Here is a 56,163-nt window from a genome sequence, read left to right as displayed (position 1 = left end):
GATCGCAGGCTCGGACTGGGCCAACGCGGGGCCGTTCACCCTGCCGACGGGGAACACGGTCACCTTCGCCGCCGCGTCGGCATCCACTCTCGCGGCGTCGCCGACCGCGCTGCCGGACTTCGGCGCGATCGGCGGGATCTGGAAGGACACACTGACCCGTATCGTCACCGCTCTGACCGGACCCGACGGTCTGTCCCGGATCGTCACCACGCTGCTCTCCGGCGTGCCCGCCGGCAAGTGGGCGGATTCGTACGAGATCATCCATGGGATCCTCGCCGCGCCGCTGCTGGAGCTCGGTGGAGCGGTGCTGCAGACCGGCGACAAGATCAACCCGATCCTCGGCCCGCTCGGCAAGGGGCTCGACGGTGCCGCGGAGCCCCTGCTGTATCTGACGCTGGGGCTCTACAACACCACCCGGATGCTGCCGTCGACCGCGCTCACCGGCCTCGAGAACGTGGTGAAGGCGCTCGCGACCGGCGATCCCGTCGCCGCGATCAACGCCGCGGTGGCCGGTATCGGGGAGACGCTCAAGGCGGGCAACGACGCGCTGTTCTCGGACAACCCGTTCACCATCGGGCTGCTGCCGGGCCTCCTCGGCGTCGGGACGGGCTTCCTCGACGGCCTGACCGGCAAGGCGGCGGGGCAGGCGGGCGCGTCGCTCGCGGACTCGTCGGCGCAGACCGGCGGCGCATCGACCGCGGAGACCTCGACGGGCGCGACCGCGTCCGACGGTGCGCCCGGGTCGTCCACGGGAGCGAGCTCGCCTGCGTCGCAGGCCCCGTCGGAGACCGCCCCCGCCGAGTCGCCCGCCACGGGTACTCCGGCGACGGATTCTCCGGCCGCCGGAACCCCGGCCGCCGGAACCGCGGCGACCGAATCACCTGCGGCGGAATCGCCCGCCACGGAGGCACCGGCTACGGGGACGCCTGCGGCGGAGACTCCGGCCGCTGAGTCGCCGGCAGCCGAGGCTCCGGCAGCGGAGTCCTCGACGGGTTCCTCGTCGAGCGCCTCGTCGGCGAGCTCCACGGGGTCGGCGGACTCCGCGACCTCCTCGTCGGTGGAGACGGCCGCTGCCGCCTGATCGCACCCGTTCCACCCGAGCGCACCCGGCACGCCGGGTGCGCTCGGTCGTCGTGGGTGCGAGAAGCGCGCGGTGAGCGCCCGCCTGCTATTTTCGGATAGTGAAGAGGGGATTGGGTATCACTGGCCGGGTGCTGGTCACGCTGCTCGGCATCGCGCTGATCCTGCTCGCCAACGGGCTCTTCACCACTGCGCTGTACGGCGCGCCGAAGGGCCCGCATCTGTTCATCGGCACGACCTACGCCGCGGACGGCGTCACCGGCCAGACCCTCAAGGCGGTGCGGGGATACTCGGCGGCGAACATTACACAGACCGGGTACGGCTCGATGGATCCGTGCAACGACGAGGGGACGCATCTCTGCGTGATCGTCGACCTCGTGATCGAGGGGACGTCGGTCGTCCCGTTCGACTTCGACCAGCGGTCGCTGGCGATCGAGATCGGCGGGGCGACGATCGGGGCGGGTGACGCGATCTCGAAGGCCGGACTGCCGGACACGATGATCGACGGTCCGGTCCGCGTCGGGCGCGGGCAGTCGGTGAAGACCTCCGCCCGTGTCGCGTTGCCCCGGCCGGCCGACGGAATGAAGCGCCCGGCCACCATCGTCATCCGTGGACTGGATTCGGGAGTTTCCTGGCGCTACGACATGCCGGTGTGGTGATCGCCCGGCGTCGGAAACCTGTCAGCCGTCCCGTCTAAGCTGGACGGGAGATGAGTAACCCAGCACCGCAGCAGTCCGGACTCCGCCAGCGTCAGCCCTTCTCCCGCGAGAAAGCGCAGGTGGAGAGGAAGGAACGCGGTCAGGAGCTCCTGGAGGGGCTCAACCCGCAGCAGCGGGCGGCGGTGCTGCACGAGGGCTCGCCGCTGCTCATCGTGGCGGGCGCGGGCTCGGGCAAGACGGCGGTGCTCACCCGGCGGATCGCCTATCTGCTGGCCGCCAGGAACATGCATCCCGGTCAGATCCTCGCGATCACCTTCACCAACAAGGCCGCAGCGGAGATGCGCGAGCGCGTCGCCGGGATCATCGGCAACCGCGCGAAGATCATGTGGGTCTCCACGTTCCACTCCACCTGCGTGCGGATCCTCCGGGCGCAAGCCGGCCTGCTGTCGGGCATGAACTCCAACTTCTCGATCTACGACGCGGACGATTCCCGCCGCCTGCTCACCATGATCGTCAAGGACATGGGGCTGGACGCGAAGAAGTTCGCGCCGCGCGCGCTCGCCACCCAGATCAGCAACCTCAAGAACGAGCTGATCGATCCGGAGCAGGCCGCTGCGGACGCGGCGAAGACGGGGGAGCCCTTCGCGGTCACCGTCGCCGAGGTGTACGGCACGTACCAGTCCCGCCTGCGCGGCGCGAACGCCTTCGATTTCGACGATCTCATCGGGGAGACGGTGGCGTTGCTGCAGTCGCACCCCAATGTCGCGCAGTACTACCGCCGCCGGTTCCGGCACGTGATGGTCGACGAGTACCAGGACACCAACCATGCCCAGTACGTGCTGGTCCGTGAGCTGGTGGGCCTGGAGACGGACGCGGACGGCGTGGAGCCCAGTGAGCTGTGCGTGGTGGGTGACGCGGACCAGTCGATCTACGCCTTCCGCGGCGCCACGATCCGCAACATCGAGGAGTTCGAGCGGGACTTCCCCAACGCGGAGACCATCCTGCTGGAGCAGAACTACCGCTCCACCCAGACCATCCTCTCCGCTGCGAACGCCGTCATCTCCCGCAACGCCGGCCGGCGCGAGAAGAAGCTCTGGACCGACCAGGGCGACGGGGACCTGATCACCGGCTACGTCGCCGACAACGAGTACGACGAGGCGAGTTTCGTGGTCTCGGAGATCGACGCCCTGGCCGACAAGGGCGTCAAGTACAGCGACGTGGCCGTCTTCTACCGCACCAACACCGCCGCGCGCGTGTTGGAAGAGGTCTTCATCCGGCACGGCGTGCCCTACAAGGTGGTCGGCGGTGTGCGCTTCTACGAGCGCAAGGAGGTGCGGGATCTGGTCGCGTACCTGCGCGCCATCGACAACCCGAACGACACCGTCAGCCTGCAGCGCATCGTCAACACCCCGCGCCGCGGCATCGGCGATCGCGCCCAGGCCTGCCTCACGGTGCACGCGGAGAACCGCGGGGGCACGTTCAGCAGCGCCATCGAGGACGCGGTCGACGGTGGCGTGGCGATGCTGAATCCGCGCTCGCGCAACGCGATCGCGGCCTTCGCCGGTCTCATGGCGGATCTGCGCCGCACCGCCGCGGACGAGGAGACGGATCTCGGTGACCTGCTCGATGCGGTGGTCGAGAAGACGGGCTATCGGGCCGAGCTGGAGGGCTCGTCGGATCCGCAGGACGGCGCGCGCCTCGAGAACATCGAGGAACTGATCAGCGTCGCGCGGGAGTTCTCCGCGCAGGACTTCACGGACGTCGTCGTCGACGAGGGAGCGCCCGAGCCGGGCTCGCTCGCCGCCTTCCTGGAACGGGTCTCGCTGGTGGCCGACGCCGACCAGGTGCCGGACAACGACGCGGGCGTGGTCACGATGATGACCCTGCACACCGCGAAGGGCCTCGAGTTCCCGGTGGTCTTCGTGACCGGCTGGGAGGACGGGCAGTTCCCGCACATGCGCGCACTGGGCGACGAGTCCGAGCTCGCGGAGGAGCGGCGCCTCGCTTACGTGGGCATCACCCGTGCCCGGGAGCGCCTGTACGTCAGCCGCGCGATGGTGCGTTCCAGCTGGGGCGATCCGATGCAGAACCCGGAGTCGCGGTTCCTCGCGGAGATCCCGCAGCACCTCGTCGACTGGCGCCGGCTGGAGCCGCAGCGCAGTCAGTTCGGGGGCTCGCGCGGCGTCTTCGGGCAGGACCGTTCCTCCTGGGGGAGTCAGGGCCAGGGGCAGTTCGGAGGCCGTGGCCGGTCGTCGGGTTCCGACGGTGGCTGGACGCCCAAGCGGGCGCCCAAGACCTCGCGCCGCGCCAACAAGCTCACGCTCGCCGTGGGTGACCGGGTCTCCCACGATTCCTTCGGCCTCGGCACCGTCACCGCCATCACGGGTGCGGGGCCGATGGAGCGGGCAACGTTCGACTTCGGCTCGTCGGGCACCGTCACCCTGATGACCTTCGGCGGCCTGCCGATGGAGAAGCTCTGACCGCGTCCGGCGCGGCCGGACAGACGAAAGGCGCCCCGGTGATCCGGGGCGCCTTTCGTTGTGCGTATCGGGCCTAGACGCGGATGCCGCGCTCGGCGAGCCAGGCCTGCGGGTCCAGCTTCGCGCCGGCGGGGCTGTGCACCTCGAAGTGCAGGTGCGGGCCGGTGGAGTATCCGTTGTTGCCGACCCAGCTGATCAGGTCGCCCGCCTTGACGGTCTGGCCGGCCTGGACGTTCACGTTGAACATGTGGCCGTAGACCAGCACGGTGCCGTCGGACAGGCGGATCTTGATCCAGATGCCGAAGCCGGAGGCGGGACCCGCGTCGGTGACCACGCCGTCGGCCGCCGCGAACAGCGGGGTACCGAGCGGCGCGGCCAGGTCGAGGCCGCCGTGCATGGCGCCCCAGCGGGTGCCGAAGTTCGAGGTGAGGGTGGCGCCGTTCACGGGGGCGGTCACCTTCGGGCGCATCGAGTCGATGATGCGCTTGTCGTCCGCGTCCTTACGGGCCTTGCCGTCCGCGAGACCGGCGGCGAACTGCTCGGTGTCCTGTGCGGCGGGCAGAGGCGCCTGGCGGCCGGCGTTGAACTCCGGGCCGGAGGGCGGCACGACGGGCTGCTGCGAGGTCGACGGGCCGTCGTTGGTGGCGCTGACCACGGCCGCACCGGCGACGCTGGCGCCCGCAGCGAGGGCGAGGAGTGCGGCGCGACCCTTGAGGGAGTGCGGCGCTGCGGGAACGCGGTGCTTGCCGCCCTTGCGGACGGGGGTGGGGAGGAGCTCGGGAGCGACCTCGGGCGAGTCGAGGAGTGCGGTCTCCTCCAGCTCGGGCGCATCGATCTCGGTGTCCCCGGTGAACAGCACCTCGGGGATCATGAGGTCCTGGGTGACCTCCGAGCTGGAGGGGCGGTAGACCAGGCCCGTGTCGTCCGGCGCGTCCGTCCAGGACTCCGTATAGGCGGCTTCCAGCCGGGACTCGAGCTCATCCAGCGGGATGATCGCGGTGATCGACTCATCATCGAGGACCTGCGTGCCGCCTTGCCAGCGCACGTGGTTCTCGCGACTCCGTGTCATATCTCGCATACTCCAACCGTAAAACCGCACTTCGTGCCACGTGGTGATCCGACGATGTCCTCATCGTGACCGCTTCGTGATCCGCGTCCCGTCGACGATAACGAAATGATTGCGGCGAGACAACCTGTAGGGGGGCGGTTCGCGCGAATGTGTGCTTGGTCACAATGCGATCACAAAGACGCGGATCATGATGATGTCATTGCTGGTCGAGCCGGATCCGATCGGCGTCGGCGTCGTAGTCGTAGAGCTCCGCGTAGCGGCCCCAGTCGATCGCCAGCCGCATCTGGCGCTCCGCGTCCTCCGGTCCGAAGCCGCGGCGCAGCAGGTCGACGAAGAAGCCGAGCCGGGCGGCCCCGTCGTTCGAGGAGCGGAGGGTCCGCAGGACGGTGCGGACCAGCGGTGCGCGGGATGCGGCCTGCTGCGCGAAGACCTCCTTCGCCTCGGTGAGGGGCACCGTCACGAACGTGCGTCCCTCCTCGGTGATGGCGATGTCGTTCCCCTCCACCACGACGAAGCCCAGCATCGCCGCGGCGTCGACCAGCGGCATGATGTCGTCGAGCTCGAAGTTCACGTCCGCCGCGAGATCGGGGAGGTCGGCATGATCGCCGACGGCGTGCACCAGCTCGACGAGGCCCGCGAGCCCGCCGACGGTGGCGTCGGGCAGGGGCCGGCTGACCGGTGTCGCCTCTCCGGGGTCCGGGGCGTGCTCGATCTCGGCGCTCCGGCCCGTGAGGGCGCCGTAGAGCTCGTCGACGATCGCCTCGAACTCCGGGGCCGTCCGGTCACGGGGCCGCGCGAGCGGGATCGACGTCTCGTGCACGATGCGGCCGGGCTTGGAACCGAGGACCACGACGCGGTCGGCGAGCAACACGGCCTCTTCGATGTTGTGGGTGACGATGCAGACGCTCCGCGTCGGGAAGTCGTCCTGGCCCCACAGTTCGATGATCTCGTTGCGCAGGTTCTCGGCGGTGAGCACGTCGAGCGCGGAGAAGGGCTCGTCCATCAGGAGCAGGTCGGGCTCGAGCACGAGTGCCCGGGCGAAACCGACGCGCTGCCGCATGCCGCCGGACAGCTCGCGTGGGTACGCCGATTCGAAACCGTCGAGCCCGATCGTGTCGATGGCGGCGAGCGCCCGTTCGCGCCGGGCGTCCTGCGGGACGTTCCGCGCGATCAGACCCAGCTCCACGTTGTCCTGCACCGTCAGCCACGGCATGAGCGCGAAGGACTGGAAGATCATGGCCGTGCCCGGGTTCGGTCCGGTCAGGGCGGCCCCGTCGGCGTCGACGGTGCCGGACGTGGCGGGGATGAGACCGGCGATGATCCGCAGCAGCGTCGACTTGCCGGATCCCGACCGGCCGAGCAGGGCGACGATCTCCCCGGGCCGGATGGTCAGGTCGATGTCGTCGAGCACGGTGAGCGTCTCGCCGGTGGCGCCCTCGAAGCTCTTGGTGAGCCCGGAGAGGTGGATCAGCGGCCGGTCTCCGGGACGGGTCACGGTGGTCATGGGATGCCTCCTTGTAATAAGGGGTCGAGGGAAGAGGTCTAGAGGGAGTAGCGGCGCTCGGCCAGGCGGTACAGGCGGCGCCACAGGGCGGCGTTGGTGCCGACGACGAACAGGCACATCACGACGATGCCCAGCAGCAGGTGCGAGGTGTGCTCGACGCCGGTCGCGGCGGTGGCCCGCGCGATGTAGTCGCCGAGGCCGTAGGCGTGGTGTTCCTCGCCGTTGAACGAGACGACCTCGGCGACGATCGACGCGTTCCACGCGCCGCCCGCGGCGGTGATGCCGCCGGTCACGTAGCCCGCGAAGACGCCGGGAAGCAGCACGTAGCGCCACTTCATCAGGCGCGGCAGCCGCATGTCGTCGGCGGCCTCGAGCAGGTCCCCCGGAATCGCGCTGGCCGCGGCGATCACGTTGAACAGGATGTACCACTGCGTGCCGAGTGCCATCAGGACGACGCCACCGAAGTCCAGTGGGATGTTCCATGCCACGAAGACGGCCGTGACCAGCGGGAAGAGGAAGTTCGCGGGAAAGCTCGCGAAGATCTGGATGAGCGGTTGCAGCGCGCGGCTCAGGGCCGGGTTCAGGCCGATGATCACGCCGATCGGCACCCATACGACGGTCGCGAAGAGCATCACCACGGCGACGCGGGCCATCGTGGCGAGGCCGAGCAGGAAGACGTGGCCGACCTCGGCGATCCCCGCATCGCGCAGGATCACCTCGACGCAGCGGTAGATCCCGTAACCGAGGACGGTGAGGACGACGGCGGCGAAGGCCAGGTCGCCCAGGCGTCGCCGCGTGGGCGGCTCCACCGTCGTCGTGGCGGACCGTCCGCCGAGCGCGCCGAAGACGCGATCGCAGACGGTGACGACCGGCGACAGCACGCGGCCCGCCGCGGCGCTGGCGTGCGAGCGGCGCAGCAGGGTGAGCACGGCCGACTTCGGCGTGCGTCCGGTCGCGGAGTCCTCCAGCCGGAAGCGCTCCGCCCATGCGGTGAGCGGGCTCCAGAAGAGGAAGTTGACGCCGACGATCACCACGATCATGGCGAGGATCGCCCAGCCGACGCGGCCGAGGTCACCGTCGGCCGAGGCGGAGGCGACGTAGGCGCCGATGCCGGGGAGTGCGTACTCCTTACCCGCCACGGATACCGCCTCCGATGCGGTGAGGAAGAACCAGCCGCCGCCGAAGCTCATCATCGCGTTCCAGACCAGCGGGATCATGCCGCTGGGCACGTCGAGGCGCCAGAAGCGTTGCCACCGCGAGAGTCCGAGGTTCTGCGCCGCCTCGCCGAGCTCGCGCGGCTGGCTGATCAGGCTCTGGTAGAAGGCGAAGGTCATGTTCCAGGCCTGGGAGGTGAAGATCGCGAAGATCGCCGCGCATTCGAGGCCCAGGGTGGAGCCGGGGAACAGCGCGATGAACAGCGTCACCGTGATCGACAGGAAGCCGAGGATCGGCACCGACTGCAGCACGTCGAGGATCGGCATGAGCACCGTCCGCGCCCGTCGCGACCGCGCGGCGAGGGTGGCGTAGACGAAGGTGAACACCAGCGAGGCGGCGAGGGCGAGGAACATGCGCAGCAGCGACCGCGCCGCGTAGTAGGGCAGTTGCGCGGGATCGGTGTCGATGCCGGTCTGCGCCCGGGACAGGTCGACGGGGGCGTTCATCCCCTGCCCGACGCGGATCACCAGCCAGATCAGGGCGGCGGCGCCGAGTACGACGAGGAGGTCGGCCGCGATGCCCGCGCCACGACCGCGCCGGGCGGCCCGGCCGCGCGTCGGGAGCAGGGCGCCGCCGAAGGGAGTGGTGCTCACAGGTCGGCCTCCTCGCGCTCGGTGAGGACGTTCCAGCGCACCGCGGTGACCGACGGTTCCATGCTCAACTGGCTGATCGCCGATTCGAGGGCGCGGTCGTCCCGGCCGTCGGCGGCCAGGGTCGCGCGGACTTCGACGAGGCCGTCGTCGGCGTTGCTACTGCTGATCGACTGGAGGTGGAAGACGGTGCGGCTCAATGCCTGGACGAGCATCACGCGGACGTGGGCCTCGTTCTCGTCGCGGGTGACGGCGACGAACTCGTACCGGCTGGGCGCCTCCTTGCCCGTGTCCGGCGCCTTGTCCACGACGTGGCCCACGGACCGGAGCGCGGTGTTGACGGCGATCACGACGCCGGTGCCGACGGCGGCGGCGAAGTACAGCCCCGACCCGGCGAGGGCGCCCACCGCGGCGGAGCACCACAGGGTGGCGGCGGTGTTGAGGCCGCGCACCGTGAGTCCGTCGCGCAGGATCACGCCGCCGCCGAGGAAGCCGATGCCGGAGACGATCTGCGCCGCGACGCGGGTGGGGTCGCCACCCTCGAAGCCGAAGGCGGACAGCACCACGAACAGTGCGGAGCCGACCGATACCAGTGCGTTGGTGCGCAGGCCGGCCATGCGGGCGCGGTACTGCCGCTCCAGGCCGATCAGGGTGCCGAAACCGACGCCCGCGGCGATCCGCAGCAGGATGTCGAGCTGGGTGATGTTCGAGGTGACGTGCATGGGGTTCTCCCTCGTCGGGACACGCCGATCGCGCCGCGACGACGGGTCGCGGCGTGGCCGTTACGTGTGATGAGCGCTGTCGACGGGCGGCGTCGTGCCACCGGCGGATCGATCGCCGGCGCGGTGGTGCGCTACCCGAATGGGTTGAGGCTCAGCGCTTCCCCGAGATGACGCGGGGAGTGCCGAGCATCGGACTATGACTGTCGTCGGGCATGCGCATCACCTCCTGCGGTCGGAAGAACCACGCGCCGAAGGAGGGGAAGAGGAAGATCCCGCGCCCCTCCACGTCAGACCTTCAGCACTTCGCGGCGTGAACCCGTACCGCAGTACGGGAGCCAATCGGGGTGCACCCTTAATCCGGATGCGCCTGTCCTGACCCGGGGCGTCTCTCGACGTTCGGGGTCGCTGGCCTGTTTCCGCGAAGGAGCCTCAGCGAACGATTGGCGCCTTACGGCAACAAGCATGACACGGGGCCGGGAGTGGGGCAAGCCGAGTAGTGTGGCCCGCCATGGAGGTACCCACGACGAGGGGGAGTGCCGGCGCGGATCCGGAGGCCGGAACCGCGCGCGAGCGGGCCAAGGCCGCGCGCCGTCGCGAATTGCTCGCCGCGGCGGCCGCACTCATGGCGGAGCGGGGCTTCGCGGGTGTCCGCCTCGAGGACATCGGCGCCGCCGCGGGGGTGTCGGGGCCCGCCATGTACCGCCACTTCGCGGGCAAACAGGACGTGCTCGCCGCTCTCCTGGTGGAGATCTCGGAGTACCTGTACGACGGTGGCCGACGAGTCGCGGCCGAGCACGCGGACGATCCGCGGCAGGCGCTGCGGGACCTCGTCGGCTTCCATGTCGATTTCGCCGCCTCGGAGCCGGACCTGATCCGCGTGCAGTACCGCGACCTGTGGTCGCTCGCGCCGGAGTCCGCGCGCCGGGTGCGGCGGCTGCAGCGCCAGTACGTGGAGATCTGGACCGATGCCCTGACCGCGATCGGCGGCGACCCCGTCGACAACCGGGCCGTTGTGCACGCCGTCTTCGGCCTGATCAACGCCGCGCCCAGCCTGCCCGCCCTGCCGCAGCCGCGCCTGCGTGCCCTGCTCCGCGACAAGGCGCTCGCCGCCCTCGGCGTCTGACGGAGCCGTCGGAACGGGTGCGGAAGTGCATCCGCACTCCACGTGCCCGGGCGCACCCCGCACGCCGGGTGCGGTGGAGCGATTGGGGTGCGAACCGTCATCCGCACCCGGTGTGCCCTCGGCCGCGGCGTGGCGTGGGTGACGGCGGCGTGGCTGGGGGACGACGGTGTCGCTCCTCGCGGCGGATCGTCCGGGCGAACCCGCCAATCGGCCGCGCGGAAGCTACCCGCCGGTAAGACTGGACAGAGGTGGCCGGGCTCACATACTCTCGTTTTCAGTTAATGCTCAATAACTCAAAGGAGCGGGCGTGACATTCCGCGAGGAACACGAGGCGAACGTCGCCGAGCTGCGCGAGCGGCTCGACCGGGTGGCGCAGGGCGGCGGTGAGCGGGCCCGCGCCCGGCACGAGGGCCGCGGCAAGCTGATGGTCCGGGAACGGATCCGGAGGCTGCTGGACACGGGTAGCCCGTTCCTCGAGGTGGCCCCGCTGGCCGCGGAGGACATGTACGACGGGAAGGCGCCCTCCGCGGGTGCGGTCGCGGGCATCGGCACCGTCTCCGGCCGCCAGGTGATGATCGTGGCCAACGATGCGACGGTCTCGGGTGGCACCTACTACCCGGTCACCGTGAAGAAGCATCTGCGCGCGCAGGAGATCGCGATGCAGAACCGGCTGCCCTGCGTCTACCTGGTGGACTCGGGCGGCGCGATGCTGCTCAACCAGGACGAGGTCTTCCCCGACCGGGAGCACTTCGGCCGCATCTTCTACAACCAGGCGAACATGAGCGCCGCGGGCATCCCGCAGATCGCGGCCGTGCTCGGCAGCTCCACCGCCGGCGGCGCCTACGTTCCCGCGATGAGCGACGAGACCGTGATCGTCCGCGATCAGGGAACCATCTTCCTCGCCGGTCCGCCGCTGGTGAAGGCCGCGACGGGCGAGGACGTGACCGCGGAGGACCTCGGCGGCGGCCTCATGCACTCCACCAAGTCGGGCGTCACCGACCACCTCGTGGACTCCGACGACGAGGCGCTGGAGAAGGTCCGGCAGATCGTGGGGCGGCTCGGCCCCGTCGGCGAGGTGCAGTGGGACGTGCGCCCGGCCCTGCCCCCGGCCCGTCCGCAGACGGACCTCTACGACGTGGTGCCGACCGATCCGAAGATCGGCTACGACGTGCGGAAGGTCATCGAGATCATCGCCGACGGTGGCGAGTTCGACGAGTTCAAGGAGCTCTTCGGCACCACGCTGGTCACCGCCTTCGCGCGGATCCACGGCCATCCGGTGGGCATCATCGGCAACAACGGCGTGCTGTTCGCGGAGGCCGCCCAGAAGGGCGCGCACTTCATCGAGCTGTGCGACAAGCGCCGCATCCCACTGTTGTTCCTGCAGAACATCACCGGCTTCATGGTGGGCCGCCAGTACGAGGAGGGCGGCATCGCCAAGCACGGCGCCAAGATGGTCACCGCCGTGGCCTGCGCCCGTGTCCCCAAGTTCACCGTGATCGTGGGCGGCTCCTTCGGCGCCGGCAACTACTCGATGTGCGGGCGCGCGTACTCGCCGCGCTTCCTGTGGATGTGGCCCAATGCGCGGATCTCCGTGATGGGCGGCCCGCAGGCCGCGGACACCCTGGGCTCCGTCCGCCGCGAGCAGGAGGGCATGGAGGAGTTCAAGCAGGGCGTGCGCGACCAGTTCGAGCGGCAGTCGCAGGCCTACTACTCCACGGCCCGGCTCTGGGACGACGGGGTCATCGACCCCGCCGACACCCGCACCGTCCTCGGCCTCGCGCTGGAGGCGGCGTCCCGTGCGCCGCTGCCCGAGGTCTCCTACGGCGTCTTCCGGATGTGAGTGAGATGAGCAAGAAGATCGAGAAGGTCCTGATCGCCAACCGCGGCGAGATCGCCTGCCGCGTGATCGATACGCTGCGCACCCTGGGGATCGCCAGCGTCGCGGTGTACTCCGATGCGGACGCCGACGCGCGGCACGTGAAGCTGGCCGACGAGGCCGTACGCCTCGGCCCGGCGGCCGCGACGGAGAGCTACCTGCGCATCGACGCGGTGGTCGAGGCAGCCCGGGTCACCGGTGCCGATGCGGTGCACCCGGGCTACGGATTCCTCTCCGAGAACGCCGCCTTCGCGCGGGCGCTGTCGGAGGCCGGCATCGAATTCCTCGGCCCGCCGGTGGAATCCATCGAGACGATGGGCGACAAGATCACCGCGCGCGCGGCTGTGGTGGAGCGCGACGTCCCCGTGGTGCCGGGCATCAGCCGCCCCGGGCTGACGGACGCCGATCTGATCGATGCCGCGGAGGGCATCGGCTTCCCGGTGCTGATCAAGCCCAGCGCGGGCGGCGGTGGCAAGGGCATGCACCGCGTGGAGAACCCGGCGGACCTCCCGGCCGCGGTCGCCGCCGCGCGCCGCGAGGCGGCCGCGGCCTTCGGCGACGACACGCTGTTCATGGAGCACTTCGTCGACACCCCGCGCCACATCGAGGTGCAGGTGCTCGCGGACAAGCACGGCAACGTAATCCATCTCGGGGAGCGCGAGTGCTCGTTGCAGCGCCGGCACCAGAAGGTGATCGAGGAGGCCCCGTCGGCCCTGCTCGACGAGGCCACGCGCGCCGAGATCGGCCGCGCCGCCTGCGACGCCGCGCGGTCGGTCGGCTACACCGGCGTCGGCACCGTCGAGTTCATCGTCTCGGCGAAGCGTCCCGACCAGTTCTTCTTCATGGAGATGAACACCCGCCTGCAGGTCGAGCACCCCGTCACCGAGTTGGTGACGGGAGTCGACCTGGTGGAGCAGCAGATCCGCGTCGCCAACGGCGAGAAACTGGCGCTGACGCAGCACGACATCGTGCTCACCGGCCACGCCGTCGAGGCCCGCGTCTACGCGGAGGACCCGGCGGCGGGCTTCCTGCCCACCGGCGGCACGGTGACCGCGCTGCGCTACCCGCGCAGCGACCGCCGCGGCCCGGTCCGCGTGGACACCGGCATCGAGGCGGGCAGCGTGGTCGGCAGCGACTACGACCCCATGCTCGCCAAGGTGATCGTGCACGCCGAGGATCGCGAGCAGGCCCTGCGCCGCCTCGATGAGGCCCTCGCCGGGACGCAGCTCACCGGCCTGCGGACCAACGTCGACTTCTGCCGGTTCGTCCTCGCCGACGATGACGTGGTCTCCGGCAGGCTCGACACCGAGCTGCTGGATCGGTTGGCGCCCACGTACACCCGGCCCGAGCCGACGGTGCGCGCCTACGCCGCCGCCGCGCTCACCGCGGTCGCCGCCTCCCGGGGCGAGGGCCCGTGGGGGACCGAGACCGGGTGGCGCATCGGTGGCGCGCAGCCCACCGTCGTGCGGTTCGCCGCGTCGAACGACGAGACCGGCGAGGTTCACGTCTCGGTGCTCGGCGAGACGGTGACCGTCCGCGGTGTCGCCGAGGGCTCGACGCTCGACTGGTCCGGCACCGCCCGCCGAGTGGGGGAGCGCCTGGTGGTGGACGGTTTCTCGACGCCGGTCACCGTCGACCTGATCGGCGGAACCTACTGGGTCAGTGGCGAGGACGGCACGTACGAGCTACCGCTCGCGCGGTCCACCTCGAAGGACCGCGACGGTGCGCACGGCGGTGATGTCGTGAGCCCCATGCCGGGCGCCGTCGTCGCGGTTCCGGTGCAGGACGGCCAGACGGTCACCAAGGGCGAGACCCTGGTGATCATCGAGGCGATGAAGATGGAGCAGCCGCTGGCCGCGCCGCACGACGGAGTCGTGTCGATCGCGGTGCGTGCGGGAGACAAGGTGACCGCGGCCCAGGTGCTCGCGACCGTCACGGTCACGGACACGGAGGAGAACTGACATGGAACTGACCCAGGACTACGCCGACCTGCGGGATACGGTGCGCGACTTCGCGAACCAGGTGGTCGCGCCCGTCGCGGCCAAGCACGACGAGGAGCACTCCTTCCCGTACGAGGTCGTGAAGCAGATGGGCCGGATGGGCTTGTTCGGCCTGCCCTTCCCCGAGGAGTACGGCGGCATGGGCGGCGACTACTTCGCCCTCGCCCTCGCGCTGGAGGAGCTCGGCCGCGTCGACCAGTCGGTGGCGATGACCGTCGAGGCCGGTGTGGGCCTCGGCGCCATGCCGATCTACAAGTTCGGTACCGAGGAGCAGAAGCAGAAGTACCTGCCGAGCCTTGCCGCGGGCGAGAACCTCGCGGGCTTCGGCCTCACCGAGCCGGGCTGCGGCTCGGACGCCTCGGGCACCCAGACCACCGCCAAACTCGACGGCGACGAGTGGGTCATCAACGGCTCCAAGCAGTTCATCACCAACTCGGGCACCGACATCACCAGCCTGGTGACGGTGACCGCGGTGACGGGAACGAAGCCCGACGGGCGCAAGCAGATCTCCACGATCATCGTGCCCAGCGGTACTCCCGGCTTCACCGTGGAGCCCGCATACAACAAGGTGGGCTGGAACGCCTCGGACACGCACCCGCTGAGCTTCTCCGACGTGCGCGTTCCCAAGGAGAACCTTCTGGGCGACGAGGGGCGCGGCTATGCGAACTTCCTCTCCATCCTCGACGAGGGCCGCATCGCTATCGCCGCCGTGGCCACCGGCGCGGCCCAGGGCTGCGTGGACGAGTCGGTGAAGTACGCCAAGGAGCGCAACGCCTTCGGCAAGCCGATCGGCGAGTTCCAGTCCGTCGCCTTCGCCATCGCGCGGATGGAGGCCCGGGCGCACACCTCCCGCGTCGCGTACTACGAGGCGGCGCGGCTCATGCTGGCGGGCAAGCCCTTCAAGAAGGAGGCCGCCATCGCCAAGATGATCTCCTCCGAGGCCGCGATGGACAACGCGCGCATGGCCACTCAGATCCACGGTGGCTACGGCTTCATGAACGAGTACCCAGTCGCCCGGCACTACCGCGATTCGAAGATCCTCGAGATCGGCGAGGGCACTACCGAGGTGCAGCTCATGCTGATCGCCCGCTCGCTGGGACTGCCGGCATGAGTGAGCAGGAGCCCGTGAAGCGGGTCACCCAGCGCGGCCTGTGGTTCGAGGAGTTCGAGGACGGCGTCCTCTACGAGCACCGGCCCGGCGTCACCGTGACCGAGGCCGACAACATGCTGTTCACCAAGCTGACCATGAACACCCAGGCGCTGCATCTCGACGCGCACTGGTCGGCGCAGCAGCCCGGATTCGGTGGGCAGCGCCTGGTGAATTCGATGTACACGCTCTCCACCCTGGTCGGGCTGTCGGTCGCGCAACTCACGCAGGGAACACTGGTGGCGAACCTCGGCTTCTCCGAGATCGCCTTCCCCGCCCCGGTCTTCGCGGGCGACACCCTGTATGCGGAGACGCTGTGCACGGGCAAACGGGAGTCCAAGTCGCGGCCCGGCGAGGGCATCGTCAACCTGCGGCACGTGGCACGGAACCAGGACGGCACCGTCGTCGCGGTGGCCGAGCGCTCGACGCTCGTGCGGCGGGCGCCGGGAGCGGAGCGAGCGGGCCTGATGTCGCAGGCACCGTCGGGGGAGGGCGCGTAGATGTTCCACCACGACGGACGCGATGCCCCGGCCTGGCAGCCGCCCGGCCCCGCCATCCTGTTCTGCCCCGCGGACCGGCCCGAGCGCTACGCGAAGGCCGCCGAGCGCGCCGACGCGGTGATCCTCGACCTCGAGGACGCGGTCACCGCCGATGCGCGGCCGTCGGCGCGGGAGGCGCTGATCGACAACGACCTCGACCCGGCGACGACGATCGTGCGGGTGAACGCCTTCGGCACGTACGACTTCGCCGAAGACATCGAGGCGCTGCGGCGGACGGCCTATCGTGTGGTCATGCTCGCCAAGACCGAGTCGGCGCACCAGTTGGACAAGTTGGCGCAGGTCGACGGCCTGCAGGTGATCGCTCTCATCGAGACGCCGCTCGGCGCTGTGAACGTGGGCGAGATCGCCGCGCATCCCCGCTGCATCGGCCTGATGTGGGGCGCCGAGGACCTGGTTGCCGCGATGGGCGGACGGTCCAGCCGTTTCGCCGACGCGACCTACCGCGACGTCCCCCGGCACGTCCGCTCGGCCACGCGGCTCGCGGCCGCGGCGCACGGCAAGTTCGCCCTCGATGCGGTGCACATCGACATCGCCGACACCGAGGGCCTCGCCGCGGAGGCGGAGGACGCCGTGGCGCTCGGCTTCGCCGCCACCGTCTGCATCCATCCCTCGCAGGCCGCGGTGATCCGCGCCGCCTATCGGCCCACGGACGACGAGATCGCCTGGGCCCGTGAGGTACTCGAGGCGGAGGCCGGGAACAACGGTGTCTACCAGGTGCGGGGTCAGATGATCGACGCCCCGTTGCTCGCCCAGGCCCGCGCGATCGTCGCCCGGGCCGAGTAGTCAGTAGGAGTGAAGAGATGACCACCCCGTCCTACGATCGCGGCGAGGCCGAGCCCGCGCTGCTGACCGCCACGATCGGCGCCCAGCTCGAGATGACGGCCGACAGGTTCGGCGAGCGCACGGCGCTCGTCGACGTGCCCTCGGGCCGCCGCTGGACCTACGCCGAACTGCTCGCCGACTCCCGGGCCTTCGCGGCCGGACTGTTGCGCGCCGGAATCCGCCGTGGTGACCGCGTCGGCGTGTGGGCGCCCAACACGCCGGAGTGGGTGATCGTGCAATTCGGCACGGCGCTGGCCGGCGTGATCCTGGTCAATCTCAACCCCTCCTACCGGCAACGGGAGCTGGAGTACGCGCTGAACCAGTCGGGCATCGTGGCGGTCTACACGATGACCAGCTTCAAGACCTCGGAGTACGCGGCGATGCTGGAGGCCGCCCGGCCGGAGGCGCCGGAGCTGCGCGACGTGGTGGAGTTCGGCACCCCGGCGTGGGACGCCTACCTCGCGGCACCGTCGGAGGAGGAGTCGGACGCCCTCGCGGACCTGGGCGACGAGTTGCGCGCCGACGACCCGATCAACATCCAGTACACGTCTGGCACCACCGGATTCCCCAAGGGCGCCACGCTGACCCACGGGAACATCCTCAACAACGGCTATCTCGTGGGTGAGCTGCTGAACTACACGGAGCAGGACTCGATCTGCATTCCCGTGCCCTTCTACCACTGCTTCGGCATGGTGATGGGCAACCTCGCGGCGATCACGCACGGCGCGGCGATGGTCATCCCCGGGCCGGCGTTCGTTCCGCAGGACGCGCTCGCGGCGGTGGCGCAGGAGAAGTGCACCAGCCTCTACGGCGTGCCCACGATGTTCATCGCGGAGCTCGCGCTCGCCGACTTCGACAGCTACGACCTCTCCAGCCTGCGCACCGGCATCATGGCCGGCTCGCCGTGTCCGGAGGAGGTCATGCGCAAGGTGGTCGACCGGATGGGCATGACCGAGGTGTCGATCTGTTACGGCATGACGGAGACCTCACCGGTCTCCACTCAGACCCGCGTCGACGACGCGCTCGAGCTGCGCGTCGGCACCGTCGGGCGGGTGGGACCGCACCTGGAGATCCAGGTGATCGACCCGATCGACGGCACCGTGATGCCGCGCGGCGAGGTCGGGGAGCTGTGCACCCGTGGCTATTCCGTGATGAAGGGCTATTGGAACAACGAGGAGAAGACGGCCGAGGCGATCGACGCCGACGGCTGGATGCACACGGGTGACCTGGCGACGATGGACGAGGACGGCTACGTGCGGGTGACCGGCCGGATCAAGGACATGGTGATCCGCGGCGGTGAGAACATCTATCCGCGCGAGATCGAGGAGTTCCTCTACAGCCACCCGGACATCCTCGACGCGCAGGTGATCGGCGTGCCCGACGAGAAGTACGGCGAGGAACTGATGGCCTGGATCCAGCTCCGCGAGGGCGTGGAATCCTTCACGGTCGAGGATCTGAAAGCCTTCGCGGACGGGAAGATCGCGCGGCACAAGATCCCCCGCTACGTCCACGTGGTCTCCGCCTTCCCGATGACGGTCTCCGGGAAGATCCGCAAGGTGCAGATGCGGGAAGAGTCCGTGACGCTGCTCGGTCTGGAAGGCTGACGAGGTGCATTCGATCGATCGCTTCGCTGAATCCGTCGGTCTCCCCACGGGGGACTACGACGCCGTCTACCAGTGGTCCGTATCCGAGCCCGAGAAGTTCTGGGGCGCGGTGTGGGACTTCTTCGAGCTCGGAGAACGCACCGGTCCGGTGCTCGTTTCGCGGGAGATGCCGGGCGCGCGCTGGTTCCCCGAGGTGGAACTGAACTACGTCGACCGAGTGCTGCGGTTCGCCTCGCTCCCGGGGGCGGCCATCGTCGGTCTGTCCGACGACGGTGCGCGGGTGGAGATTCCGTGGTCCGAGCTCCCCGCGCGGGTGTCCGCGACCGCGGAACTGCTCCGGTCGCTCGGGGTGGGCGTGGGCGACCGGGTGGCCGCCTATCTGCCCGACGAGCCCTTCGCCGTGATCGCCTTCCTGGCCACCGCGTCGATCGGCGCGGTCTGGTCGGGCTGCGCGCAGGACTACGCGCCGGAGGGCGCTGCGGGGCGCATGGCACAGCTCGAGCCGAACGTCCTGTTCTCTCGCGATGGATACCGGTTCGGGGAGAAGCGGATCGACAAGCGGGCGGACACTGTGGAACTGGCGGGGTTGCTGGGGGTTCCGGCATCGCACGTGATCACCGAGCTGCCCGAGCCGACCGATGCGACGCCCGAGCTGAAGCCGGTGCAGGTGCCCTTCGACCATCCGCTGTGGGTGCTGTTCAGCTCCGGTACGACCGGCAAGCCGAAGGGGATCGTGCAGGGGCACGGTGGTATCCTCGTCGAACACGTGAAGGTACTGGGACTGCACAACGAGATCGGCCCCGGCGACGTCTTCTTCTGGCACACCGCGCTGTCGTGGATGATGTGGAACTACCAGGTGGCCGGGTTGCTCATGGGCGCCACCATCGTCACCTTCTCCGGGCATCCGCTCGCGCCCACGGCGGACCGGCTGTGGCAGGTCTGCGAGGACGAGAAGGTCACCTTCTTCGGCACGAGCCCGGGGCAGCTGCAGGCCTCCCGCAAGGCCGGCCTGAACCCGGGCACCGACCACGACCTGGTGCTCCGGACGATCGGCAGCACGGGCTCGCCGCTCGCGCCCGACCTGTTCACCTGGGTGGACGAGCACGTGGCGGCGGGGCTCCCGGTGAGCTCCGTCTCCGGCGGCACGGACGTGTGCAGCGCCTTCTGCGGCGGCACGGCCTCCGTACCGCACGTGCCCGGTGAGCTGACGGTGCGCTACCTCGGCTGCGCCCTGGAGGCGTGGGCCCCGGATCGCACCCCGCTCATCGGTGAGGTCGGCGAGATGGTGATCACCATGCCCATGCCGTCGATGCCCACGAACTTCTGGAACGACCCGGGGGATGCGAAGTACCGCGCCGCCTACTTCGAGCACGAGTGGACCGACGGGATCGCGCCGAACGTCTGGCGGCACGGCGACTGGGTGGAGCTCACCGACCGCGGATCCATGACGATCCATGGGCGCAGCGATGCGACGTTGAACCGCAACGGTATTCGGATGGGATCCGCCGACATCTACGAGGTGGTGGAGGCCATCCCGGAGATCGCCGAGGCGATGGTCGTCGGCGTGGACGGGCCGGACGCCAAGTACTGGATGCCGCTGTTCCTGACGCTGGTGCCCGGAGCCGAGCTGACCGACGACCTCGTGCAACGCATCCGCACGGACGTACGGACCAGGCTCTCCCCGCGGCACGTGCCCGACGAGGTGATCGAAGCCCCCGGCATCCCGCACACTCGCACCGGCAAGAAGCTCGAGATCCCGGTGACCGGCATGCTCGCGGGCCGGGACGTGAACGTCGACCCGAAGTCCGTCGACGATCCCGCCCTGCTCAGCTGGTACGAGGCGCAGGGGAGTGCGCACGCCTGGTGATGGGGTCTAACGGTACGCCGAGCGCAAGGCCTCCCAGGCCGGCTTCGCGGCGTACCCCTGATCGAGGATGTTGGCGCAGCCGTACCCGGAGAACGTGTCCGGGTAGTCGGTGATCCACGACCGGCGGTCGGTGAAGCCCCACACCGTCATCCCCGTGCAGCGGCTGAGCTCGCCGCACAGTCCGGCCATCGTCGAGTAGACGCGCGCTTGCCGCTGCAGGTCCGCGTCGGTGGCGCGGCCCTTCTCAGTGGGGATGCGCACGTCCAACTCGGTGAAGCGGATATCGAGCCCGAGATCGGTGAACCGCCGCAGGTTCGGGCGCATGTCCTCGGACCTCGGCTGCTGGTCGGCGCCGCCCAGCATGTGCGTTTGAAAGCCGACGCCGTCGAGGATCGGTCGACGCTCGGTCCTGCCGTCGACGATGACTTCCGCAGTCTCGCTGCGGAGCCGGCGTGCCAGCTCGAGGAGAGCGTTCGACTTGTCGCTCACCGTCTCCGCGCTGTGTTCGTTGAGGTACAGCTTCATCGCCGGTGCCGCGCGCCGCGCAGCGCGGAAGGCGTCCACGATGTACTGCTCGCCGGATGTGGTGCGCCACCAGGTGTTCTGCTGCAGTACTCCGCGCTGGTCGAAAGGCTCGTTGACCACCGTGACCGTGCTCGCCCGGTTCGCGTATCGCTGCACGATCGTCCTGACCAGATCGGTCATGAACCGGTGCCGCTCCGCGTCGGGCATCGCTCGCACGTACTCGGGCACGATGCCCCAGACCTGCTGATCGAGGGGGTCCCACACGAGCGAGTGGATCTGGAAGTCCTGGCCGCGAAGCCGCGCGCGATCCGCCACCGCGTCGGCCTCCCGGAAGTCGAAGCGACCCGCCTGCGGCGCGACGGTGTTCGTCATCGTCCCGATCTCCGTGGTGAGCGAACCGAACTCGCGCCCCGCGATCTCCTCGTAGCATCCGTCGCCGGCGGCGAAGGAGGAACGGTACGCCGTGCCGATGGTCTTTCCGTGCGCAGCGGCGAGTTCACGGAGTGGGGGTGACGGGAGCCGGCATGTGCCGTCGGACGAGGGCGCACGACCTGCAGGTTCCGGTGCGTTGCACCCGACGACGGTCAACGTGATGAGTGCGATGATCGGGGCGAGGAACCCTGAGCCGGGCGTCACGTCCGCGAGAGTACCGACGACGGGGCGGCACCGTGGGAAACGGTGCCGCCCCGTGCATGCCGAGCGGGCGTCAGCGGGTGGTGCAGGCCCAGGCCAGGATCGAACCGCCACCGTTGAGCGAGATGGCGTTGCGCTGTGCGGCGTAGAGCGTGGGGCCGCTGCCGCCGTGGAAGCTGCGCGGGTTCTGCGCCACGGCGCCGCAGCTGTTCACGAAGCTCGTGAGGACCTTGCATGCACCGGGGCAGGAGTTCAGCGCGGCGCGTTCCGCGTCGGCGCGGGAGGCGTAGTCCCAGGCGCGACCGTTGGATCCGTTGGACGAGACGGCGATCGCGCCCCAATTGCCCACGGCGTTCGCGGCGGGCGCGGCGACGAGCTGGGCGCCGGAAGCGATGCCGGCGACGGCGAGAGAACTGACGAACGCCTTCTTGGCGATGGTCTTCATGGTGGTGCCTTTCTGCGTCGAGCAGGTTCGGGGAAACAGGTTCGGGGGAGTGGGTCAGCGGGGGATGGACTCGCCGGTCCCGGGGTTGTCGGTGGGTTCGACCGGAGTGACCTTCGGCTTGGTGACGGTGACCTTCTTGCCCCACTGGGAGAACGTGAGGGTGATGGTGCCGTCAGCCGACGGCTTCACCTCGATCCGGACGAGCTGCTTGTCGCCGGATGACTGGATCCAGACGGTGGTCGGGACCGGGACGCTCTTGTCGGGATCCACGCGCGAGCCCGAGACGGCCGCGATCTCGGTGGCGGGGACGGTGCCGGTGATCTTCGTCGTCTCCTGGCCGTTGATCGTCTCGCTACCGGCGGCTTTCGCGCCGCTGATCTTGGTCAGGATGGTGGGGATGCCCTTCTTCTCGTCGAAGAGCGAGGCGACGTCGTAGATGGACTTGCCGTCGCCGTAGTCGACGTACTTGTCGCCCATCAGCGCGGCGTACATCGTGCCGTCGATGAAGGTGAACTTGCCCTCGGACTTCCCGCCGATGTCCACGGTGGCGGTGCCCTCGGCCTGGGTGACGGGTTTGACCTGCAGGTCACCGTCGACCTTGGACAGGGGCATGTTGGGCACCTTGCCGGTCACGTCGACGGTGAAGTGGGTGCTCGTGACCTTCTTCGAGGCCTCGGCAGCGGACGCCAGCAGAGCCGAGGCGTCGACGTTCGACGAGCCGGCCGTCGCGGTGGTCTCGGAGCCGCCGGTCGGGCCGCCCTTGTCGGAGCAGCCGGTGAGGGCGACCGTGAACGCGAGCGCGGTCGATGCCGCGATGAGCACGGGGCGGGAAGTGCGCTTCATGAGGTGGGGTTCTCCTTCATCTCGATTGAGACGAAGGTTGCACCGGCCTGCTTAACCGCCGCTTGCTTCTCGCCAGAGCGGCTTTCGCGGTTCCGTTGCCTGGGCGGATCCCAAAACTTACCGACGGGTAGGTTGCGATGGTTGATAACCGCAGGTCAAGTGAGATACGTCATTGAACAAGGGTCGCCGCCCGAGCGGATTCGCGGAGGCATAGAGTCGAGGCCGGACCCGTGAAGAATGCGGGTGGACCGAGTAACCAGACAGATGGTGAGCTGATGGATCTCTTCGAATACCAAGCGAAGGAACTGTTCGTCAAGCACGGCGTGCCTACCTCGGCCGGCCGCGTGACGGACAATGTCGCCGACGCCCGCGCGATCGCCGAGGAAATCGGCAAGCCGGTGATGGTCAAGGCGCAGGTCAAGGTGGGTGGCCGCGGCAAGGCCGGCGGCGTGAAGTACTCCGCCGACGCCGATGCGGCGCAGGCCAACGCCGAGGCCATCCTGGGCCTGGACATCAAGGGCCACGTCGTCAAGAAGCTGCTGGTGGCCGAGGCGAGCGACATCGCCGAGGAGTACTACATCTCCTTCCTGCTCGACCGCGCGAACCGCACCTACCTGGCCATGTGCTCGGTCGAGGGCGGCGTGGAGATCGAGGTCACCGCCGAGCAGAACCCGGACGCGCTGGCGAAGATCGCGGTGGACGCCACCAAGGGCGTCGACCTGGCCACCGCCCGCGCCATCGCCGAGGCCGGCAAGCTGCCCGCCGAGGTGCTCGACGCTGCGGCCGTGACCATCCAGAAGCTGTGGGAGGTCTTCGTCGCCGAGGACGCCACCCTGGTCGAGGTCAACCCGCTCGTCCGCACCCCGGACGACCAGATCCTCGCGCTGGACGGCAAGGTCAGCCTCGACGAGAACGCCGACTTCCGCCACCCCGATCACGAGGCCTTCGCCGACGCCGGGTCCACCGACCCGCTCGAGCTCAAGGCCAAGGAGAACGACCTCAACTACGTCAAGCTCGACGGTCAGGTCGGCGTCATCGGCAACGGTGCGGGCCTGGTCATGTCGACGCTCGACGTGGTCGCCTACGCCGGTGAGAACCACGGCGGCGTCAAGCCCGCCAACTTCCTCGACATCGGCGGCGGCGCCTCGGCCGAGGTCATGGCCGCCGGCCTCGACGTCATCCTCGGCGACGAGCAGGTCAAGAGCGTCTTCGTCAACGTCTTCGGTGGCATCACCGCGTGCGATGCGGTCGCCAACGGCATCGTCGGCGCCCTGAACACGCTGGGCGACACGGCCTCCAAGCCGCTCGTCGTGCGCCTCGACGGCAACAAGGTCGAGGAGGGCCGGGCGATCCTGGCCGCCGCGAACCACCCGCTGGTGACGCTCGCGCAGACCATGGACGAAGGCGCCGACAAGGCCGCCGAGCTGGCGAACAAGTAAGGGAGACAACAGAAGAATGGCTATCTTCCTGACCAAGGACAACAAGGTCATCGTCCAGGGCATCACCGGCGGCGAGGGCACCAAGCACACCGCGCTGATGCTCAAGGCCGGCACCAACGTCGTGGGCGGCGTGAACGCGCGCAAGGCGGGCACCACCGTCAAGCACGTCGACAAGGACGGCAACGACATCGAGCTCCCCGTCTTCGGGTCCGTGGCCGAGGCCATGGAGAAGACCGGCGCCGACACCTCGATCGCCTTCGTGCCGCCGGCGTTCTCCAAGGACGCCATCGTCGAGGCCATCGACGCCGAGATCCCGCTCCTGGTGGTCATCACCGAGGGCATCCCCGTGCAGGACTCGGCGTACGCCTGGGCCTACAACGTGGAGAAGGGCCAGAAGACCCGGATCATCGGCCCGAACTGCCCCGGCATCATCACCCCGGGCGAGGCCCTCGTCGGCATCACCCCGGCCAACATCACCGGCACCGGCCCCGTCGGCCTCGTCTCGAAGTCGGGCACGCTGACCTACCAGATGATGTACGAGCTGCGCGATTTCGGCTTCTCCACCGCCATCGGCATCGGTGGCGACCCGGTGATCGGCACCACCCACATCGACGCCATCGAGGCGTTCGAGAAGGACCCGAACACCAAGCTCATCGTCATGATCGGCGAGATCGGCGGCGACGCCGAGGAGCGCGCCGCGGCGTACATCCAGGCCAACGTCACCAAGCCCGTCGTGGGCTACGTGGCCGGCTTCACCGCTCCCGAGGGCAAGACCATGGGCCACGCCGGCGCCATCGTCTCCGGCTCCTCGGGCACGGCCGCCGCGAAGAAGGAGGCCCTTGAGGCCGCCGGCGTCAAGGTGGGCAAGACCCCGTCCGAGACCGCCGCTCTCGCCCGCGAGATCCTGCAGTCGCTGTAACCGCAGCACATTCGGTCCACGGCCCCGTCTCCCCTCAGGGAGGCGGGGCCGTCCCGTTTCCCTAGGCCGACGGTGCCGCCCCGTCGAGCCCGGTCCGTTCCACGCCGCGGAAGGCGAGGTAGAGCACCAACGCCGCGGCGGCCACGCCGGCGCCGAGCAGACACGCCCCGGTCCAGCCGGCGACCGGCCACAGCGCCGCCGCTGCCGCGGAACCCAGTGTGCCGCCGAGGAAGAAGGTGCCCATGAACACCGCGTTGATCCGGCCGCGCGCTTCGGGGCGCAGCGAGTAGATCACTGCCTGCGACGAGTTCAGCACCGCCTGCTGCCCGATGCCGAGGACCACCAGCCCGACGATCAGCGCGGGCAGGCCGCCCTTCCCGTCCGCCAGGAGCATCGCCGACCAGGCGATCGGCTGGGCGATCAGGCCCGCCGTGGTGAGCAGCGCGCCGTGACCGCGATCGACGATCCGGCCGATCAGCGGGCCGGACAGGGCGCCCACCGCACCGAGCAGGCCGATCGCGCCGATCGCCGTGGGCGTCCAGCCGAACCGGGGACCCGCGAGCAGGAAGGTGACCGCGGCCCCCTGCACCACGAACGAGGCGAGGGACAGGGCCGCGAGCACGGATCGCAGTCGGAGCGCCGGGAACTCACGGACCAGCGCGACCATCGAGGCCAGGAGGTCCCGGTACCCGCCGGCGGTGAGCCCCGGGCGGCCGGGATCGTGTCGCGGCATCGTCCGGGCGAGCGCCGCCGCGGCGGCCAGCAACGCCGCCGCCAGTACGAAGTACGGAGTGCGCCAACCGAGGGCGTCGGTGAGCAGCCCGGACAGGAAGCGGCTCAGCAGCCCGCCGAGAATCACGCCGCTCATCACCACACCCACGGCGTGCGCCTGCTCGCGCGGCCCCGCCAGTTCCGCGGCGTAGGGCACGATCACCTGCGCCCCGACAGCGGTGATCGCGGCCAGCGCCGACGCCGCGAGGAGCACCGACCCCGAGGGAGCGGCACCGGCCACGACGAGCGCCGCCGCCGTGAGCGTCAGCAGCGTCAGGGCCAGCGGCCGCCGGCGCACGACGTCCGAGACCGGGACCAGGAAGATCAGCCCGGCGGCGTACCCCGCTTGTGCGACGGTCACCAGCAGTCCGGCCGTCGTCTCGGACATCGCGAACCGGTCCCGGAGCACGTCGAGGATCGGGTACGCGACGTACAGGCTCGCAGCGGAGAGCCCCGTGGCTACGGCCATCAGGTGGAGCAGGCCGGCGACGGGGCGGGTGGTCGTGGTCATGTCCCCCAGTCTGGGCGACCACCGATCATGCGTCCAACGTATGATTTCGATGAAATGATCTGATCTGGAGATGATCGATGGAGCTGCAGCAGCTGCGCTACGTGATCGCGGTGTCGGAGACGCTGAACTTCACCCGCGCCGCCGAGCGCTGTCACGTGGTGCAGTCGGCCCTGAGTCATCGCGTCGCGGCGCTGGAGAACGAACTCGGCGCGCGTCTTTTCGACCGCACCAACCGCTCCGTCCGGCTCACCCGGGCCGGCGCGGCCTTCCTCCCGCATGCGCGGGCCGCGCTCGCCGCGACGGAGCGGGCCGCCGACGAGGTGGCCGCCACGCTGGGCGGCGTCCGGGGCGCCGTCACCGTCGGGATGATCCCCACCTTCACCGCCTTCGACGTGGTCGACGTCCTGGCGACCTACCGGGCCGCCTACCCCGACGCCACGGTGCATCTGCGGAGCGGGGCGAGTGAGAACCTGATCGAGGACGTGCGGACGGGCACCGTCGATCTGGCGCTGCTCGGGGTGCCGGAGGGCTTCTCCACCTCGGGCGTGGTCGCCCGCCGGCTCGCCGTGGACCACCTCGTTCTGGTGGTGCCCGAGGCGCAGCGGGTCGACGGTCCGCTCACCCTCGCCGAGACCGCCGATCGACCGTTCGTGGACTACCCCGCGGGCGGCGCCGGCCGCGCGGAGTCGGACCAGGCCTTCGACCGGGCCGGGGTGCGGCGCACCGTCGCTTTCGAGGTGGACCGGTCGGAGACGATGCTCGAGCTGATCGGGGCGGGGCTCTGCGTCGGGATGGCCGCGCGGGAGGTCGTGCCCGACGGTCCCGGGCTCGCTACGGTGCCGCTCCTCGACGGCCCCACCCGCTCACAACTGCTGGTGCATTCGAAGCTGCTGAGCCCCGCAGCCCGCGCACTCTTGACTCTGGTGGACCACCACACACGATGAGTTGAATCGCATCGGCGTCGGAGTCGGTGTATAGGGTGGTGGCGTACTGGCTCCGTGCGGAGCCGCGTCGACCTTCGGGGAGAAGAACATGACCTACTCAGGTGGAGGGTACGGACAGCAGCCGGGCCAGGGGGGCTACGGGCAGCCGGACTACTCGCAGCAGGGCTACGGCCAGCAGGGATTCGGCCAGCCGGGGCAGCAGGGCGGCTACGGCCAGCCCGCGCAGCAGCCGGCCCAGCAGGGCGGCTACGGCCAGCCGGCGCAGCAGGGCTACGGCCAGCAGCCCGACTACTCGCAGCAGGGGTACGGCCAGCAGGGCTACGGCCAGGGCTACCCGCAGCAGCAGGGCTACGGCCAGCAGGGCGGCTACGGCGGCTACCCGCAGGCGCCCGCAGCGCCGTCGAAGCCGCTGGACCTCGCGCTGGTGCTGTCCATCGCCACCGCGGCGCTCGGCGTGATCACCTTCCTGCTGAGCTTCCTGAACTTCGCGGAGATCAAGAGCCCGTACAGCGGCAGCACCATCAGTGCCACCGGCTTCGAGCACCAGGCCCTGATCGCGCTGGCGCTCGCGCTCGGTGCGGGTGTCGCGGCGGGCCTGAGCCTGATCTCCAAGGGCAACACCGGGCGCACCCCTGCGGCGGCGCTCGCCGTCGCGGGCTTCCTGACCCTGCTGTTCGGCATCTTCGCCTGGGACAACATCGCCTACGGCTACTGGATCGCCCTGGTCTTCTCGCTGCTCACCGCGGCCGCCGCGGTCGTGCTGGTGCTCGTCGACGCGGGCATCGTGAAGAACCCGGCCGCCGTGGCCGCCGAGTCGGCGTCCGCAGATGCTGCTACTTCCGCTCCGGCCGCCACCGAGGCGTCGTCGGCGCCGTCGATCCCGGCTGCGCCGGCCGCCGCGCCCGCGCAGCAGGAGCAGCAGGCTCCCCAGTCGCAGGGGCAGTCGCAGTGGCCCTCGTACGGCGGCTACCAGGCGCCGGCCTCGTCGGGCTACCAGGCTTCCACGCCGTCCACCCCCTCGACTCCCGCTGCGCCGGCCACCACGGGCTTCCAGGCTCCCGGCGCACCGTCGAACCCGGGCGCCTCGGCGTCGGGTGACGAGGTGACCACCGCCTTCGGCCAGGCCTCGGCGGCCGGCACGCAGGCCTTCGGCACCCCGTCGACCCCGCAGTACGGCTCGCACTCGGCCGACGACGAGAACAAGCCGCAGGGTCAGTAGTCCCCGCCTGCGGCGCGCCTGAGCCATCATCGACCACTGCGATGTCACAGTGGTGAAGATGAATGAATCAGCGCGCGCCGCCGGGCCGGGCCCGAGCGAGACCCGGCCGCTGTTCGTCATGGCCTTCGGTCCCTCGCTCGTGACCCTCGCGTCCACCCTCGTCGTGGCCGCGCTGGTCCTGGTGACCACGTCGACGGGCTTCGGGGCCATCGCCCCGACCGTCGCCGGACTGTGGCTGGCCGTGCACCAGGTGCCGGTCACCATCAGCGACATCACCCTCGGGGTGCTGCCCCTGGTTCCCACGATCGCGCTGGTCCTGGGCGTGGCACGGGCCGCACGCCGCGCCGGCGGCGAGGGCCGCCCGCTCGCGGACCTGCGCTCCGTGCTGCTGTGCGCCATCGCCGGGCCCGCCCTCTTCACCGCCATCGCGCTGGCTGTCGTCAACGACGCCGCCGGGCGGTACACCATCGGCACGCCGCCGCCGCTCACCGCCTTCCTCGGCACCGTCGCGGTGCATCTGGGCGCCGCCCTCCTGGGCCTCGCCCCCGCGTACTGGCGCGACGCCGCCCGCTTCCTCCGCATCCCCGTCTGGGTCGACGACTGCGCCCGGCTCGCCGGCCGCGCGTTGCTGACCTTCGGCGCGGTGGGCCTGGTCATCGTCCTCGTCCGACTGGCGATCCGCTGGGAGACGGTCTTCGAGCTGGTCCGTTCCGGCAACGACGGCATCGGCATGGTCTCGCTCGTCGTGCTTTCCCTGCTCTACCTCCCCAACGTGGTGATCGGGGCCGCGGCCCTGCCGCTCGGCGTGACTGTCGACCTCGGCCCCCTCTCGATGAGCCTCTTCTCCGCGGTCCCGGGCCGCGCGCCGGGCGTGCCGATCCTCGCCGTGCTGCCGCAGGGCCCGTCGCCCTGGTACCTGCTGCCCCTCCTCGCCGTCCCCGCGTTCGTCGCGGTCCAGGTGGGCCGACGGTGCGCCGCCCGCTCCCTCGACCTCGGGCCGACGGTGACCACCGTCGCCGCGACCGCACTCCTCACCGCCGTGGGCTTCACCGCTGCGGCCTTCCTCGCGGGTGGTGAGCTCGGTGGCTTCGGCTACGCCGGCGCCGACCTGACCCAAGTGTTCCTGTTCACCCTGGGCTGGATCGGACTGGTCGGGGTGCTCGCGGCGCTCGTGCTCCAGCAGGCGGGGGAGTCCCGCGCCGTCCGTGCGGCACGCCGGGCGGAGGAGCAGGCACCGTCGGGCTACACCACCTACGCCGACGAGGCGGACGCCATCGACGACGGCGTCACCGTCGAGATCGACCCCGTGGAGCGCGCGGCGCACGACGATCCGGCGGACCCTGCCGACTCGGCCGAGGAGCCGGCGGACACCGGCGACTTCGACGCCGTCGCCGAGCAGCCCACCGAGGAGGTCCGGCCGGTGACCCGGCCCGAGTCGCGGCAGAACGTCGGACCTGCGGCGACGAAGCGCGAGCGCGACATTGCGGACATCGAGGAGCTCGACAGCTACACCTTCGGGCAGTAGGTCGAAGGCTCGGCGCTAGGCTGTTGCCGAATCGTCCCTCTGCGATGGAGTGCATCCTGACCACGCCCAGCCCCACGGTCGTGCCGCCGTGCGCGCCCGCCCGGATCGTCGTGCTGGCGTCCGGTACCGGTTCGCTGCTCGAGGCGCTGCTCGCCGCCGCGGCGGAGCCGGGCTATCCCGGGGCCGTGGTCGGCGTCGTCGCCGACCGGAGTTGCCGCGCGTTGGAGATCGCCGCGTCCGCCGGTGTCGAGGGCGCCGAGGTGCCCGTCCGGGCGTACGACGACCGCGCCGCGTGGGACGAGGCGCTCACCGCCGCCGTCTCCGAGCTGGAACCGCACCTCGTGGTGGCGGCCGGCTTCATGAAGATCCTCGGCCCCGCCTTCCTCTCCGCGTTCGGGGGCCGCGTCATCAACGCGCACCCCGCGCTCCTGCCCGCCTTCCCGGGCGCCCACGCCGTTCCCGCCGCCCTCGAGCACGGAGTCAAACTCACCGGCTCCACCGTGCATCTCGTGGACGCGGGGCTCGACACCGGACCGATCCTCGCGCAGGAAGCGGTCGCGGTGCAGCCGGGGGACACCGAGGAGACCCTGCACGAACGGATCAAGGTCGTTGAGCGCCGGCTTCTGACAGAGGTCGTCGCCGCAGTCGCCCGCCAGGGCTACAGCACGGATGGACGAAAGGTCACCATTCCATGAGCAGCAACATCCCGATCAAGCGCGCGCTCATCAGCGTGTACGACAAGTCGGGCCTGGTGGAGCTGGCCACCGGCCTGGCCCAGGCGGGCGTCGAGATCGTCTCGACCGGCTCGACCGCGCGCACCATCGCCGATGCCGGCGTCGCCGTGACCCGCGTCGAGGACGTCACGGGCTTCCCCGAGTGCCTCGACGGCCGCGTGAAGACGTTGCACCCGAAGATCCACGCCGGGATCCTCGCCGACACCCGCCTGCCCGAGCACCTCGAGCAGCTGCGCGAGCTGGACGTGAAGAAGTTCGAGCTGGTCGTGGTGAACCTGTACCCGTTCACGGACACCGTCGCCTCCGGCGCCTCCGAGGACGAGTGCATCGAGCAGATCGACATCGGCGGACCGTCGATGGTGCGCGCCGCCGCCAAGAACCACCCGTCGGTGACGGTCGTGGTCTCGCCGTCCGATTACGGTTCCGTGATCGATTCCGCGCGGTTGGGCTTCTCGCTGGAGCAGCGGAAGGAGTTCGCCGCGAAGGCCTTCCGGCACACCGCCGATTACGACGTGGCTGTGGCGTCGTACATGACCTCGGTCGTCGCGCCCGAGCCCGACCAGACCTTCCCGGCGTGGATGGGCGGCACCTGGACCCGTGAGGCCGTGCTCCGCTACGGCGAGAACCCGCATCAGGGCGCCGCGCTGTACGTGGGCGGCGAGAAGTCCGGGCTGGCGCGGGCGGAGCAGCTGCACGGCAAGGAGATGAGCTACAACAACTACACCGACGGTGACGCCGCCTGGCGCGCCGCGTACGACTTCAACGAGCCCGCCGTTGCGATCATCAAGCACGCCAACCCGTGCGGCATCGCCATCGGCAAGGACGTCGCGCAGGCGCACCGCAAGGCGCACGCCTGCGATCCGGTCTCGGCCTACGGCGGCGTGATCGCCGCGAACCGCGAGGTAAGCCTCGAGATGGCCGAGCAGGTCTCGGAGATCTTCACCGAGGTCATCATCGCGCCCGCGTACGCCGACGGTGCCGTCGCGGTGCTGCAGCGCAAGAAGAACATCCGTGTGCTGCTCGCCGAGCCGCCCGTGCTCGGTACCGAGATCAAGCAGATCACCGGCGGCCTGCTGGTGCAGCAGTCGGACGCGATCGACGCCGCGGGCGATTCGCCGGAGGAGTGGACGCTGGCCGCGGGCGAGCCCGCCGACGAGGCCACCCTCGCCGACCTCGAATTCGCCTGGCGCGCGTGCCGCGCGGTGAAGTCGAACGCGATCCTGCTGGCCTCCCGTGGCGCGTCCGTGGGCGTGGGCATGGGGCAGGTCAACCGCGTCGACTCGGCGCAGCTCGCCGTGACCCGCGCGGGCGATCGCGTGCTGGGCTCCGTCGCAGCATCGGACGCCTTCTTCCCGTTCCCCGACGGTCCGCAGATCCTCATCGACGCCGGTGTGAAGGCGATCGTGCAGCCGGGAGGTTCCATCCGCGACAAGGAGGTCGTCGAGGCGGCCGCCGAGGCCGGCGTGACGATGTACTTCACCGGGACGCGGCACTTCTTCCACTGAGTCGGCGCTCCGATCGCGGCTACCCGGCGGGCGGCGGTGTGCGGGCGATCCGGCCCGCGAGCGGGTTGCCCGGTTCCTCGTACAGGACCTCGCAGTAGGTCACCGCGGGTGCGGTGAGGACGAGGCCGGTGGCCGGCGTGCACCGGGCGATGTCGGAGACGCCCTCGATCCGGCGGGTGACCTGCCACGCCAGGAGGTCGCACGGGATCGTGCGCACCCGGCCGCCGCGGTCGTTGCCAGCGGCGTAACAGGCTCCGTCGTGGAGGACGGGGGCGAGGCACATCGCGCCCCAGCCGTACGTGGTGCGGGCGGTCCGTGCGCCCTCGGCGATGCGGACCCGCGCCGGGGTGGTGACGTCCTTGGCGCCATCGGGGCAGGTGACAGCCGTCCGGGTGCTGTGCGCGACGACGACGTAGCCGGCCTGCGCGCTGTCGCACGGCACCGTCGTGGCCCGGGGCGCTCCGTGACCCGCGAGCTGCCCGACGGGGCCGTACGGCACGGCGGCGAGGCAGTCGCCGTCCGTCGCATCGTCGAAGAACGTGCCGGTGGTGCGGCCGTGGTACCAGACCGCGAGCGCGACACCGACGATTGCGATCAGCAGCACCGCCGCGATGCGCCCCGACCTCCCCATGCGGAGATACTCCCACGTCCGGAGGGTGCGGGGTGTTATCAAGGAGTGGAGTGCGCGCCGGTCGGCGCGCCGCGTCCCTCAGGAGTGTGCCGATGTCCGTGCCAGCCGAATACCTCCCGCTGCTCGAGGCGGCGGTCGGGCCGATGCCGGAGAACGCGGAACTGCCGCTGCCGCCGATGGGTCTGTCGGTCGACGAGGAGCGGGAGCAGCGCAAGCGCGACCTGGCGGTCGCCTTCCGGGTGTTCGGGCGGCTGGGCTTCTCCGAGGGCGTCGCCGGGCACATCACCGCCCGCGATCCCGAGGACCCGGGCCTGTTCTGGGTGAACCCGTTCGGCATGAGCTTCAACCAGATCCGGGTCTCGGACCTGATCTGCGTGGACCACAACGGCGTCGTGGTGCACGGGCGCCGACCTGTGAACCGGGCCGCCTTCGTGATCCACGCGCAGGTGCACGAGGCGCGGCCCGATGCGGTGGCCGCCGCCCACGCGCACTCGGTGTACGGCAAGGCCTTCTCCTCGCTGGGCATCCCGCTGGCGCCGCTCACCCAGGACGCCTGCGCCTTCTTCGAGGACCACGGCATCTACGACGACTACGCCGGCGTGGTGAACGAGACCGTCGAGGGCAAGCGGGTCGCCGCGGCGATCGGCGACGCCAAGGCCGCGATCCTCAAGAACCACGGGCTGATCACCGTCGGCGGCTCCGTCTCGTCGGCGGCGTGGTGGTTCGTCACGATGGAGCGCTCCTGCCAGGCGCAGCTCGTCGCCATGGCCGCGGGGGAGCCGCAGCCGATCGACCCCGAGACCGCACGGTTGACGCACTCCCAGGTGGGTGGCGACCTCGCGGGCTGGTTCCAGTTCCGGCCGCTGTGGGAGCAGACCGTCGCCTCCTCGCCCGACGTCTTCGACTGACCGGTCCGACGACTGCGTGAGACGGCGCCGGCTGTGGACCTTCCCATGCCCCTGGAGACGATGTGCTTGCCACTATTGCGGGGCTCGAATCTTCAATGAGGCGATACGTGTGTTGCGCGCCCTGATGTAGCCGGTTGCCTTGGCAAGATACTGCGTGTACGAGGCCGAGTCGGCCGGAAGCGCGGGTGTTGTGAAGTCGTCGAACGGCATCAGGAATCTGACGGACGTGTAGTCCGGACTGACGATGTCCTGGAGGAGGAAGAAGTCGACGAACCCGCGAAAGTCGTTGAAGAGGTCGAAGAATCCGCGGTTCGCTTCGAGCACCGTGGACAGGGGGCTCGCCTGCGCGGCGTAATGACGCCGAACGCACTCGACTGTCAGATCCCAGCGATCGCTGATGCGCGGGTGGAAGCCGCGCATACCGTTGATGGTTCCGGTGCCGTTGATCGTCCGGCTGGGCCAGATCATTCGTCCGCCGATCGTTCCTCTGACGGCCTCGAACTTGTCGATGGCTCGGTACGGGGTCTCCTTGATGATGGATTCCATCCGCCGCCGGCCCACGAAACCGGGAACGCAGATGTCACTCGATAGATCGAAGTCGCCGAGTGGCGAACGATGGCTGAGATAGGGGCGATAGCCCTTGGCGATCAGGTTGAAATTCCCGCCACCCGGGAGCTCGCGGCTCCAGAGGGCCCGGTGGTACTGGCGAAGTGTCGGGCTGAATACATCTGAATCCTTCCCGGGTGGCGTGTCTTCGCTGAAGTCGATCCGCGTGCTCAGAGTCTTCGACTGAGTTCTCCGCCCAAGCATTCCCATTCGCGGATTCTGGCATCGAGGACCGGCTGCGTGCGGCGTTTTGCGAGTTCGATTACGCGGTGTCTGCGGAGGGTTTGGTCAAGAGACGCGGCAGTTCGGCGAGTGGGGTCGGTTTCCTACAATTCCGGTGCGGAAACGACCACATTGAGCGCCGTATGGAACCGGCCGCTGGGCTGGTGCGTCTAATTGACATGTGGAGTGACGCGGCGGATCTCTTCGCGGATAACGACGGAGTGGCGACGCTTGCGCAGCTGCGTGCGGCCGGCGTGACGGACCGGATGATCGCCTCCCGGGTGGACTCGAAAGAGCTGCGTCGCGTCGGGTGCGGCATCTACCGGTCGGCGCTCCATCCGCATTCGGACCGGGTCGGTGTGCGGATTCCAGTCTTGATCTCCGGAGGTGCCGCGGACGGCTGGGCCGCTCTGTACTGGCACGGCTTGACCGAGGCGGTGCCCGAGCGGGTGACGGCCACCGTGCCGCGGGGACGAAGAGTGCGCCAGGCCACCGGTTACCCGCTCGACACCCGCCGGAGGAATCTGGACCCGCTCGACCTGGACAGTGTCGACGGGCTCGCGGTCACTGCGAAGCCTCTCACAGTGTTGGAGGTGTGCGACGCACGGGAGATGGACCGCGCCCTGCAGACAGGCGCGGTGACCGTCGACGGCATGGCGGCCGCAATCGAGCGGAACCTGCGCGCTCGGGGAATGGGGGAGGCGCGGAAGATCTTCGACGTGGCCTCAGGCGACACTGAGTCCGAGGCCGAGCGGCTGTTCGCGGAGTTACTGACCCTGCACGGAATCACCGGTTGGCACCCGCAAATGCCGTTCCACGGCTATGCCATCGACTTCGCATTCCCGCAGTGTCGGCTCGCCGTGGAGATCAATGGCTGGGCCTTCCACCGCTCGCGCAAGCGGTGGATGAGCGATCAGAACAAGTCGAACGCGTTGACGTCGGCGGGATGGTCGGTGCTGAACTACTCCTGGCACCACCTGACGGAGGACCCGGAGGCGGTGATTACCGCAGTCGCCGAGATGATCGGGGACCTGGCTGCGTGAGTGGTCGGTTTTCTGCTCTATCGGTGCGAAGCCGACCGCACGCACAGCGGCGTAGCGAGCGGCTGCTCAGCCGCGGGTGAGGTCGTCGAGGAGGGAGACGGCGGCGCGGGCGTACTCGCCGATCCAGCGATCGTGGATGCGCTTGATGGGGACGGGCGCCAGGGTGAGGTGACGCTCGCGGCCGACCTTGCGGCCGATCACCAGCTCCGCACGCTCGAGGACGCGCAGGTGCTGCAGCACGGTGGTGCGGTCGAGGTCGGGAAAGTGATCGCACAGGTCGCCGGTGGTGCGGGGCGACTCCTTGAGCACGTCGAGCATGCGCCGCCGTGTGCCGTTCGCGAGGGCCTTGAAGACCAGGTCGTCGGCATCGTCGTCGGGTGCTGCCGATCCCGCCGGTTCGACGTCGCCCTTGCGGTCACTGTCAGACATGTTGTAGTTTTATCACATGTCCGAACTCACAGAACTCACCTTCACCGTCTCCGGGTACGTGGCGCGCCCCACTGCACAGGTCTACGAGGCCGTCGCCGATCCGGAGCAGCTCTCCCGGTACTTCACCACCGGCGGCGCACGCGGCCGCCTGGAGTCGAACACCGAGGTCACCTGGGACTTCGCCGACTTCCCCGGCGCCTTCCCAGTCCAGGTCGTCGAGGCGGATCCGCACTCGAAGATCGTGATCCGCTGGGCGGCGCAACACTCGGCGACGGGGGCCGATACCACCGTCACCTTCGAGTTCGCGCCGGTCGACGACGACGCGCGCACGCTGGTGACGATCACCGAATCCGCGTTCACCGCCACCGATGACGGTGCCAAGGCCGCCTTCGGCAACTGCATGGGCTGGACCGGCATGCTCGCCGCGATGAAGGCCTGGGTCGAGCACGGCATCAACCTGCGCGAGGGCTTCTACAAGTAGCCCGGCGTCGACATCCGGCGCTCGCCCTGACAGGGTGAGGGCATGTCGGAGACAGCCGCCCTCGCCCGTCGCGCCTACGAGACCGTCGAGCCCTTCCACGTCGTCGCCTACTTCAACCCCGGCATCCGGGCCGCGTGCAGCGATCTCGGGATCGACCAGCACGCCTTCTACGTCGGCGCCCGCGCGGCACCGATGGGTGAGGCGAACGCCTCGGTCGTGACGGCGGCCTTCTACAACTTCTCGCCCACCGTGATCGACAACGGCTGGTCGCAGGCGCTGCAGGCGGGTCTCGCCGAGATCGACGACCGCCGCTACGCCATGCTCGCCGAGCAGTACGGCACGATCCTCGCGGGCATCGACCCCGCGGAGATCGAGGCTCTGGCGCAGGGCTTCGGCACCGTCGTCGACGGTCTGCCGCTCGAGGGCCGGGCGCTGGCCGCCGCGTGGGGTGGCTCTCCCGTCCCCGACGCGCCGGTGCTCGCGCTCTGGCGCCACATCTCCGTGCTGCGCGAATGGCGCGGCGACAACCACCTCGCCGAGCTCGTGCGGCACGGCCTGACGGGCATCGAGGCCGGCGTCTTCCACGAGGCCGACGTCACCGATCCCGAGATCCGTCGCCGCGTGATGGGCCGGCGCTTCTTCCGCATCACCCGCGGCTGGATCGAGGAGCAGTGGGGTGAGGCCGTCGCCCGGCTCACCGCGCGCGGCCTGGTCGAAGGCGACCCGGAGGAGCACCGTCTGACCCCCGAGGGCATGGCGCTCTACGACGAGATCGAGGCGGGCACCGACGCCGTCAGCGGTGCGGCGTTCGGCGACGCCGCGGCCGGCCTCATCGACCGGATGCGCCCGATCAGCAAGGCCGTGATCGACGCCGGCGTCCTGCCCGGGAGCAAGAAGAGGTAGCCCACCGGTATTCCCGGTTTCGCTGCGGGCGTACTCGCTAGGGCGGGCGCGGCGAATCGGCGTAGCGTTGTCTTCCGTGAGCACCGCACGCGCTGATGTACGCACCGATCCGCCCGCCGAGCTCCCCGCGACGCTCGGCGAACTCAAGGCCTCCGGCCACCTCTACCGCGGGATCAAGGACGAGCTCCGGGGCAACCTGCTCGCCGCGCTGCGCAACGACACCGACCCGTGGGACGGGATCCAGGGCTTCGACGACACCGTCATCCCGCAGCTCGAGCGCGCCCTGCTGGCCGGCCACGACGTGGTGCTGCTCGGCGAGCGCGGGCAGGGCAAGACCCGCCTGATCCGCACCATCGTCGGGCTGCTCGACGAGTGGACCCCTGTGATCGACGGTGCCGAGCTCGGCGAGCACCCGTACCACCCGATCACCCCCGCCTCGATCCGACGGGCCCAGGAGCTGGGTGACGACCTGCCCGTCGCGTGGCGTCACCGGGACGAGCGTTACTCGGAGAAGCTGGCGACGCCGGACACCTCCGTCGGTGATCTGGTCGGCGACGTGGACCCCGTCAAGGTGGCGCAGGGGCGCAGCCTCGGCGACCCGGAGACGATCCACTTCGGCCTCATCCCGCGGGCGCACCGCGGCATCGTCGCCGTCAACGAGCTGCCCGACCTGGCGGAGCGGATCCAGGTCGCGATGCTCAACGTGATGGAGGAGCGCGACATCCAGGTGCGCGGCTACACGCTGCGCCTGCCGCTCGACGTGCTGCTGCTGGCCAGCGCGAACCCCGAGGACTACACCAACCGCGGCCGCATCATCACGCCGCTCAAGGACCGCTTCGGCGCCGAGATCCGCACGCACTACCCGCTCGAACTCGAGGACGAGGTCGCCGTCATCGAGCAGGAGGCCGACGTGGTGGCCTCCGTGCCGCAGTACCTCACCGAGGTGCTGGCCCGGTTCACCCGCGAGCTGCGCGAATCGCCCGCCGTGGACCAGCGGTCCGGCGTCTCCGCCCGGTTCGCCATCGCCGCGCAGGAGACGATCGCGGCGGCTGCGCTGCACCGCGCGGCCGTGGGCGGCGAGGAACTGCCCGTCGCGCGCCCCGTCGACCTGATGACGGTGCCCGACGTGCTGCGCGGCAAGGTCGAGTTCGAGGCCGGCGAGGAGGGCCGCGAGATCGCGACGCTCGTGCACCTGCTGCGTCGCGCCACCGCCGCGACGATCGGCGAGTACCTGCTGGGCGTCGACCTGGGGCCGCTGGTGGAGGCCATCGAGGCCGGCGGGCCCATCGTCACCGGCGACGACGTGACGGCCGCCGAGCTGCTGGAGAACCTGCCCGAGGTGCCGGTGCTCGCCGAGGTTTACCGGCGGCTCGACGCCGACGAGCCCGGCGAGCGGGCCGCTGCCGCCGAGTTCGCGCTGGAGGGCCTGTACCTGGCGCGGCGGATCGGCAAGGAGTCCGACGACGAGGGCCAGACCGTTTATGGCGGATAGGTTCTCGCGCAGGGAGCGCGACCGGACGGGACGGCGCGGGCATCTGGCCCGGTACCGCCGCTACACCGGCGGGCCCGATCCGCTGGCCCCGCCGGTGGACCTGCGGGACGCGCTCGACGAGATCGGCCGCGACGTGATGAGCGGCGTCTCCCCGCGTCGCGCGCTGCAGGAGTACCTGCGCCGCGGTGGCGAGAACCGCCGGGGCCTCGACAAGCTGGCGGAACTGGCGAACCGCCGGCGACAGGAGCTGTTGCAGCGCAACAACCTCGGGAAGACTTTCGAGGACGTGCAGAAGCTGCTCGACGAGGCCGTGCTCGCGGAGCGCAAGGAGCTCGCGCGGGCGCTGGACGACGATGCCCGGTTCCAGGAGATGCGGATCTCGAACCTACCGCCGTCGGCGGCGCAGGCCGTGCGCGAGCTGGGCGACTACCAGTGGCGCTCGCCCGAGGCCGCGCAGAAGTACGAGGAGATCCGCGATCTGCTCGGACGCGAGCTGCTGGACCAGCAGTTCGCCGGGATCAAGCAGGCCCTCGAGGGCGCCACCGACGAGGACCGCGCGGCGATCCAGAAGATGCTCGACGATCTGAACGCCCTGCTGGACAAGCACAACGCCGGTGAGGCCACACAGGACGACTTCGAGGACTTCATGGCCGAGCACGGCCAGTACTTCCCGGAGAATCCGCGGAACATCGAGGAGCTGATCGATGCGCTCGCCCGGCGGTCCGCGGCGGCGCAGCGGCTCTACAACAGCCTCACCCCGGAGCAGCGGGCCGAGCTGGAGGAGCTGTCACAGGCGGCCTTCGGCTCGCCGCAGCTCTCTCAGGCGCTGAGCGACCTCACGGGCAAGCTCATGGACGCCAGGCCCGGCGAGGACTGGTACGGCAGCCAGGAGTTCGAGGGCGGCGAGGGCATGGGCCTCGGCGACGCCACGCAGGCGATGCAGGACATCGCCGATCTGGAGTCCCTCGCCGAGCAGCTCAGTCAGCAGCACAACGGCGCCTCGCTCGACGACATCGACCTCGACGCGCTGCAGCGACAGCTCGGCGATGAGGCCGTCGCGGACGCGCGGACGCTCGCCGAGCTGGAGAAGGCGCTGCGCGATCAGGGGTACTTCTCGCGCGATCCCGACGGTGCGCTCCGGCTCTCGCCCAAGGCGATCCGGCAGCTGGGCCAGTCGATCCTGCGGGACGTCGCGGACCGCCTGACGGCGCGCGGCGGCGAGCGCAACACCGCCCGGGCCGGCGCCACGGGCGAGGCCAAGGGTGCCAGCCGGGAGTGGCGCTTCGGCGACACCGAGCCCTGGGACGCCACCCGCACGGTGCTCAACGGCGTGCTGCGGCAGGCCGCTTCGGGGGAGACCGGCCCGGTGACGCTGGATGCGAAGGACATCGAGGTCACCGAGACGGAGGCACGCAGCCGTGCGGCCGTCGCGCTGCTCGTGGACACCAGCTTCTCCATGGTGATGGAGGGCCGGTGGCTGCCGATGAAGCGGACGGCTCTGGCACTGCACCAACTGATCTCGACCAGGTTCCGCGGGGACGACTTGGCGCTCATCAGCTTCGGGCGGTACGCGCGCACACTCAGCGTGGGCGAGCTGACGGGGTTGGACGGTGTGTACGAGCAGGGCACCAACCTGCACCACGCTCTCGCCCTGGCACAGCAGCACTACCGCGCGCATCCGAATTCGCAGCCGGTGCTGCTCGTCGTCACCGACGGCGAGCCCACCGCGCATCTCGAGCGCAACGGCGAGCCCTTCTTCGACTATCCGCCGCACCCGCGGACGCTGGCGATGACCGTGCGCGGCCTGGATGCCGTTGCGGCGCAGGGCGCGCAGATCACGGTCTTCCAGCTGGGCGACGACCCCGGTCTCACCCGGTTCCTCACCGCGGTGGTGCGCCGCGTGGGCGGGCGGTTGGTCTCGCCGGACCTGGATGGTCTCGGCGCGGCCGTGGTCAGCGATTATCTGGGCAGCCGCAAGCGGCGGTGACTACCGGATGTCGACCTCGACGCCACCCCAGAAGGCGAAGCCCTTCACCACGATCCGTGGGCCGGTGGGGTCGCCCGTCTGCGGGTTCTTGTGCTCGAAGGCACCCATCACGCCGACACCCTCGACGTGCACGTTGGCGCCGCGCGACAGGATGATCTTCACGCCGCCCATCACCGCGTAGGCGTTCAGCGTCACGTCGCCGACGAGGAAGGTGGCCTCGCGCAGGTCCAGGGTCACGCCGCCCCAGAAGGCGGTGGCGGTGTGCTCGGGGCCCACGGCGATCGGTCCGCGCACCTTGGTCTCGGACATCACGGCCCACTTCGTCTCGCCCATTCGCGGAACCCCCGCGGGGGCGGCCGACGGTGCGCGGTAGGCGGGCGCGGACGTCGCAGGAAGGTTCTGCACGGCCGGCAGGTCCACGACGAGGCGGTCGAGATCGGCGAAGGTGCGGGCCGCCACCGCATGCTGCGAGCGCTCCTCGTACTCGGGGAGCGTCAACTGGCCGAGGCCCAGGGCCTCGGAGAGCATCTCGACGACGCGATTGCGGTCATGATCGGACGCTCGGAGGACGTCGCGGCGCAGGGGTTCCAACTCGTCGGACATGCCCCCGACTCTAGGGGATCGCGGCGGCCCGGCGCGCTCGGAAAGCCGGGCGATGGCGGCGGGGGTGCACAGCGCCCCGAAACGACGCCGTCCCCAGGTCGTGGACCTGGGGACGGCGTTTCCGTTGGGGGAGCTCGGAGCGCTGCGTCAGAGCAGGCGGCCGACCACGGGGAGGCGCTTGAGCAGCAGCGCGATGCCCGACGGCTGGCCCTTCTTCGGCGCGGACTTCGCCACGTCCTTCGACGGTGCCTCCGCCTTCACGTCCGCCTTCGCCTTCGGCGCGGCCTTGGTCTCGGTCTTCGCGGCGGGCTTCGAGGACTTCGCGTCGATGGAGGCCGGAGCCTTGCTCTTCGAGGCGGCGTCCTTCTGCGCGGCGATCGGGGTGATCTTGGCCTCCGAGGCCTTGACCGGCGCCTTCTTCGCGGCCGGCTTGCTCGCCGCCGGCTTCGCCGCGGCCTTGGTGGCGGCCGGCTTCGCAGCGGTGGTCTTCGCAGCGGGCTTCGCGGCCGTGGCCTTCGCAGCCGTGGTCTTCGCCGTGGCCTTGGAGGCGGCGGGCTTCGCGGCCGACTTCGCCGGCGCCTTCTTCGCGGGCGCCTTGGTGGCGGTCGTCGCCTTCTTCGCGGCCGGGGTGGCCTTCTTGGCGGGGGCCTTCTTCGCCGGGGCGGCCTTCTCGGCCGCGGGCTTGGCGGCGGCGGGCTTGGCGGCGGCGGGCTTGGCAGCCGCGGTGGCGGCCGGCTTCTCAGCGGCGGGCTTCGCGGCGGGGGTGGCGGCACCGTCGAGGCCCAGAACGGCCCAGGCGTCCTCCCAACCGGCCACGGCGTCCGCGGTCACGGTGAGGTTGGTGTTGGCGGTCAGCGCCTTGCCGGGGTTCTTGCCCTCCCAGCCGGCGGCGAGCTTGGCCACGTGCGCGGCGTAGTCGGCGGCGGAGGCGAGCGCGATGGGCGCACCGTCGGACAGGTCCACGAGGGCCCATGCGGTGACGGGGGCCTTGGCGACGGCCTCGCTCTTGCGGGCCTGCCACGAATCGCCGGTGGTGGCCTTGACGCGGAGCGTCTCGGTGCGGCCGTTCGCGGTCACGGTGACGAGCGTGGTGCTGCCCTTCGTGGTCACCTCTGCCTTGCCCCCGCGGGCCTCGACGGCAGAGACGAACACCTCGACGGCGCGCTGTGCGGCGGTCTGAGCCATGGGTCTCTCCTGGGTTCGGTTCGCGGCGCGCCGTTCAGCGCGCCACTCGTGGCTTCATTAACCCATGAGTAGTTTCGGGAACCCAAGCCGAAACGGACGTCACACGCGTAATGTGACCGGGTCGTTCGTCACAATCATCAGGTGAGAAGGAACGCGATCAGCATGATCGCCGGGATCGACAGCGCCGTTGTGATAAGGCCGGAATCCCTCGCGAGGATCACGCCGCGGTTGTACCGCAGGCCGTAGACCAGCACGTTCTGTGCCGTCGGGAGCGCGGCGGTCACCGTCTGCGCGAAGAGGGCGTGCCCCGTCTGGCCGAACAGGAACCGCGACATCGCCCAGGCCAGCACCGGCATTGCGATCATCTTGAGCACGGTCGCGAGCGCGATGTCCCGACGGGGCGCCTCGCCCTTCTGCATCACCCGCACGCCGCCGAGCGACAGCCCGAAGACGAGCAGCGCCATCGGCACGGAGGCGTCGCCGAGCAGTTTCACCGGACTCATCAGCCAGTCCGGCGGGTGCCAGCGGGTGAGGGAGATCGCGAGGCCGATGAGCGCGCCCACCACGATGGGGTTGAGCAGCGGTGTGACGACGGTCCGCCACAGGGGCTGGGACGGTCCGGGCCGGTCGCGGGACTCGGCGATGTCCAGCATGGTGAGCGCGATCGTCGAGAAGATGAGGATCTGGAACAGCAGTAGCGGCGCCACGTACGAGGTGTCGTGCAGCACGAAGACGGCGATGGGGATGCCGAGGTTCGACGAGTTCACGTAGCTGGACGCGAGCGCACCGATGGTCGCATCGCCCATGGTGCGCCGCCAGAAGACGCGGACGATCACGTAGTAGACGGCCGCGATGGCCAGTGCCGACCCGGCGCTGACCGCGAGCCGCGAGCTGAACAGCACCGTGACGTCGGTGGTGGCCAGCGCGTGCAGCAGGAGGGCGGGCGTGAGCAGGTAGAAGACGAGCAGCGAGAGCTGCTTCTCCGGCGCCTCGCCCAGCACACCGAGCCGGCCCAGAAGCCAGCCCGCCGCGATGATGATCGCGATCACGGCGAAGCCGGCCAGCACGGAAGTCACGGGCAGAAAGGTTACGCGACCGAAGTATCGCCGCCGACGGCTGCAGTGGGTTGCGCCGCGTGGGGGAGGTGGCCGCCGCGTGGGCCGATGCGGACCGACGCACGCGGATGCTCACGATGTGGCGTTCTGCGGCAGTACCGGCCGCGCAGGAGCGGCGGTACTGCCGCAGAAGCCGACTTCGTGAGGTCTATTTCTTCGAGGAGTAGGGGAGCAGCGCCATCTCGCGCGCGTTCTTCACCGCCAGCGCCAGCTTCTTCTGGTCCTGCGGCGAGAGCCGGGTCACCGCGCGCGAGCGCAGCTTCCCGCGTTCGTTGAGGAAGGTGCGCAGGTAGGTGACGTTCTTGTAGTCGAGCGCACCGTCGGGCACCCGGACGAGACCGCGGCGCGGGGCGGGGATGCGAGCGGGTCGACGGGCCATCACCAGCTCGACTTCCGGACGCCGGGCAGCTGACCGTCGTGCGCCAGTTGCCGCACCTTCACCCGGGAGAGCCCGAACTTGCGCAGGTGTCCGCGGGGGCGACCGTCGGCGGAGTCGCGGTTGCGCACCCGGGTGGCCGAGCCGTCGCGGGGCAGCTTCGCCAGCGCGCTGACGGCCGCGGAGCGCTCGTCGGGCGAGGTCGACGGGTGCGCGATGAGCCGCTTGAGCTCGGCCCGCCGCGCCGCGTGGCGGGCCACGAGCACCTTGCGTCGTTCGTTGGCAGCGATCTTCGCCTTCGTGGCCATCAGCGCTCCTCCCGGAAGTCGACGTGCTGGCGGACCACGGGGTCGTACTTGCGCAGCACCATGCGGTCGGGGTCGTTGCGACGGTTCTTCCTGGTCACGTACGTGTAGCCGGTGCCGGCGGTGGACTTGAGTTTGATGATCGGCCGGATCTCGTTGCGGGCCATTTACAGCTTCTCCCCTCGGGACAGGATGTCGGCGACCACGGCGTCGATGCCGCGACGGTCGATGGTCTTGATGCCCTTGGTGGACACCCGGAGCGTCACGGTGCGTCCGAGTGAGGGCACGTAGTAGCGGCGGCGCTGGATGTTCGGGTCCCAGCGGCGGTTCGTGCGCACGTGAGAGTGCGAGACCCGCTTGCCGAAGCCGGGCGCTCGACCCGTGACCTGGCAGTGTGCGGACATGGTTCTCCTTCTTGCGAATGATTGTCGATAAGGTAACGTACTAGAAATGGGAATCATTTCCAATAGAACCCCGGTCCTGCTGCTGACCGGCTTCGGTGGGCAGGAGCGCGCGCTGGAGCTGGCCGAACCCGGCACCGTCGTCGTGCATCACGATCTGTCCGGCCTCAGGGAGGGGCTGGTCGTGCGGTCGGAGGCCACCGTCCGGCCCGACGGCACCGCCGAGGAGCGCGTCGCCCTCCTCGAGCTGGCCCACGGCTGCGTCTCCTGCACTCTGCGCGAGGACCTGCTGCCGCTGCTGCGCACACTGCACCGGCGGGCGAGCGTGCGACGCATCGTCGTGCGGCTGGACCCGATCCTCGAGGCGGACGCGGTGCGGCACGCCATCGAGCACGTGATCGTCGAGATGGTCGGCGCGGTGCCCGGCCCGGCCGCGCGCGACGTCGAGGTGACCGGGACGATCGGCTTCGTCGACGGCGCGACCTGGCTCGACGACACCCTCGGTGAGGAGGAGCTCGGTGAGCGCTTCTCCGTGCCGGACGACGACGAGCGCACCGTCGCGCAGCTCGCCGTCGGGCATGCGCAGAGTGCCGACGCGCTGGTCGTCTCCGGTGACAGCCCCGATCCCGCGCGCCTGCGCGCCGTCCTGCGGCGGCTCGCGCCCGGCGCGCCGACCGTCCGCGAGCGCGTCCCCCTGGACCGCCTCGTGCCCCGTCTGGGGGCGCCGCGCCCGCCGATCGAGCCCTTCGGGCCGCTCCTGCCCGGCTGTCCGCCGCTGGACCCCGACGGTGACGTCCGCCTGATCGAGTTCAGCGCGCGCCGCCCGCTGCACCCAGGCCGGTTCCACGAGGCGATCGACGTGCTGCTCGACGGCGTCGTCCACGCCCGGGGCCGGATGTGGCTCGCCACGCGCTCCGACGAGGCCTTCTGGCTCGAGTGCGCGGGCGCGGGGCTGCGCGTCGGCGCGGCCGGACGGTGGCTCGCCGCCGGCGGCGACGGATCGCCCGAGCGGTGGGCCATGGCGTCCGCGGTCTGGGACGAGGCGTACGGGGACCGTCGGACGGACCTCGTGGTGCTCACCGCCGGGGCCGACCCGACGCGCATCGCGGAGACCCTGCGGTGGGCCGAGCTGACCCCCGACGAGCTGGCCGCCGGGCCGGGGGAGTGGGCGCGCTGGCACGACCCGTTCGGCGCGATGCACGCCGACCCGTGTGAGGACCTGGCCGCGCCCGCATCCGCGAACGCGGCCGATACCGAGATCGATGAGGAGATGTCATGAAGCAGGGAATCCATCCCGAGTACCGCCCGGTCGCCTTCCAGGATTCGTCCACGGGGAAGGTCTTCGTCACCCGGAGCACCGCCACGTCGGCACGGACCGTCGAGGTGGACGGGGTGACGTATCCGCTGATCGTCGTGGACGTCACGAGTGATTCCCACCCCTTGTGGACGGGCAAGCAGCGCGTCGTCGACACGGCCGGGCGGGTGCAGAAGTTCCAGGAGAAGTACGCGCGTTTTGGCGGGCGGGCCTCGGGACGGTAGACTTCAGTGCTTGTGACGTTGGAAGCCTTCTGGGCTCGCGTCGGAAGCTTTTTACGTCAAGACCGATAGGAAGAATCATGGCTGTACCGAAGCGCCGTATGTCGCGGGCGAACACGCATGCTCGTCGCTCGCAGTGGAAGGCGAACAACCCCGAGCTGCAGGCCGTGCAGGTCGGCGGCCGCACCCACCTGGTTCCGCGTCGCCTCGTGCGCGCCGCGAAGCTGGGTCTGGTCGATCTCGACCGCCGCTAAGTAGATCTTTCCCTCAAGAGCGGGTCGGCTGGTGCCGGCCCGCTCTTGAGCTGTATCCGAAGGGGCCCACGTGCTGCTGGCGGTGCTGAACTACGCGGGCATCGCGGTCTTCGCCGCATCCGGCGCGCTGATCGGCGTCCGCAAGCGGCTCGACCTGTTCGGCGTCTGGACGCTGGCCGCGCTCACGGGCGTGGGCGGCGGCGTCGCGCGCGACGTGCTGCTCGGCATCCACCCGCCCGCCTCCTTCCAGGGCTGGGAGAACATCACCACCGCCTCGATCGCCGCGGCGTTCGTCTTCGTCTTCCATCCGCAGTTCGGCCGGCTCCGCAACTCCGTTCTGGTGCTCGACGCGATCGGCATGGGCGTCTTCTCCGCGACCGGCGCGCTCACGGCGCTGCACCACGACGCCTCGCCCTTCGCCGCCGCCCTCATCGGCATCACCACCGCGCTCGGCGGCGGCGTGCTCCGCGACATCCTGGTCAACGAGGTGCCGCTGCTCATCCAGGAGCGCGATCTCTACGCCATTCCCGCGCTGACCGGCGCCGGCGCGACGGTGCTCGCCGCGACCTGGGGCGCGACGGACGCCCGCGCGCTGCTCGTGGGTGCAGTGCTGGCCTCCGGCTTCCGGCTGGTCGCGCTGTGGCAGGACTGGCGGGTGCCCGTGGCCCCCGAAGACGTCGCGGGCAGATTCCTCGGCGCCTGCAAACGCGCGCTGCGTCGCCGCTGAGCGGGGCGTCGGACGCCCCGAGTGCTCGCTCCCAGCGGGGAGCGAGCGTCCCCGCGGTTGCACCAAGGGGGAGGCTCAGTGGCGATGGGGACGTACGGCCCCGGTGGGGAGCGCAGCGGCCGACTTCGCTGTGCGCCTGTGGACAATCGCGTTCCTGTGGATAACTCCCTGTCAGCGGCAATTCGCGGGGCTTGCATTGCGGCAGGCTGACCGTATGAGGGGAATGGTGACGCGAGCGGTGCTGCTCGCCGAGGGGTGGACCGATGTCTCGATCCGCAAGGCGATCGGGGGGAAGGAGCTCCGGCGGTTGTGGCCGGGGGTTTACACCGATCAGCCGCGGGGCAAGCCCTGGGATGAGTACCGGCTGACGGTGCTCGCCGCGGGGCTCGTCGGGGGCCACGGTGTCACCAGCCATCAGAGCGCCGGCGCGATCCATCGACTGGCGATGCTCGATCCCGACTGCGCCCGCGTGCACACTACCGTCAGCGCGAAGCACGGAGGAGGCCTGGTCAGCGCGAACAGGCACGTGCACCCGCGACTCTTGCGTCCCGAGGACAGCGTGGTGATCGACGGACTCATCGTCACATCGCGGACGCGAACGGTGATCGACATCGCGTTGTCCGGCACGTTCGAGCAGGCGGCGGTCGTCGTCAACGGCGCTCGGCGCCGCTACCGCTATCCCACCGCGTCGACTCCGGTCCCGATCCCCGTCGCGGAGCTTCACGCGGCACTCGACTTCCTTTCCGGTGCGGCGAGATCCGCGATCGCGCGCCGGGCGATCGTCGAATCGTCTGAGCTGTGCGAGAGTCCCGGGGAGACTCTCTCGCTGCTACGGATGCGGCAGTGGCGACTCCCGGAACCGCAGCAGCAACGAGCCTTCCGCATCAACGGGCGGACCTACTACGTGGACTTCTTGTGGGGAACTCTCGTCGGCGAGTTCGACGGTGACGACAAGTACGACTCCGACGCCGCCCGGCGGCGATACGAGAAGCGGCGTGACGGTGACTTCGCCACGATCGGCTACACGGTGTGCCACTGGAGTTGGGAGGACCTGCAGGACCGGCCGCGATTTTTCAGAATCCTCACGAACGCGCTGGTCAGATCAGGGCAGCTGTCGTACGTGCCTGCTTTCGCAGGGTGACGGACGGTCACCGTCGAACCGCCCGCGTGGGTGTGTGCTCCCAGCTGGGAGCGAGCATCCCCACTGGTACGACTGCGGGGACGCTCGCGGGCGACGGGGACGTTCGCTCCCGGCGGGGAGCGCGCGCGAAGGGGGCTTTCAGCGAATTCCTACCCGACTTCGGTAAGACTGTGGACTATGCGAATTCTGGTGGTCGACGACGATCGTGCGGTGCGGGAGTCCCTGCGCCGCTCACTGACCTTCAACGGGTACCAGGTGGATACCGCCGTCGACGGGCAGGACGCGCTCGATCACATCGCGAGCAACCGCCCCGACGCGCTGGTCCTCGACTTGAACATGCCGCGCATCGACGGCCTCGAGGTGTGCCGCCGCCTGCGCAGCGCGGGCGACGACCTGCCGATCCTCGTCCTCACGGCCCGCGACGCCGTGAGCGACCGCGTGAGCGGCCTCGACGCGGGCGCCGACGACTACCTGCCGAAGCCCTTCGCCCTGGAGGAACTGCTGGCGCGGATGCGGGCGCTGCTGCGTCGTGCCGCACCGGAGGCGGGCGGCGACAACGAGGTGCTGCGCTTCGAGGATCTCAGCCTCGACCCGGCCACCCGCGAGGTACTCCGCGGAGACCGGAACATCAGTCTCACCCGCACCGAGTTCAGCCTGCTCGAGATGCTCATGGGCAATCCGCGTCGTGTGCTCACCCGTAGCCGCATCCTCGAGGAGGTGTGGGGTTACGACTTCCCGACCTCGGGCAATGCGCTGGAGGTGTACGTCGGCTACCTGCGCCGCAAGACCGAGGCCGACGGTGAGAGCCGCCTGATCCACACCGTGCGGGGCGTGGGTTACGTCCTGCGCGAGACACCCCCGTGACCTCCGGTCCCATTCCCCGGCACGCGCGTCCCGAGGCGCGCGACCGCCGGCCGATGCGGGATCCGAATCCGATCACCCGCAACGTCAGCTTCCGCTGGCGGGTCACGCTGCTGGCCGCGGCCGTCGTGGGCATCACGGTCGCGCTCATGGCGGCGTCAGCGTTCTTCGTGGTCAAGCGGGCCATGTACGCGGACGTCGACAACCGGCTGCACCAGCAGGTGGACTCGGTCGCGCCCGCGATGAGCTCGCCGGTCACGCAGTTCACCACCGTGATGATGATGCTGATGTTCCGGCCGGACATGTCCGTCAACCGGACGATGGTCGTCTACCCCGACGGGACGCCGTACCACTCGGGTCCGTCCGGGCAGGTCCCGATCGGCGAGCCCGAGCGCGAGGTGATCTCGGGCAAGCTCGCCCAGTCGCTGCGGTCCGAGGGCGACACCCGCGTCATGGCGCGCCGCCTCGACAACGGCGTCACGATCATCGTCGCCGAGGACCTCACCCCCACGAAGAACCTGCTCAGCGAGCTGGGCACCGTGCTCGTCGTGGTCGGCGCCTGCGGCATCGTGCTCGCCGCGATCGCCGGCACCGCCGTCGCCAGGGGCGGCCTGAGACCGGTGCAGCGACTCACCGAGGCCGCGGAACGCGTGGCCCGCACCGACGATCTGGCCCCGATCCCCGTGACCGGGCGCGACGAGCTGGCACGCCTGACCTCCAGCTTCAACACCATGCTCAAAGCGCTGGCCGAGTCGCGCGACAGGCAGGCGCGCCTCGTCGCCGACGCCGGCCACGAGCTGCGGACCCCGCTGACCAGCCTGCGCACCAACGTCGAGCTTCTGGTCGCGGCGAACCAGCCCGGCGCGCCGCCCATCCCCGAGGAGGACATGAAGGAGCTCTCCGACGATGTCCTCGCCCAGGTCGAGGAGCTGACCACGCTGGTCGGCGACCTCGTCGACCTGGCTCGGGAGGACGCGCCGGAGGCGGTCAACGAGGAGGTCGACCTCGAGGAGATCCTCCAGAAGGCGGTCGAGCGCGTCGAGCGCCGCCGCCCGACGGTGCGCTTCGACGTCACGAGCGCCCCGTGGTTCGTCTACGGCGACAACGGCGGCCTCGGCCGCGCGGTGGTCAACGTGCTCGACAACGCCGCGAAGTTCTCGCCCGACGGTTCCGTGGTGCGGGTCGAGCTCGCCGAGATCGGGGTCTCGCGCGCCGCGCTCACCGTCGCGGACAGCGGTCCGGGCATTCCCGAGGAGGACCGCGAACTGGTCTTCGAACGCTTCTACCGTTCGATGGCGAGCCGCTCGATGCCGGGCTCGGGGCTGGGGCTGGCCATCGTCAAGCAGGTGGTGGAGCGGCACGGCGGTTCCGTCGCCGTCGGGACGGCCGACGGTGGCGGTGCGCTCGTGCGCCTCGAGATCCCGGGCAGCCCGGTGGCGGGCGGCCGGGCGCCGCAGGTGGTGCAACGGGAACCCCGTCTCCGTCTGCTACGGGGGAAGTGACAATCTGCTCACAGGCACTTCACAGCAGCCGTGTGCAGTGTGGGCGGGGAAGTAGACGAAGGAGGGGGCTCCATGACCGAGGGTCCGCAGAATCCGTATCAGCAGGGCCAGGCGCCGGGCCAGGGCCAGCAGGTGCCGAGCCAGGGCCAGCAGACGCCCGGCCAGGGGCAGCCGGGGCAGGGCCAGTACCGGCCCACCCAGCAGTACTCGAACCCGTACGCGGCGGCGCCCGGCGGCGCACCGTCGGGCTACGCGGTCCCGGGCGGCCTGCCGACGGTGACCACGACTCCGCCCCCGGCGCGCGGGCCGCGAATGGGCGCCCTGGTGGCGATGGGCGTCGCGATCGCGCTGATAGCCTCGCTGCTCTCGGTGACCGGCGCGTACCTCGTGTGGGGATCGAGCGATTCGGCGTCGTCGACGGTGACGGTGTCCGGCGGCGACGCGCCCGCAGTGGTCAAGGGGTCGGTGCAGGACGTGGCGCAGAGCGTGCTGCCCGCGGTGGTCTCGATCGACAACCAGGCAGGGAACTCGGAGTCGTCGGGCTCGGGCGTGGTGGTCACCGCGGACGGCAAGATCGTGACGAACAACCACGTCATCGCCGGTAACGGCAAGCTGACGGTGTCCTTCTCCGACGGCAGCGTGAGCAACGCGGTCGTGGTGGGCGCGGATCCGATCACCGATCTCGCGGTGATCCAGACGGACAAGCACGATGTGAAGCCACTGGCCTTCGCGGACAGCGGGAAGCTGAGCGTCGGCCAGGAGGTCGTGGCCGTCGGCGCCCCGCTGGGGCTGGCCGGCACGGTCACCAGCGGCATCGTCTCGGCCCTGAACCGTCCCGTGGCGACCAGCGGTAAGGATTCGGACCAGGCGACTGTGATCAACTCGGTGCAGACGGATGCGGCGATCAACCCGGGCAACTCGGGCGGCGCGCTGGTGGACATGACAGGGCGCCTCGTCGGCATCAACTCGTCGATCGCGACGCTGGGCAGCTCCCGGACCACGGGCCAGCAGGGCGGCAGCATCGGTCTGGGCTTCGCGATCCCGTCGAACCAGGTGCAGCGGATCTCCAAGGAGCTGATGGAGTCGGGCAAGGCCACGCACGCCGCCGTGGGTATCACGGTGGATCCGCGGGCCTCGGTGAGCCGGCCGGGCGCCCTGGTGGTGGACGTCTCAGCGACGGGCGGCTTCGGCCGCGCCGGGATCCCGAAGGGGGCGCTCGTGACCAAGGTGGACGATCTGCAGATCACCGACGGTTACGGATTGATCGGGGCCGTGCGCGCCTACCCGCCGGGGACTACCGTGACCGTTACCTACCTCGATAGCCAGAGTGCTACGAGTCCGGTGTCCAAACAGGTGACGCTCGACAAGTTGGACAAGTGAGACGAGGAGTGGAGATGACCGCGGAGATGAGCCAGAGCCGGTCGGCGGACGAGTGGCTGGAGGACGAGGCGTTGGACGTGCCGGCACTCGATGATGCGGCCCTCGACGGGGCCGGGGTGATCGGTCGCGCGCTCGTCGTGGTGGTGGACGATCACCTGCAGCCCGGCACCTCCGGTGCGTCCGGGGCCGGCAAGTCCGTGGGCTCACTGGTGACGGAGCTGCTGGAGGAGGCGGGCTTCGAGGTCGACGCCGTGGTCGTGGTCCCCGCCGAGGAGGTGGACGTGCGCAACGCGCTGAACACCGCGGTGATCGGCGGAGTCGACCTGGCGGTCACGATCGGCGGCGTGGGAGTGGGCGCCCGCGATGTGACGCCCGAGGCCACCGAGGAGATCCTCGACAAGAAGCTGCCCGGTATCTGTGAGGCGCTGCGCTCGTCCGGGCTCGCCGCGGGCGCGACCGATGCGGGACTCTCGCGGGGCCTCGCGGGCGTCTCCGGTAGCACCGTGGTGGTGAACCTCGCCAGCTCGCGCGCCGCGATCCGTGACGGCATGGCCACGCTGACCCCGCTCGCGACCCACGTGATCCGGCACATCGCCGGTGGGGACGATCAGGCACGGTGACGCCCACGCCCACGCCCGACCCCGCTCCCCGGAAGTACTCCGCGCGCGATGTCGCGCGGATCTTCGGGGACGTTCTCCCCGCGCAGACCAAGGACGATCTGCCTGACGGCGCCGCACCCGGCTCGGGTGCGGCGTCACCCGTTTCCGGGTCCGACGGTGACCCCACGGAGCGCTGGTACCGCGAGAACCGTCCGCCCCACCACGGCGGCTGAAATTCGTTGGCGGAGCAAACGTGCTGGTAGTGTGACTAATCACACAGGCTCCCCGGTGAAACCATCAGGTTACGGCTCTGGGTTATCTGAGTGAACTCTAAGTAGGAAGCACACCCTAACCGGAGTGCTGGTAGATACCGGTTACCGACGGCTTCGACCTATAAGTGCAGGTGGGCGCATGTGTCGGCGATTTGCTATCGCGATGAATAGGTTCACGAACTCTGCATTTACAAAGATCGAAACCGTTGCGCCGCCAGGAAAGCTGAGGATATGCTCCGCGGGAACCGAAGGTCAGCGAAGACTTCCGGGGAACCGATAGTGATTCTGCGCTGAGACCAAGTGCAGGATTCGGCAGGCGGCTGGGTGAGTCGCCGAGCCGGCGCTCCTACCGGAGCGTCACACCATGATTCCTGGTGAGGGGAACGAATGAGCAAGATGAGCAAGGTCGCAGCACGCGCAGGCGTCGTTGCGGTCTCGGTGGCAGCTGCCGCCTCGATCACTGCCGGAACCGCGAGTGCCGGCCCGCTGCCGAGCGGCCAGAAGGTCGTCGCGGCGCCCGAGGGCTGGTCCGTAGTCCTGAAGTCGTCGAACAACTCCTTCAACATCCAGCCGACGATGGCCACGCCGCAGTCGCGCTCGGTGTGGATCACGTCGACCGGCACGCTGGATGTCAAGGCGCCCGCTGATGCCAAGGACATCCAGGGCAAGTTGGGAGTCGGCGTCGTGTGGGGCTGCCAGTTCACCGGCCAGGTCGGTGGCGGCGTCGACGTGAAGGGGCCGTCTGCGAGCGTTGGTACTAGCGTGGGCGGAAGTCTCGGTAGCGTTTCGCCGTACGTCAACTTCCCGCTCAACCCGGGGCAGACCTCCTCGGTCACGGGCTTCGGTCAGAGTGATCAGCCGGGCAACATCGACGTGATCAAGTTCTCGAAGTCGGGCACCTACAACGTGGTGGTCAAGGACCAGAACGTGGACTCGGGCTTCTGCTCGGGCTACGCACAGGCGCGTGTGGTGACCTGGGTCGAGATCAAGGGCAGCAACCGCGTGCAGGGCTTCCTGTACGGCGCGCCCTTCTCCATGGGCTAAATCGCTCCCTCTGTCTTCCTGACACTCTTGCCCACCCTCGGGTGGCGACATCCTTGAAGGAATCATTTCTGATGAAGAAGCTCGCACTGCGCGGCGCCGCTGTGGCGGCCGTCGCGGGCGTGGCCCTGGGTGCCCTCTCCACGGGCACGGCCAACGCCGACACGTTCCTCAACCTCGACAACCCGACCGTCACGCAGAAGCTGGGCGACGGCTCCGTCACCATCTCTCTCACGGGCCACCATGCCGTGCTCTCGCCCGGCATGGTCGCGCTTCCCACGACCCGCAACGCCTGGGTCTCCGGCACCGTGTCGGTGAAGGTGAACGGCAAGGCCAGCGGCGGCACCATCCAGGCGGGTTACGTCGTCGGATGCCAGGTGCAGGTCGGCGCGGCCAACGTGAAGCTGAGTGGCACGGCAGATTCCGGCGTCGGCCTCGACAGCTCGAAGGGGTTCTCGATGGCTCCGACTGCCACCGCAGGTACCGGCGGCAGCCTGAGTCTTGCCGCTGGTCAGGTCGGAGTGCAGAACCTGACCTTCGATCGCAAGAAGTTCCCGTCGGCAGGTGACGAGATCAAGCCGAACTGGAATCTTCCGAGCAACAGCTACTCGTTCAGCAAGGACAAGGGCTCGTTGTCCTTCCAGGATCAGACCATCGGCGTCGACAACTGCGCCGGCTACGCGCAGGCTAAGTTCTACGCCCTGATCAATGCTCAGGTCGGCAATTCCGAGGGCAATGTGATCCTCTGGGGCAAGCCCTTCACCCTGGGCTGATAGGTCCACAGACCGTGAAGGCGGTGTCCGGTTCGGGCACCGCCTTCGCTGTTCCTAAGAAGTGGCACGAACGTACGGATCGGATACGGCGCCGCCGATCCGTACGAGGATCCGGCGCCGCCACATGCAAGTCCTGCCCTAGGGAGCTGAAGAAGTGAATCGCAAGGCAACCTCCATCGCCGCGCTCGTCGCGGCCGCGGCCATCGCCGCCGTCCCCGTGTCCGGCGCCAACGCCGCGACGTCCACCCCCGCGATCGTCGCCGCCGCGCACCCGGCAGCGACCGCGGCCGTCACCCCGGCCGCCGTCCTCAAGAACGTCGCCGCCTCCGCAGTGGCAGGTGCGCCGGCCGCAGCAGCCGTGCCGCAGGGCGGCGTCGCGCCGATCGTCGTCGTCACCGATCAAGCGGTGCAGGGTGCGGCGAAGTCGGTCGCGGCTCCGACACCCGCTGCTGCCGCATCCGGTGTACCGATCACCATCCCGGCGCTGCCCTCGGCCGTGACCGACATCCTCAACACCGCGGGCCTCCCGCTCGCGGGCGTGTGGCAGGTGGTTCAGGTCGCACAGGGTGTCTACACCATTTGGTACAAGATGCTGACCACGGTGCCGAACGCGATTCTCACCGGCCAGTGGGGTAGCGTTCCGTCGCTGTTCACGAAGGCCATCAACGATTCGCTCACCTGGATCACCACTGGCGCGGGACCGGTCGCGCCGAAGGCTCCGGCGGCTACCGCGGCCATCGCGTCCACGGATGCATCCTCCTCTGTCCTCCCCTCGCTCACCGTGCCGAACATCGTCACCGACGCACTGAACGTCGCCGCGATCCCGGTCGCGGCGGCATGGGGCGCGGTGCAGGTCTTCCAGACCGTGTACTCCGCCGGCTATGGCCTGCTCACGTCGGTTCCCAACGCAGTCCTCACCGGGCAGTGGGGGAGCGTTCCGAAGCTGATCACCGACGCGATCTCCAAGTCGGTGAACGCGGTCGTCGGTTACCCGGGCGCCCAGCTCGCGGCCGCATCGACGGCTGTCGGCAAGCTGCTCGCTGATCTGTCCCCGGCGAC

55 protein-coding genes and 1 riboswitch (2 of these 56 running past the window's edge) are annotated in these 56,163 nt (G+C 69.9%); of the genes, 37 read left to right on the top strand and 18 right to left on the bottom strand.

Going from position 1 to position 56,163, the window contains the following annotated elements; all coding sequences use genetic code 11:
* The 3 genes from FK268_RS04975 to pcrA form a co-directional block, all read left to right on the top strand.
* Positions 1-1,081, top strand: the 3' portion of a protein-coding gene (locus FK268_RS04975; RefSeq protein WP_146431651.1) for a hypothetical protein. It extends 743 nt beyond the left edge of the window; 1,081 of the gene's 1,824 nt are visible here — the last part of the coding sequence; its start codon lies beyond the left edge, outside the window; the stop codon is at positions 1,079-1,081.
* Between the two features lie 100 nt (positions 1,082-1,181).
* On the top strand, positions 1,182-1,739 hold the full coding sequence (locus FK268_RS04970) for a hypothetical protein (protein WP_146431649.1): 558 nt from the start codon (positions 1,182-1,184) through the stop codon (positions 1,737-1,739).
* 50 nt (positions 1,740-1,789) lie between these two features.
* The gene (gene pcrA / locus FK268_RS04965) at positions 1,790-4,219 is read left to right on the top strand and encodes a DNA helicase PcrA (protein WP_146431646.1); all 2,430 of its coding nucleotides are present in this window, start codon (positions 1,790-1,792) and stop codon (positions 4,217-4,219) included.
* Positions 4,220-4,292: 73 nt separating this feature from the next.
* On the opposite strand, the gene FK268_RS04960 is transcribed toward pcrA, so the two are convergent.
* The 4 genes from FK268_RS04960 to FK268_RS04945 all read right to left on the bottom strand — a co-directional run bounded on the left by FK268_RS04960 (position 4,293) and on the right by FK268_RS04945 (position 9,301).
* Positions 4,293-5,288, bottom strand: a complete 996-nt coding sequence (locus FK268_RS04960) for a M23 family metallopeptidase (RefSeq protein WP_158636039.1) — start codon at positions 5,286-5,288, stop codon at positions 4,293-4,295.
* Between the two features lie 196 nt (positions 5,289-5,484).
* Positions 5,485-6,792 carry an ABC transporter ATP-binding protein gene (locus tag FK268_RS04955; RefSeq protein ID WP_146431642.1) on the bottom strand — a complete coding sequence of 436 codons (1,308 nt, stop codon included), beginning with the start codon at positions 6,790-6,792 and terminating at the stop codon, positions 5,485-5,487.
* Between the two features lie 38 nt (positions 6,793-6,830).
* Positions 6,831-8,600: an ABC transporter permease gene (locus FK268_RS04950; protein ID WP_193560237.1), complete on the bottom strand. Its 1,770-nt coding sequence runs from the start codon at positions 8,598-8,600 to the stop codon at positions 6,831-6,833.
* Positions 8,597-9,301 (bottom strand): MgtC/SapB family protein, encoded by a 705-nt coding sequence (locus tag FK268_RS04945; protein WP_146431920.1) that lies wholly within the window; start codon positions 9,299-9,301, stop codon positions 8,597-8,599. Before FK268_RS04945 ends, FK268_RS04950 begins: the two co-directional genes overlap by 4 nt.
* Positions 9,302-9,592: 291 nt before the next feature.
* Positions 9,593-9,767: riboswitch (M-box (ykoK) riboswitch) on the bottom strand.
* A gap of 60 nt (positions 9,768-9,827) precedes the next feature.
* Between FK268_RS04945 and FK268_RS04940 the strand changes: the two genes are divergently transcribed.
* From FK268_RS04940 to FK268_RS04905, 8 genes are all read left to right on the top strand, one after another.
* Positions 9,828-10,442: a TetR/AcrR family transcriptional regulator gene (locus FK268_RS04940; protein ID WP_146431640.1), complete on the top strand. Its 615-nt coding sequence runs from the start codon at positions 9,828-9,830 to the stop codon at positions 10,440-10,442.
* Positions 10,443-10,749: 307 nt separating this feature from the next.
* Positions 10,750-12,282, top strand: a complete 1,533-nt coding sequence (locus FK268_RS04935) for an acyl-CoA carboxylase subunit beta (protein WP_146431638.1) — start codon at positions 10,750-10,752, stop codon at positions 12,280-12,282.
* A gap of 5 nt (positions 12,283-12,287) precedes the next feature.
* Positions 12,288-14,279 carry an acetyl/propionyl/methylcrotonyl-CoA carboxylase subunit alpha gene (locus FK268_RS04930; RefSeq protein ID WP_146431636.1) on the top strand — a complete coding sequence of 664 codons (1,992 nt, stop codon included), beginning with the start codon at positions 12,288-12,290 and terminating at the stop codon, positions 14,277-14,279.
* A gap of 1 nt (position 14,280) precedes the next feature.
* The gene (locus tag FK268_RS04925; RefSeq protein WP_146431634.1) at positions 14,281-15,429 is read left to right on the top strand and encodes an acyl-CoA dehydrogenase family protein; all 1,149 of its coding nucleotides are present in this window, start codon (positions 14,281-14,283) and stop codon (positions 15,427-15,429) included.
* Positions 15,426-15,965, top strand: coding sequence for a MaoC family dehydratase (locus FK268_RS04920; RefSeq protein WP_146431632.1), 540 nt, complete (start codon positions 15,426-15,428; stop codon positions 15,963-15,965). The genes FK268_RS04925 and FK268_RS04920 overlap by 4 nt, the downstream gene beginning before the upstream one ends.
* The gene (locus FK268_RS04915; RefSeq protein ID WP_146431630.1) at positions 15,966-16,808 is read left to right on the top strand and encodes an HpcH/HpaI aldolase/citrate lyase family protein; all 843 of its coding nucleotides are present in this window, start codon (positions 15,966-15,968) and stop codon (positions 16,806-16,808) included.
* A 17-nt stretch (positions 16,809-16,825) separates the two neighbouring features.
* A complete protein-coding gene (locus FK268_RS04910) occupies positions 16,826-18,451 on the top strand; it encodes an AMP-binding protein (protein WP_146431628.1) in 1,626 nt (541 codons plus the stop codon).
* Between the two features lie 4 nt (positions 18,452-18,455).
* Positions 18,456-20,318 carry an acetoacetate--CoA ligase gene (locus FK268_RS04905; protein ID WP_146431626.1) on the top strand — a complete coding sequence of 621 codons (1,863 nt, stop codon included), beginning with the start codon at positions 18,456-18,458 and terminating at the stop codon, positions 20,316-20,318.
* Between the two features lie 6 nt (positions 20,319-20,324).
* Here the strand turns inward: FK268_RS04905 and FK268_RS04900 are convergent, their stop codons facing one another.
* From FK268_RS04900 to FK268_RS04890, 3 genes are all read right to left on the bottom strand, one after another.
* Positions 20,325-21,479: an endo-1,4-beta-xylanase gene (locus FK268_RS04900; RefSeq protein WP_231706908.1), complete on the bottom strand. Its 1,155-nt coding sequence runs from the start codon at positions 21,477-21,479 to the stop codon at positions 20,325-20,327.
* A gap of 70 nt (positions 21,480-21,549) precedes the next feature.
* Positions 21,550-21,921: a DUF4189 domain-containing protein gene (locus FK268_RS04895; protein ID WP_146431624.1), complete on the bottom strand. Its 372-nt coding sequence runs from the start codon at positions 21,919-21,921 to the stop codon at positions 21,550-21,552.
* A gap of 54 nt (positions 21,922-21,975) precedes the next feature.
* Positions 21,976-22,764: an LppX_LprAFG lipoprotein gene (locus FK268_RS04890; RefSeq protein WP_146431622.1), complete on the bottom strand. Its 789-nt coding sequence runs from the start codon at positions 22,762-22,764 to the stop codon at positions 21,976-21,978.
* A gap of 275 nt (positions 22,765-23,039) precedes the next feature.
* Between FK268_RS04890 and sucC the strand changes: the two genes are divergently transcribed.
* Positions 23,040-24,203, top strand: a complete 1,164-nt coding sequence (gene sucC, locus FK268_RS04885) for an ADP-forming succinate--CoA ligase subunit beta (protein WP_146431620.1) — start codon at positions 23,040-23,042, stop codon at positions 24,201-24,203.
* A 16-nt stretch (positions 24,204-24,219) separates the two neighbouring features.
* The gene (gene sucD, locus FK268_RS04880) at positions 24,220-25,122 is read left to right on the top strand and encodes a succinate--CoA ligase subunit alpha (RefSeq protein ID WP_146431618.1); all 903 of its coding nucleotides are present in this window, start codon (positions 24,220-24,222) and stop codon (positions 25,120-25,122) included.
* A 61-nt stretch (positions 25,123-25,183) separates the two neighbouring features.
* On the opposite strand, the gene FK268_RS04875 is transcribed toward sucD, so the two are convergent.
* Entirely contained in the window at positions 25,184-26,404 is a 1,221-nt protein-coding gene (locus tag FK268_RS04875) for an MFS transporter (protein ID WP_146431615.1), read from the bottom strand.
* A 77-nt stretch (positions 26,405-26,481) separates the two neighbouring features.
* Here FK268_RS04875 and FK268_RS04870 point away from each other — a divergent pair, with 77 nt between their 5' ends.
* The 5 genes from FK268_RS04870 to purH all read left to right on the top strand — a co-directional run bounded on the left by FK268_RS04870 (position 26,482) and on the right by purH (position 32,331).
* Entirely contained in the window at positions 26,482-27,348 is an 867-nt protein-coding gene (locus FK268_RS04870) for a LysR family transcriptional regulator (protein ID WP_146431612.1), read from the top strand.
* Positions 27,349-27,436: 88 nt separating this feature from the next.
* On the top strand, positions 27,437-28,567 hold the full coding sequence (locus FK268_RS04865; protein ID WP_146431610.1) for a DUF5336 domain-containing protein: 1,131 nt from the start codon (positions 27,437-27,439) through the stop codon (positions 28,565-28,567).
* 58 nt (positions 28,568-28,625) lie between these two features.
* Positions 28,626-30,092, top strand: a complete 1,467-nt coding sequence (locus FK268_RS04860; RefSeq protein WP_146431607.1) for a cell division protein PerM — start codon at positions 28,626-28,628, stop codon at positions 30,090-30,092.
* A gap of 44 nt (positions 30,093-30,136) precedes the next feature.
* Entirely contained in the window at positions 30,137-30,787 is a 651-nt protein-coding gene (purN, locus tag FK268_RS04855; RefSeq protein WP_146431604.1) for a phosphoribosylglycinamide formyltransferase, read from the top strand.
* Positions 30,784-32,331, top strand: coding sequence for a bifunctional phosphoribosylaminoimidazolecarboxamide formyltransferase/IMP cyclohydrolase (gene purH / locus FK268_RS04850; RefSeq protein ID WP_146431601.1), 1,548 nt, complete (start codon positions 30,784-30,786; stop codon positions 32,329-32,331). Before purN ends, purH begins: the two co-directional genes overlap by 4 nt.
* A gap of 19 nt (positions 32,332-32,350) precedes the next feature.
* On the opposite strand, the gene FK268_RS04845 is transcribed toward purH, so the two are convergent.
* Entirely contained in the window at positions 32,351-32,962 is a 612-nt protein-coding gene (locus FK268_RS04845) for a hypothetical protein (protein ID WP_146431599.1), read from the bottom strand.
* 143 nt (positions 32,963-33,105) lie between these two features.
* Between FK268_RS04845 and FK268_RS04840 the strand changes: the two genes are divergently transcribed.
* On the top strand, positions 33,106-33,870 hold the full coding sequence (locus FK268_RS04840; protein ID WP_231706941.1) for a class II aldolase/adducin family protein: 765 nt from the start codon (positions 33,106-33,108) through the stop codon (positions 33,868-33,870).
* 72 nt (positions 33,871-33,942) lie between these two features.
* Here FK268_RS04840 and FK268_RS04835 read toward each other — a convergent pair whose 3' ends face one another.
* The gene (locus tag FK268_RS04835) at positions 33,943-34,686 is read right to left on the bottom strand and encodes a DUF6994 family protein (protein ID WP_146431592.1); all 744 of its coding nucleotides are present in this window, start codon (positions 34,684-34,686) and stop codon (positions 33,943-33,945) included.
* A gap of 155 nt (positions 34,687-34,841) precedes the next feature.
* On the opposite strand from FK268_RS04835, the gene FK268_RS04830 reads away from it, so the two are divergent.
* Positions 34,842-35,741, top strand: coding sequence for a PDDEXK-like endonuclease domain-containing protein (locus tag FK268_RS04830; RefSeq protein ID WP_146431589.1), 900 nt, complete (start codon positions 34,842-34,844; stop codon positions 35,739-35,741).
* A gap of 66 nt (positions 35,742-35,807) precedes the next feature.
* On the opposite strand, the gene FK268_RS04825 is transcribed toward FK268_RS04830, so the two are convergent.
* Entirely contained in the window at positions 35,808-36,170 is a 363-nt protein-coding gene (locus FK268_RS04825; RefSeq protein ID WP_146431586.1) for an ArsR/SmtB family transcription factor, read from the bottom strand.
* Between the two features lie 16 nt (positions 36,171-36,186).
* Between FK268_RS04825 and FK268_RS04820 the strand changes: the two genes are divergently transcribed.
* The 4 genes from FK268_RS04820 to FK268_RS04805 all read left to right on the top strand — a co-directional run bounded on the left by FK268_RS04820 (position 36,187) and on the right by FK268_RS04805 (position 41,033).
* Positions 36,187-36,651 carry an SRPBCC domain-containing protein gene (locus FK268_RS04820; protein ID WP_146431584.1) on the top strand — a complete coding sequence of 155 codons (465 nt, stop codon included), beginning with the start codon at positions 36,187-36,189 and terminating at the stop codon, positions 36,649-36,651.
* A gap of 42 nt (positions 36,652-36,693) precedes the next feature.
* Positions 36,694-37,554, top strand: a complete 861-nt coding sequence (locus FK268_RS04815) for an SCO6745 family protein (RefSeq protein WP_146431582.1) — start codon at positions 36,694-36,696, stop codon at positions 37,552-37,554.
* 76 nt (positions 37,555-37,630) lie between these two features.
* Entirely contained in the window at positions 37,631-39,046 is a 1,416-nt protein-coding gene (locus FK268_RS04810; protein WP_166443442.1) for a sigma 54-interacting transcriptional regulator, read from the top strand.
* Positions 39,036-41,033, top strand: coding sequence for a vWA domain-containing protein (locus tag FK268_RS04805; protein WP_146431578.1), 1,998 nt, complete (start codon positions 39,036-39,038; stop codon positions 41,031-41,033). The genes FK268_RS04810 and FK268_RS04805 overlap by 11 nt, the downstream gene beginning before the upstream one ends.
* On the opposite strand, the gene FK268_RS04800 is transcribed toward FK268_RS04805, so the two are convergent.
* The 7 genes from FK268_RS04800 to rpmB all read right to left on the bottom strand — a co-directional run bounded on the left by FK268_RS04800 (position 41,034) and on the right by rpmB (position 45,021).
* Entirely contained in the window at positions 41,034-41,636 is a 603-nt protein-coding gene (locus tag FK268_RS04800; protein ID WP_146431576.1) for a DUF1707 SHOCT-like domain-containing protein, read from the bottom strand. It lies immediately after the preceding gene.
* 147 nt (positions 41,637-41,783) lie between these two features.
* Positions 41,784-42,821: a hypothetical protein gene (locus FK268_RS24720; protein WP_193560236.1), complete on the bottom strand. Its 1,038-nt coding sequence runs from the start codon at positions 42,819-42,821 to the stop codon at positions 41,784-41,786.
* A gap of 137 nt (positions 42,822-42,958) precedes the next feature.
* Complete coding sequence (locus tag FK268_RS04790) at positions 42,959-43,897, bottom strand: AEC family transporter (protein WP_146431574.1); 939 nt, start codon at positions 43,895-43,897, stop codon at positions 42,959-42,961.
* A 187-nt stretch (positions 43,898-44,084) separates the two neighbouring features.
* A complete protein-coding gene (gene rpsR, locus FK268_RS04785; RefSeq protein ID WP_146431572.1) occupies positions 44,085-44,315 on the bottom strand; it encodes a 30S ribosomal protein S18 in 231 nt (76 codons plus the stop codon).
* Entirely contained in the window at positions 44,315-44,620 is a 306-nt protein-coding gene (rpsN, locus tag FK268_RS04780; protein WP_146431570.1) for a 30S ribosomal protein S14, read from the bottom strand. Before rpsN ends, rpsR begins: the two co-directional genes overlap by 1 nt.
* Positions 44,620-44,784, bottom strand: coding sequence for a 50S ribosomal protein L33 (gene rpmG / locus FK268_RS04775; RefSeq protein WP_013127877.1), 165 nt, complete (start codon positions 44,782-44,784; stop codon positions 44,620-44,622). The genes rpsN and rpmG overlap by 1 nt, the downstream gene beginning before the upstream one ends.
* Positions 44,785-45,021 carry a 50S ribosomal protein L28 gene (rpmB, locus tag FK268_RS04770; protein ID WP_068574798.1) on the bottom strand — a complete coding sequence of 79 codons (237 nt, stop codon included), beginning with the start codon at positions 45,019-45,021 and terminating at the stop codon, positions 44,785-44,787.
* A gap of 46 nt (positions 45,022-45,067) precedes the next feature.
* On the opposite strand from rpmB, the gene mrf reads away from it, so the two are divergent.
* The 13 genes from mrf to FK268_RS04705 all read left to right on the top strand — a co-directional run.
* The gene (gene mrf, locus FK268_RS04765; protein WP_146431568.1) at positions 45,068-46,297 is read left to right on the top strand and encodes a ribosome hibernation factor-recruiting GTPase MRF; all 1,230 of its coding nucleotides are present in this window, start codon (positions 45,068-45,070) and stop codon (positions 46,295-46,297) included.
* The gene (locus FK268_RS04760; protein WP_146431566.1) at positions 46,294-46,557 is read left to right on the top strand and encodes a type B 50S ribosomal protein L31; all 264 of its coding nucleotides are present in this window, start codon (positions 46,294-46,296) and stop codon (positions 46,555-46,557) included. Before mrf ends, FK268_RS04760 begins: the two co-directional genes overlap by 4 nt.
* A 77-nt stretch (positions 46,558-46,634) precedes the next feature.
* Positions 46,635-46,808, top strand: a complete 174-nt coding sequence (rpmF, locus tag FK268_RS04755; protein WP_013127873.1) for a 50S ribosomal protein L32 — start codon at positions 46,635-46,637, stop codon at positions 46,806-46,808.
* Positions 46,809-46,878: 70 nt separating this feature from the next.
* The gene (locus FK268_RS04750) at positions 46,879-47,535 is read left to right on the top strand and encodes a trimeric intracellular cation channel family protein (RefSeq protein ID WP_146431564.1); all 657 of its coding nucleotides are present in this window, start codon (positions 46,879-46,881) and stop codon (positions 47,533-47,535) included.
* Positions 47,536-47,749: 214 nt separating this feature from the next.
* The gene (locus FK268_RS04745; protein ID WP_146431562.1) at positions 47,750-48,676 is read left to right on the top strand and encodes a hypothetical protein; all 927 of its coding nucleotides are present in this window, start codon (positions 47,750-47,752) and stop codon (positions 48,674-48,676) included.
* 177 nt (positions 48,677-48,853) lie between these two features.
* Positions 48,854-49,540 (top strand): response regulator transcription factor, encoded by a 687-nt coding sequence (locus FK268_RS04740; RefSeq protein WP_146431560.1) that lies wholly within the window; start codon positions 48,854-48,856, stop codon positions 49,538-49,540.
* A gap of 53 nt (positions 49,541-49,593) precedes the next feature.
* Positions 49,594-51,039: a HAMP domain-containing sensor histidine kinase gene (locus FK268_RS04735; RefSeq protein ID WP_146431916.1), complete on the top strand. Its 1,446-nt coding sequence runs from the start codon at positions 49,594-49,596 to the stop codon at positions 51,037-51,039.
* 72 nt (positions 51,040-51,111) lie between these two features.
* A complete protein-coding gene (locus FK268_RS04730) occupies positions 51,112-52,419 on the top strand; it encodes a S1C family serine protease (RefSeq protein WP_146431558.1) in 1,308 nt (435 codons plus the stop codon).
* 14 nt (positions 52,420-52,433) lie between these two features.
* Positions 52,434-53,039, top strand: coding sequence for a MogA/MoaB family molybdenum cofactor biosynthesis protein (locus FK268_RS04725; protein ID WP_146431556.1), 606 nt, complete (start codon positions 52,434-52,436; stop codon positions 53,037-53,039).
* On the top strand, positions 53,036-53,251 hold the full coding sequence (locus FK268_RS04720) for a hypothetical protein (protein WP_146431554.1): 216 nt from the start codon (positions 53,036-53,038) through the stop codon (positions 53,249-53,251). The genes FK268_RS04725 and FK268_RS04720 overlap by 4 nt, the downstream gene beginning before the upstream one ends.
* A gap of 426 nt (positions 53,252-53,677) precedes the next feature.
* A complete protein-coding gene (locus FK268_RS04715) occupies positions 53,678-54,334 on the top strand; it encodes an MspA family porin (RefSeq protein ID WP_146431552.1) in 657 nt (218 codons plus the stop codon).
* A 71-nt stretch (positions 54,335-54,405) separates the two neighbouring features.
* Positions 54,406-55,104 (top strand): MspA family porin, encoded by a 699-nt coding sequence (locus FK268_RS04710; protein ID WP_146431551.1) that lies wholly within the window; start codon positions 54,406-54,408, stop codon positions 55,102-55,104.
* Between the two features lie 154 nt (positions 55,105-55,258).
* Positions 55,259-56,163, top strand: the 5' portion of a protein-coding gene (locus FK268_RS04705) for a hypothetical protein (RefSeq protein ID WP_146431549.1). Its footprint extends 571 nt past the window's final position; 905 of the gene's 1,476 nt are visible here — the first part of the coding sequence; its start codon is at positions 55,259-55,261; its stop codon lies off the right edge, out of view.

The sequence above is a fragment of the Tsukamurella sputi genome (genome assembly GCF_007858445.1).
Taxonomy (GTDB): Bacteria; Actinomycetota; Actinomycetes; order Mycobacteriales; family Mycobacteriaceae; genus Tsukamurella; species Tsukamurella sputi.
Note: the sequence above shows the minus strand (reverse complement) of the source record. Positions and strands in the feature narration are given on the sequence as shown.

Bases quoted from the DNA above. Each gene is read 5' to 3' on its own strand.
- pcrA (WP_146431646.1), top strand. From the start codon at position 1,790: ATGAGTAACCCAGCACCGCAGCAGTCCGGACTCCGCCAGCGTCAGCCC.
- FK268_RS04960 (WP_158636039.1), bottom strand. From the start codon at position 5,288: ATGACACGGAGTCGCGAGAACCACGTGCGCTGGCAAGGCGGCACGCAG.
- FK268_RS04955 (WP_146431642.1), bottom strand. From the start codon at position 6,792: ATGACCACCGTGACCCGTCCCGGAGACCGGCCGCTGATCCACCTCTCC.
- FK268_RS04940 (WP_146431640.1), top strand. From the start codon at position 9,828: ATGGAGGTACCCACGACGAGGGGGAGTGCCGGCGCGGATCCGGAGGCC.
- FK268_RS04930 (WP_146431636.1), top strand. From the start codon at position 12,288: ATGAGCAAGAAGATCGAGAAGGTCCTGATCGCCAACCGCGGCGAGATC.
- FK268_RS04925 (WP_146431634.1), top strand. From the start codon at position 14,281: ATGGAACTGACCCAGGACTACGCCGACCTGCGGGATACGGTGCGCGAC.
- FK268_RS04920 (WP_146431632.1), top strand. From the start codon at position 15,426: ATGAGTGAGCAGGAGCCCGTGAAGCGGGTCACCCAGCGCGGCCTGTGG.
- FK268_RS04915 (WP_146431630.1), top strand. From the start codon at position 15,966: ATGTTCCACCACGACGGACGCGATGCCCCGGCCTGGCAGCCGCCCGGC.
- FK268_RS04910 (WP_146431628.1), top strand. From the start codon at position 16,826: ATGACCACCCCGTCCTACGATCGCGGCGAGGCCGAGCCCGCGCTGCTG.
- FK268_RS04895 (WP_146431624.1), bottom strand. From the start codon at position 21,921: ATGAAGACCATCGCCAAGAAGGCGTTCGTCAGTTCTCTCGCCGTCGCC.
- FK268_RS04890 (WP_146431622.1), bottom strand. From the start codon at position 22,764: ATGAAGCGCACTTCCCGCCCCGTGCTCATCGCGGCATCGACCGCGCTC.
- sucC (WP_146431620.1), top strand. From the start codon at position 23,040: ATGGATCTCTTCGAATACCAAGCGAAGGAACTGTTCGTCAAGCACGGC.
- sucD (WP_146431618.1), top strand. From the start codon at position 24,220: ATGGCTATCTTCCTGACCAAGGACAACAAGGTCATCGTCCAGGGCATC.
- FK268_RS04875 (WP_146431615.1), bottom strand. From the start codon at position 26,404: ATGACCACGACCACCCGCCCCGTCGCCGGCCTGCTCCACCTGATGGCC.
- FK268_RS04870 (WP_146431612.1), top strand. From the start codon at position 26,482: ATGGAGCTGCAGCAGCTGCGCTACGTGATCGCGGTGTCGGAGACGCTG.
- FK268_RS04865 (WP_146431610.1), top strand. From the start codon at position 27,437: ATGACCTACTCAGGTGGAGGGTACGGACAGCAGCCGGGCCAGGGGGGC.
- FK268_RS04860 (WP_146431607.1), top strand. From the start codon at position 28,626: ATGAATGAATCAGCGCGCGCCGCCGGGCCGGGCCCGAGCGAGACCCGG.
- purN (WP_146431604.1), top strand. From the start codon at position 30,137: ATGGAGTGCATCCTGACCACGCCCAGCCCCACGGTCGTGCCGCCGTGC.
- purH (WP_146431601.1), top strand. From the start codon at position 30,784: ATGAGCAGCAACATCCCGATCAAGCGCGCGCTCATCAGCGTGTACGAC.
- FK268_RS04845 (WP_146431599.1), bottom strand. From the start codon at position 32,962: ATGGGGAGGTCGGGGCGCATCGCGGCGGTGCTGCTGATCGCAATCGTC.
- FK268_RS04840 (WP_231706941.1), top strand. From the start codon at position 33,106: ATGCCGGAGAACGCGGAACTGCCGCTGCCGCCGATGGGTCTGTCGGTC.
- FK268_RS04835 (WP_146431592.1), bottom strand. From the start codon at position 34,686: ATGGGAATGCTTGGGCGGAGAACTCAGTCGAAGACTCTGAGCACGCGG.
- FK268_RS04830 (WP_146431589.1), top strand. From the start codon at position 34,842: ATGGAACCGGCCGCTGGGCTGGTGCGTCTAATTGACATGTGGAGTGAC.
- FK268_RS04825 (WP_146431586.1), bottom strand. From the start codon at position 36,170: ATGTCTGACAGTGACCGCAAGGGCGACGTCGAACCGGCGGGATCGGCA.
- FK268_RS04820 (WP_146431584.1), top strand. From the start codon at position 36,187: ATGTCCGAACTCACAGAACTCACCTTCACCGTCTCCGGGTACGTGGCG.
- FK268_RS04815 (WP_146431582.1), top strand. From the start codon at position 36,694: ATGTCGGAGACAGCCGCCCTCGCCCGTCGCGCCTACGAGACCGTCGAG.
- FK268_RS04805 (WP_146431578.1), top strand. From the start codon at position 39,036: ATGGCGGATAGGTTCTCGCGCAGGGAGCGCGACCGGACGGGACGGCGC.
- FK268_RS04800 (WP_146431576.1), bottom strand. From the start codon at position 41,636: ATGTCCGACGAGTTGGAACCCCTGCGCCGCGACGTCCTCCGAGCGTCC.
- FK268_RS24720 (WP_193560236.1), bottom strand. From the start codon at position 42,821: ATGGCTCAGACCGCCGCACAGCGCGCCGTCGAGGTGTTCGTCTCTGCC.
- rpsR (WP_146431572.1), bottom strand. From the start codon at position 44,315: ATGGCCCGTCGACCCGCTCGCATCCCCGCCCCGCGCCGCGGTCTCGTC.
- rpsN (WP_146431570.1), bottom strand. From the start codon at position 44,620: ATGGCCACGAAGGCGAAGATCGCTGCCAACGAACGACGCAAGGTGCTC.
- rpmG (WP_013127877.1), bottom strand. From the start codon at position 44,784: ATGGCCCGCAACGAGATCCGGCCGATCATCAAACTCAAGTCCACCGCC.
- rpmB (WP_068574798.1), bottom strand. From the start codon at position 45,021: ATGTCCGCACACTGCCAGGTCACGGGTCGAGCGCCCGGCTTCGGCAAG.
- mrf (WP_146431568.1), top strand. From the start codon at position 45,068: ATGGGAATCATTTCCAATAGAACCCCGGTCCTGCTGCTGACCGGCTTC.
- FK268_RS04760 (WP_146431566.1), top strand. From the start codon at position 46,294: ATGAAGCAGGGAATCCATCCCGAGTACCGCCCGGTCGCCTTCCAGGAT.
- rpmF (WP_013127873.1), top strand. From the start codon at position 46,635: ATGGCTGTACCGAAGCGCCGTATGTCGCGGGCGAACACGCATGCTCGT.
- FK268_RS04745 (WP_146431562.1), top strand. From the start codon at position 47,750: ATGAGGGGAATGGTGACGCGAGCGGTGCTGCTCGCCGAGGGGTGGACC.
- FK268_RS04740 (WP_146431560.1), top strand. From the start codon at position 48,854: ATGCGAATTCTGGTGGTCGACGACGATCGTGCGGTGCGGGAGTCCCTG.
- FK268_RS04735 (WP_146431916.1), top strand. From the start codon at position 49,594: ATGCGGGATCCGAATCCGATCACCCGCAACGTCAGCTTCCGCTGGCGG.
- FK268_RS04730 (WP_146431558.1), top strand. From the start codon at position 51,112: ATGACCGAGGGTCCGCAGAATCCGTATCAGCAGGGCCAGGCGCCGGGC.
- FK268_RS04725 (WP_146431556.1), top strand. From the start codon at position 52,434: ATGACCGCGGAGATGAGCCAGAGCCGGTCGGCGGACGAGTGGCTGGAG.
- FK268_RS04715 (WP_146431552.1), top strand. From the start codon at position 53,678: ATGAGCAAGATGAGCAAGGTCGCAGCACGCGCAGGCGTCGTTGCGGTC.
- FK268_RS04710 (WP_146431551.1), top strand. From the start codon at position 54,406: ATGAAGAAGCTCGCACTGCGCGGCGCCGCTGTGGCGGCCGTCGCGGGC.